This window comes from Streptomyces sp. NPDC058653 (genome assembly GCF_042716895.1).
GTDB lineage: Bacteria > Actinomycetota > Actinomycetes > Streptomycetales > Streptomycetaceae > Streptomyces.
Genome location: NZ_JBHXRM010000009.1, coordinates 122,684 through 180,354, shown reverse-complemented (window position 1 = coordinate 180,354; position 57,671 = coordinate 122,684). Strand labels below are relative to the sequence as shown.

General features: G+C 71.7%; 44 protein-coding genes and 1 riboswitch (2 of these 45 running past the window's edge). Of the genes, 20 read left to right on the top strand and 24 right to left on the bottom strand.

Annotation, left to right across the window (positions count from 1 at the left end; all coding sequences use genetic code 11):
- Window positions 1-45: the end of a peptidoglycan DD-metalloendopeptidase family protein gene (locus tag ACFWU9_RS11190; RefSeq protein WP_384316571.1), read on the top strand. It extends 1,563 nt beyond the left edge of the window; only the last 45 of its 1,608 coding nucleotides appear in the window; the start codon falls outside the window, past its left edge; it ends in the stop codon at window positions 43-45.
- 92 nt (window positions 46-137) lie between these two features.
- Here ACFWU9_RS11190 and ACFWU9_RS11185 read toward each other — a convergent pair whose 3' ends face one another.
- Complete coding sequence (locus ACFWU9_RS11185) at window positions 138-2,669, bottom strand: ATP-dependent DNA helicase (protein ID WP_384316569.1); 2,532 nt, start codon at window positions 2,667-2,669, stop codon at window positions 138-140.
- 354 nt (window positions 2,670-3,023) lie between these two features.
- Window positions 3,024-3,186, top strand: a riboswitch (cyclic di-AMP (ydaO/yuaA leader).
- On the opposite strand from ACFWU9_RS11185, the gene ACFWU9_RS11180 reads away from it, so the two are divergent.
- Window positions 3,185-4,378 (top strand): NlpC/P60 family protein, encoded by a 1,194-nt coding sequence (locus ACFWU9_RS11180; RefSeq protein ID WP_384316567.1) that lies wholly within the window; start codon window positions 3,185-3,187, stop codon window positions 4,376-4,378. Its footprint overlaps the riboswitch before it by 2 nt.
- A 58-nt stretch (window positions 4,379-4,436) precedes the next feature.
- Here the strand turns inward: ACFWU9_RS11180 and ACFWU9_RS11175 are convergent, their stop codons facing one another.
- The gene (locus ACFWU9_RS11175; RefSeq protein ID WP_384316565.1) at window positions 4,437-5,876 is read right to left on the bottom strand and encodes a hypothetical protein; all 1,440 of its coding nucleotides are present in this window, start codon (window positions 5,874-5,876) and stop codon (window positions 4,437-4,439) included.
- A gap of 320 nt (window positions 5,877-6,196) precedes the next feature.
- Here ACFWU9_RS11175 and ACFWU9_RS11170 point away from each other — a divergent pair, with 320 nt between their 5' ends.
- A complete protein-coding gene (locus ACFWU9_RS11170) occupies window positions 6,197-7,246 on the top strand; it encodes an NlpC/P60 family protein (protein ID WP_384316563.1) in 1,050 nt (349 codons plus the stop codon).
- Between the two features lie 99 nt (window positions 7,247-7,345).
- Window positions 7,346-7,750 (top strand): hypothetical protein, encoded by a 405-nt coding sequence (locus ACFWU9_RS11165; RefSeq protein WP_384316561.1) that lies wholly within the window; start codon window positions 7,346-7,348, stop codon window positions 7,748-7,750.
- 10 nt (window positions 7,751-7,760) lie between these two features.
- On the opposite strand, the gene ACFWU9_RS11160 is transcribed toward ACFWU9_RS11165, so the two are convergent.
- Complete coding sequence (locus ACFWU9_RS11160) at window positions 7,761-8,474, bottom strand: LuxR C-terminal-related transcriptional regulator (protein WP_384316559.1); 714 nt, start codon at window positions 8,472-8,474, stop codon at window positions 7,761-7,763.
- Window positions 8,471-9,853 (bottom strand): PspC domain-containing protein, encoded by a 1,383-nt coding sequence (locus ACFWU9_RS11155; RefSeq protein WP_384316557.1) that lies wholly within the window; start codon window positions 9,851-9,853, stop codon window positions 8,471-8,473. Before ACFWU9_RS11155 ends, ACFWU9_RS11160 begins: the two co-directional genes overlap by 4 nt.
- 166 nt (window positions 9,854-10,019) lie before the next feature.
- On the opposite strand from ACFWU9_RS11155, the gene ACFWU9_RS11150 reads away from it, so the two are divergent.
- Entirely contained in the window at window positions 10,020-11,318 is a 1,299-nt protein-coding gene (locus ACFWU9_RS11150) for a PspC domain-containing protein (protein ID WP_384316555.1), read from the top strand.
- A 156-nt stretch (window positions 11,319-11,474) separates the two neighbouring features.
- On the opposite strand, the gene ACFWU9_RS11145 is transcribed toward ACFWU9_RS11150, so the two are convergent.
- The 5 genes from ACFWU9_RS11145 to guaA form a co-directional block, all read right to left on the bottom strand.
- Window positions 11,475-11,993: a DoxX family protein gene (locus ACFWU9_RS11145; RefSeq protein WP_384316553.1), complete on the bottom strand. Its 519-nt coding sequence runs from the start codon at window positions 11,991-11,993 to the stop codon at window positions 11,475-11,477.
- 145 nt (window positions 11,994-12,138) lie between these two features.
- Window positions 12,139-13,377 carry a hypothetical protein gene (locus tag ACFWU9_RS11140; protein ID WP_384316607.1) on the bottom strand — a complete coding sequence of 413 codons (1,239 nt, stop codon included), beginning with the start codon at window positions 13,375-13,377 and terminating at the stop codon, window positions 12,139-12,141.
- 121 nt (window positions 13,378-13,498) lie between these two features.
- The gene (locus tag ACFWU9_RS11135; RefSeq protein WP_384316551.1) at window positions 13,499-14,257 is read right to left on the bottom strand and encodes an SAM-dependent methyltransferase; all 759 of its coding nucleotides are present in this window, start codon (window positions 14,255-14,257) and stop codon (window positions 13,499-13,501) included.
- Between the two features lie 52 nt (window positions 14,258-14,309).
- Window positions 14,310-14,921 (bottom strand): Uma2 family endonuclease, encoded by a 612-nt coding sequence (locus tag ACFWU9_RS11130; RefSeq protein WP_384316549.1) that lies wholly within the window; start codon window positions 14,919-14,921, stop codon window positions 14,310-14,312.
- Window positions 14,922-15,035: 114 nt separating this feature from the next.
- Window positions 15,036-16,616: a glutamine-hydrolyzing GMP synthase gene (gene guaA, locus ACFWU9_RS11125; protein ID WP_384316547.1), complete on the bottom strand. Its 1,581-nt coding sequence runs from the start codon at window positions 16,614-16,616 to the stop codon at window positions 15,036-15,038.
- A gap of 307 nt (window positions 16,617-16,923) precedes the next feature.
- On the opposite strand from guaA, the gene ACFWU9_RS11120 reads away from it, so the two are divergent.
- Together ACFWU9_RS11120 and ACFWU9_RS11115 are read left to right on the top strand one after the other, a co-directional pair.
- A complete protein-coding gene (locus ACFWU9_RS11120; RefSeq protein WP_384316545.1) occupies window positions 16,924-17,205 on the top strand; it encodes a chorismate mutase in 282 nt (93 codons plus the stop codon).
- Window positions 17,206-17,999: 794 nt separating this feature from the next.
- Window positions 18,000-19,061 carry a hypothetical protein gene (locus ACFWU9_RS11115; protein WP_384316543.1) on the top strand — a complete coding sequence of 354 codons (1,062 nt, stop codon included), beginning with the start codon at window positions 18,000-18,002 and terminating at the stop codon, window positions 19,059-19,061.
- Between the two features lie 129 nt (window positions 19,062-19,190).
- Here the strand turns inward: ACFWU9_RS11115 and ACFWU9_RS11110 are convergent, their stop codons facing one another.
- The 7 genes from ACFWU9_RS11110 to ACFWU9_RS11080 all read right to left on the bottom strand — a co-directional run bounded on the left by ACFWU9_RS11110 (window position 19,191) and on the right by ACFWU9_RS11080 (window position 34,371).
- Complete coding sequence (locus ACFWU9_RS11110; RefSeq protein ID WP_384316541.1) at window positions 19,191-21,056, bottom strand: GMC oxidoreductase; 1,866 nt, start codon at window positions 21,054-21,056, stop codon at window positions 19,191-19,193.
- 18 nt (window positions 21,057-21,074) lie between these two features.
- Window positions 21,075-22,679, bottom strand: coding sequence for a succinic semialdehyde dehydrogenase (locus ACFWU9_RS11105; protein WP_384316539.1), 1,605 nt, complete (start codon window positions 22,677-22,679; stop codon window positions 21,075-21,077).
- A 51-nt stretch (window positions 22,680-22,730) separates the two neighbouring features.
- Window positions 22,731-24,452 (bottom strand): serine/threonine-protein kinase, encoded by a 1,722-nt coding sequence (locus tag ACFWU9_RS11100; RefSeq protein WP_384316537.1) that lies wholly within the window; start codon window positions 24,450-24,452, stop codon window positions 22,731-22,733.
- Window positions 24,453-24,583: 131 nt separating this feature from the next.
- Window positions 24,584-26,467, bottom strand: a complete 1,884-nt coding sequence (locus tag ACFWU9_RS11095; protein ID WP_384316535.1) for a protein kinase — start codon at window positions 26,465-26,467, stop codon at window positions 24,584-24,586.
- Window positions 26,468-26,665: 198 nt separating this feature from the next.
- Complete coding sequence (locus tag ACFWU9_RS11090; protein ID WP_384316605.1) at window positions 26,666-29,914, bottom strand: protein kinase; 3,249 nt, start codon at window positions 29,912-29,914, stop codon at window positions 26,666-26,668.
- 341 nt (window positions 29,915-30,255) lie between these two features.
- A complete protein-coding gene (locus tag ACFWU9_RS11085) occupies window positions 30,256-32,217 on the bottom strand; it encodes a serine/threonine-protein kinase (protein ID WP_384316533.1) in 1,962 nt (653 codons plus the stop codon).
- 447 nt (window positions 32,218-32,664) lie between these two features.
- Window positions 32,665-34,371, bottom strand: a complete 1,707-nt coding sequence (locus tag ACFWU9_RS11080; RefSeq protein ID WP_384316531.1) for a glycerol-3-phosphate dehydrogenase/oxidase — start codon at window positions 34,369-34,371, stop codon at window positions 32,665-32,667.
- A 256-nt stretch (window positions 34,372-34,627) separates the two neighbouring features.
- On the opposite strand from ACFWU9_RS11080, the gene ACFWU9_RS11075 reads away from it, so the two are divergent.
- Window positions 34,628-35,890 carry a nucleotide sugar dehydrogenase gene (locus ACFWU9_RS11075; protein WP_384316529.1) on the top strand — a complete coding sequence of 421 codons (1,263 nt, stop codon included), beginning with the start codon at window positions 34,628-34,630 and terminating at the stop codon, window positions 35,888-35,890.
- 117 nt (window positions 35,891-36,007) lie between these two features.
- Window positions 36,008-36,496: a hypothetical protein gene (locus ACFWU9_RS11070; protein WP_384316527.1), complete on the top strand. Its 489-nt coding sequence runs from the start codon at window positions 36,008-36,010 to the stop codon at window positions 36,494-36,496.
- A 102-nt stretch (window positions 36,497-36,598) separates the two neighbouring features.
- Here the strand turns inward: ACFWU9_RS11070 and ACFWU9_RS11065 are convergent, their stop codons facing one another.
- From ACFWU9_RS11065 to ACFWU9_RS11050, 4 genes are all read right to left on the bottom strand, one after another.
- The gene (locus ACFWU9_RS11065) at window positions 36,599-37,723 is read right to left on the bottom strand and encodes a GuaB3 family IMP dehydrogenase-related protein (RefSeq protein WP_384316525.1); all 1,125 of its coding nucleotides are present in this window, start codon (window positions 37,721-37,723) and stop codon (window positions 36,599-36,601) included.
- A 114-nt stretch (window positions 37,724-37,837) separates the two neighbouring features.
- Window positions 37,838-39,340: an IMP dehydrogenase gene (guaB, locus tag ACFWU9_RS11060; protein WP_384316523.1), complete on the bottom strand. Its 1,503-nt coding sequence runs from the start codon at window positions 39,338-39,340 to the stop codon at window positions 37,838-37,840.
- Between the two features lie 109 nt (window positions 39,341-39,449).
- Window positions 39,450-40,025, bottom strand: a complete 576-nt coding sequence (locus ACFWU9_RS11055) for a sigma-70 family RNA polymerase sigma factor (RefSeq protein ID WP_189107598.1) — start codon at window positions 40,023-40,025, stop codon at window positions 39,450-39,452.
- Between the two features lie 317 nt (window positions 40,026-40,342).
- On the bottom strand, window positions 40,343-40,954 hold the full coding sequence (locus ACFWU9_RS11050) for a response regulator transcription factor (protein ID WP_003948568.1): 612 nt from the start codon (window positions 40,952-40,954) through the stop codon (window positions 40,343-40,345).
- A 440-nt stretch (window positions 40,955-41,394) separates the two neighbouring features.
- Here ACFWU9_RS11050 and ACFWU9_RS11045 point away from each other — a divergent pair, with 440 nt between their 5' ends.
- Complete coding sequence (locus ACFWU9_RS11045; protein ID WP_384316521.1) at window positions 41,395-41,718, top strand: WhiB family transcriptional regulator; 324 nt, start codon at window positions 41,395-41,397, stop codon at window positions 41,716-41,718.
- A gap of 159 nt (window positions 41,719-41,877) precedes the next feature.
- Here ACFWU9_RS11045 and ACFWU9_RS11040 read toward each other — a convergent pair whose 3' ends face one another.
- Window positions 41,878-42,774, bottom strand: coding sequence for a LysR family transcriptional regulator (locus tag ACFWU9_RS11040; RefSeq protein WP_384316519.1), 897 nt, complete (start codon window positions 42,772-42,774; stop codon window positions 41,878-41,880).
- A 94-nt stretch (window positions 42,775-42,868) separates the two neighbouring features.
- Between ACFWU9_RS11040 and ACFWU9_RS11035 the strand changes: the two genes are divergently transcribed.
- The 7 genes from ACFWU9_RS11035 to ACFWU9_RS11005 all read left to right on the top strand — a co-directional run bounded on the left by ACFWU9_RS11035 (window position 42,869) and on the right by ACFWU9_RS11005 (window position 50,365).
- Window positions 42,869-43,624 carry an MOSC domain-containing protein gene (locus ACFWU9_RS11035; protein ID WP_384316517.1) on the top strand — a complete coding sequence of 252 codons (756 nt, stop codon included), beginning with the start codon at window positions 42,869-42,871 and terminating at the stop codon, window positions 43,622-43,624.
- A 146-nt stretch (window positions 43,625-43,770) separates the two neighbouring features.
- Entirely contained in the window at window positions 43,771-44,574 is an 804-nt protein-coding gene (locus tag ACFWU9_RS11030; RefSeq protein ID WP_384316515.1) for an SDR family NAD(P)-dependent oxidoreductase, read from the top strand.
- Between the two features lie 117 nt (window positions 44,575-44,691).
- On the top strand, window positions 44,692-45,837 hold the full coding sequence (locus ACFWU9_RS11025; protein ID WP_384316513.1) for a substrate-binding domain-containing protein: 1,146 nt from the start codon (window positions 44,692-44,694) through the stop codon (window positions 45,835-45,837).
- A 138-nt stretch (window positions 45,838-45,975) separates the two neighbouring features.
- Window positions 45,976-47,316 (top strand): ABC transporter substrate-binding protein, encoded by a 1,341-nt coding sequence (locus tag ACFWU9_RS11020; RefSeq protein WP_384316511.1) that lies wholly within the window; start codon window positions 45,976-45,978, stop codon window positions 47,314-47,316.
- Window positions 47,313-48,332, top strand: a complete 1,020-nt coding sequence (locus ACFWU9_RS11015) for a carbohydrate ABC transporter permease (RefSeq protein WP_384316509.1) — start codon at window positions 47,313-47,315, stop codon at window positions 48,330-48,332. The genes ACFWU9_RS11020 and ACFWU9_RS11015 overlap by 4 nt, the downstream gene beginning before the upstream one ends.
- Window positions 48,329-49,258 (top strand): carbohydrate ABC transporter permease, encoded by a 930-nt coding sequence (locus ACFWU9_RS11010; RefSeq protein WP_384316507.1) that lies wholly within the window; start codon window positions 48,329-48,331, stop codon window positions 49,256-49,258. The genes ACFWU9_RS11015 and ACFWU9_RS11010 overlap by 4 nt, the downstream gene beginning before the upstream one ends.
- A 72-nt stretch (window positions 49,259-49,330) precedes the next feature.
- On the top strand, window positions 49,331-50,365 hold the full coding sequence (locus ACFWU9_RS11005) for a hydroxyacid dehydrogenase (protein WP_384316505.1): 1,035 nt from the start codon (window positions 49,331-49,333) through the stop codon (window positions 50,363-50,365).
- 84 nt (window positions 50,366-50,449) lie between these two features.
- Here ACFWU9_RS11005 and groL read toward each other — a convergent pair whose 3' ends face one another.
- The 3 genes from groL to ACFWU9_RS10990 all read right to left on the bottom strand — a co-directional run bounded on the left by groL (window position 50,450) and on the right by ACFWU9_RS10990 (window position 53,837).
- Window positions 50,450-52,075 (bottom strand): chaperonin GroEL, encoded by a 1,626-nt coding sequence (groL, locus tag ACFWU9_RS11000; RefSeq protein WP_384316503.1) that lies wholly within the window; start codon window positions 52,073-52,075, stop codon window positions 50,450-50,452.
- 101 nt (window positions 52,076-52,176) lie between these two features.
- Window positions 52,177-52,485 carry a co-chaperone GroES gene (gene groES, locus ACFWU9_RS10995; RefSeq protein WP_189107608.1) on the bottom strand — a complete coding sequence of 103 codons (309 nt, stop codon included), beginning with the start codon at window positions 52,483-52,485 and terminating at the stop codon, window positions 52,177-52,179.
- Window positions 52,486-52,844: 359 nt separating this feature from the next.
- A complete protein-coding gene (locus ACFWU9_RS10990; protein ID WP_384316501.1) occupies window positions 52,845-53,837 on the bottom strand; it encodes a polysaccharide deacetylase family protein in 993 nt (330 codons plus the stop codon).
- Here ACFWU9_RS10990 and ACFWU9_RS10985 point away from each other — a divergent pair.
- The 3 genes from ACFWU9_RS10985 to ACFWU9_RS10975 form a co-directional block, all read left to right on the top strand.
- Complete coding sequence (locus ACFWU9_RS10985) at window positions 53,832-55,193, top strand: class I SAM-dependent methyltransferase (RefSeq protein ID WP_384316499.1); 1,362 nt, start codon at window positions 53,832-53,834, stop codon at window positions 55,191-55,193. The genes ACFWU9_RS10990 and ACFWU9_RS10985 overlap by 6 nt on opposite strands.
- Window positions 55,194-55,471: 278 nt before the next feature.
- Window positions 55,472-57,625: a Tox-REase-5 domain-containing protein gene (locus ACFWU9_RS10980; protein ID WP_384316497.1), complete on the top strand. Its 2,154-nt coding sequence runs from the start codon at window positions 55,472-55,474 to the stop codon at window positions 57,623-57,625.
- Window positions 57,626-57,670: 45 nt separating this feature from the next.
- Window position 57,671, top strand: partial view of a hypothetical protein gene (locus ACFWU9_RS10975; RefSeq protein ID WP_384316495.1) — a 1-nt sliver only. 713 nt of this gene lie beyond the right edge of the window; a 1-nt sliver of its 714-nt coding sequence is all that appears in the window; its start codon straddles the right edge of the window (only 1 of its three bases is visible, at window position 57,671); the stop codon falls past the right edge of the window.

Sequence of the window (57,671 nt, the reverse complement as noted above, 5' to 3'; positions counted from 1 at the left end):
ATCGACCCGCTCTCCTGGCTGCGCGGCCACGGCCTCAGCATCTAGCAAGCGGCGCCGGGTCGCACCCTCTTTTCTTTCCGGTTCCTTCCCGGTCGGCGCGGTGGGCCGAGCACGCCCACCGCGTCCGCGTCCGGCTCCTACAGCTTGTCGACCGGCGCGTACCGCAGCAGCAGCCGCTTCGGCTTGGAGTCGCCGAAGTCGATCGTCGCCTGCGCGTCGGCGCCCGATCCCGTCACCGTGACAACGGTCCCGAGCCCGAACTGGTCGTGCGTGACCCGGTCCCCCACCGCGAGTGAGATGACCGGCTTCTCGGTGGCGCGGCGCGTGGCGAAGCCCGCCGGGCCCGAGCGGGTACGGGAGGTGGAGAGCGACGATGTGATCCCCGAGGTCGGGCCGGCCGGGGCCGCCATGGGGCCGGTGCGCTTCCACTCCAGATGCTCGCCCGGGATCTCCTCCAGGAAGCGCGACGGCGGGTTGTACGAGGGCTGGCCCCACGCGCTGCGCATCGAGGACCGGGTCAGATAGAGCCGCTCGCGGGCGCGGGTGATACCGACGTACGCCAGCCTGCGCTCCTCCTCCAGCTCCTTCGCCTGGCCGAGCGCGCGCATGTGCGGGAAGACGCCGTCCTCCATGCCCGTCAGGAAGACGACCGGGAATTCGAGGCCCTTGGCCGTGTGCAGCGTCATCAGCGTGATGACACCGGAGCCTTCCTCGTCCTCGTCGGGGATCTGGTCGGAGTCCGCGACGAGGGCGACCCGCTCCAGGAACTCGGCGAGGGTGCCGGACGTCGCCGCGGCGGGAGCAGGCTCGTCCGGAGCGGTAGCGTCCGGAGCAGGCGCCTGCGGGGCGGGCGCGTCCGCGGCCGGCGCCGGCGCGTCCGCCCCCGCCGCCTGGGCCCGTTCCTGCTCGAACTCCAGCGCCACCGCGGCCAGTTCCTGCAAGTTCTCGATGCGCGTCTCGTCCTGCGGGTCGGTCGACGCCTGCAACTCCGCAAGATACCCGGTCCGTTCGAGCACGGCCTCCAGGACCGTGGCGGGACCGGCGCCGGACTCGACGACGGTACGCAACTCCTCCATCAGCGTGTTGAAGCGCTTCACCGCGTTCGACGAACGCGCGGCCATTCCGTACGCCTCGTCGACCCGGCGCAGCGCCTGTGCGAAGGAGATCCTCTCCCGCACCGAGAGCGCGTCGATCATCGCCTCCGCGCGGTCGCCGATGCCGCGCTTGGGCACATTCAGGATCCGCCGCAGCGGGACGCTGTCCTCGGGGTTGGCGAGCACCCGCAGATAGGCCAGCACATCGCGGACCTCCTTGCGCTCGTAGAAGCGCACCCCGCCGACGACCTTGTAGGGCAGGCCGACCCGGATGAAGATCTCCTCGAAGACACGGGACTGCGCGTTCGTCCGGTAGAAGACGGCGACGTCGCCCGCCTTGGCCTCCGACGCGTCCGTCATCCGGTCGATCTCGTCGGCGACGAACTGCGCCTCGTCGTGCTCGGTGTCCGCCACGTACCCGGTGATCAGGGCGCCCGCCCCGGCGTTCGTCCAGAGATTCTTGGGCCGCCGGCTCTCGTTGCGCTCGATGACCGCGTTGGCCGCGCTGAGGATCGTCTGCGTGGAGCGGTAGTTCTGCTCCAGCAGGATCGTCGTCGCGTCCGGGTAGTCCTCCTCGAACTGGAGGATGTTGCGGATCGTGGCGCCCCGGAACGCGTAGATGGACTGGTCGGCGTCACCGACGACACACAGCTCGGCCGGGTCGTGTCCCTCGCCCGACGGGCCGACCAGCTCGCGCACCAGGGTGTACTGCGCGTGGTTGGTGTCCTGGTACTCGTCGACCAGGACATGGCGGAAGCGGCGGCGGTAGTGCTCGGCGACGTCCGGGAACGCCTGGAGCAGATGGACCGTCGTCATGATGATGTCGTCGAAGTCCAGGGCGTTGGCCTCGCGCAGCCGCGCCTGATACATCCGGTACGCCTCGGCCAGCGTCTTCTCGAACGGGTCGCTCGCCTGACCGGCGAAGGTCTCCTCGTCGATCAGCTCGTTCTTCAGATTCGAGATCTTGGCGCTGAACGACTTCGGGGGGTGCCGCTTGGGGTCGAGGTCCAGATCGCGGCAGACCAGGGCCATGAGCCGCTTGGAGTCGGCCGCGTCGTAGATCGAGAACGACGACGTGAAGCCGAGCCTCTTCGACTCACGGCGCAGGATCCGCACACAGGCGCTGTGGAACGTCATCACCCACATGGCGGCGGCGCGCGGACCGACGAGCTGCTCGACGCGCTCCTTCATCTCGCCCGCGGCCTTGTTGGTGAACGTGATCGCCAGTATCTCGCCGGGGTGCACGCTCCGGGTCCCCAGCAGATGCGCGATCCGGTGGGTCAGCACCCGGGTCTTGCCGGAGCCCGCGCCGGCCACGATGAGCAGGGGCGATCCGGTGTGTACGACAGCGGCGCGCTGCTCCTCGTTCAGCCCTTCGAGCAGCGCCGCGGGGTCCACGACGGTGCGCGGAGCGCCGTCGCGGTGGTGCGGATCCCTGGGCGGGGGCACGTCGAACTTCCCTCCGAAGAGATCGTCGGGCACCTGTTCCGGAGCGGTGTCCTCGGGCGGCGGCGGGGGCTCCTCGGCCGAGGGCCGGAGGTCCGCCAGGAAGCTGTCGTCAAAGAGGCTGCTCATCGCTTCCTGAGTCTAGGGGGTCTCTTGCCGATCAGGCCGGATGAGGGAGCGGGGTCTGGTGCGTGCGATCGCAAGGCGGAGGTGGGAGGCATGGCGGAGCCATGCCGACCGACGACAACGCGGCGGGCGTGCGTGCCAGGGACCGCCAGCCCGGCAAGATCGGCAAGACACCTCCTGGGGTGCCGCACTGACAGCGGGTCGCCACATGGCCGCGCGGGGGCACCAACGAGCGTTTACGCAAAAGGTCACGAAAATGTATCGGGCATATCGACCATCAAACTTCACAGCAGCACCACACATTGGCTAGCGTGCTCGCCGAGGCGGTCCGTACTCCATCGGTGATCAGCGCCGAGCGGACGGCCTCCGCCGAATCCGTGCTTCCCCGAAGGGAGTTCGGAACCGGGGACCCACCATGTTCCACCGGGGTGAATCGGGCCGTTTCCCCAGGCCCGTAGGGCAGCCTTCCGTTCCGCCCGAACCCGACAGCTAACCCGGTAGGCGGTCCACGGAAGGAGATGCCGGCCTTGGCATCGCATCGCAAGACGCGCGCCCGCACCGGGATACGCGCGAACACCCCCGCCGTCGGTTTCACGACCGCCGCTCTCGCCTCGGTCACCCTGCTGTCCACGCAGAGCGCCACCGCCGCGCCCGCCGATCCCAAGCCCTCGGTGGAAGAGGTGCAGAAGAAGGTCGACGACCTGTACCGGCAGGCCGGTACGGCGACGCAGCAGTACAACAAGGCGAAGGAAGCCACGGAGACCCAGCGCAAGTCGGTCGACCGGGTCCTGGACGAGGTCGCCAAGAGCGCCGACAAGGTGAACGAGGCGCGGCGCTCCCTCGGTACCTATGCCGCGGCGCAGTACCGCGCGGGCGCCGTCGGCCCCACGGCCGCCCTGATGTTCGCCGACAGCCCCGAGTCGTACTTCGAGCAGACCCAGCTCATGGACCGGCTGACCGAGCGGCAGCAGGTGGCGGTCGAGGACTACCAGAAGGAGCAGCGGTCCGCCGCCGAGCAGCGCGCCGAGGCGACGAAGAGCCTGGAGACGCTGACGGAGTCGCAGGCCTCGCTCAAGGTCGGCAAGCAGAAGGTCCAGAACAAGCTCGCGGCGGCGCGGTCGCTCCTCGCCGACCTGACGGCCGAGGAGAAGGCGCGCCTCGCCGAGCTGGAGCGGAAGAAGGAGCAGGAGGCGCGGCGCAAGGCCGAGGCGAAGGCCGAGGAGGAGGCCGCGGAGCGCCGGCGCCAGGAGGAGGCCCAGAAGGAGAATCCTCCGGCGACAGGCGGCGACACGGGCACGGGCACGGGCACCGGCACCGGCTCGGGGACCGGCACCGGCTCCGGCGCCACGGACGGTACGTACGCGGCCAAGGCCGAGAAGGTCCTCGCCTTCGCCCGCGCCCAGATCGGCAAGCCGTACGTGTGGGGCGCCACCGGCCCCAGCTCGTACGACTGCTCGGGCCTGACGGCCGCCGCCTGGAAGGAGGCGGGCGTGCAGCTGCCCCGTACGACCTGGGACCAGGTGAAGGTCGGCACGCGCGTCGCCACGGCGGACCTGCTCCCCGGCGACCTGGTGTTCTTCTACGACGACATCAGCCACGTCGGCATCTACAAGGGCGACGGCAAGATGATCCACGCCCCGAAGCCGGGCGCGAACGTCCGCGAGGAGTCGATCTACTACATGCCGATCTACGGCAGTGTGCGCCCGGCCTGATCGCCGTGGCCCGAGCACCCGGCCTGATCGCGTGGCCCGAGCACCCCGTCCGAGCGTCCTACCCGTACCGGGCGGCCCGGCCGGTCTCCCCGCCGGGCCGGGCCGCCGGGTCCATGGCGTCGAGGAACCAGACGTCGATCGGATCCATCTCGTCCTCGTCCCCGCAGCCGACGGTGATCAGCGTCCGGCCGTCGGGGGTGAAGCCGGCGATGCTCGGGCCGCCCGACAGCCGCAGGACGCGGCCGTCCTCCTTGAAGAGGACGTCCCCGACGTCCGAGGACATGAAGGCGACCGGTCCGTTCGCGGTCCAGGCCGCCCGCGCGCTGATCACCGGCATCGGGTCGGAGGCGACCATGCCGTCGGGCGCCCGCTGGGCCCGTACGGGCCCGCCCGCGGTGAGGGTCCTCGTGCCGGCCTCCGGCGCCGAGAGGGACAGGGCGCACACCGCCGGGTCGTCCTTGCCGTCCGCCCCGACGGCGAGAAACGCGCTGCCGTCCGGTGCCATGGCCAGCGCGTGGATCATGACCAGACCGGTGTCCGCACCGGCGAGCACCGCGCCGCTCTCCACGTCCCGTACGACCAGGCGGCTGCCACTCGCGTGCGCCAGCAGCCCTCCGGCCGCGTCCAGGGCGACCGGCCCCTCGCCCTCCCAGCGCCCGCCGTCCGGGCCCGGCGCCAGCACGTGCCCGGTCCGCGCGTCCAGGACGGCCACGGGGCCGCCACGCAGCCGCCCCACGGCCAGCCGCCGGCCCTCCGCGTCGAACGAGAAGCGCACCGGGACGTCGATGCCCACGAGGTCGTCCTCGCCCTCCTCGTCGTCGGCGGTCTCCCCCTCCGGCCAGATCCCGGCCGGGTCGAGCGACCACAGCCGGTCCCCGTCGGACGACCAGGCGTGCCAGCGGCACTCCACCGACGCCACCACGATCCCGCCGTCCGGGGACATCTGGAGGTCGAGCGGATTGTCGTGGTAGTCGGAGCCGCTGAGATACAGCGTCGTCGGCGCGCTCGCGACCGTGCTCCAGCCGACGATGTCCCCGCCGTTGTGATGCCACTCGGCCACCGCGCCGAACACCGGCCGGCTCAGGTCGGAGGGGGCCGCCACCGCCGACGCGCCGTACGGGAAGGCCACGCCCCGCTCCCGCTCGTCCTCCGCCGGATCCGGGTCCCCCGCACCGTCCCCCGCACCCTCCGCCGGGTCGTTCGCCTCCTCGTACTCGTCCCGGTCCGCTTCCGGTTCCGCAGGGACCCGGGCCTCCTCCACGTCGACCAGCCGGCCGAGCCTGCGCGTCCCCGCCAGCGCGTGGTACGGCCGGGGCCCGTCCGCCAGCAGCTCGGTCCACCAACTGTCCGGCATCGGCCGCAGCTCGGGCGGCCAGCCCCGCAGAATCGTTGCGGCGGCGGCCAGCTCCGTCGCGTCGGACGCTTTGAGCAGCGGACACAGCCGCTCCCAAAGCGGCCTGGAACAAGGCCCCTTCAGCATTTCCCCGAGAGTGGTCATGAGAAAAGGCTACGTGCCGCCACTGACACACCAGCCGTGAATTCGGCCGTCGTCACGGCGGTCATTCAGGCCAGCGTCCGGCCGGTCGGGCGGGTCCTGTACCACCGCCACCGGACCCGTGCGCCCAGGTCGTCGGATCGATCAAGTTCGGTCCGGAACAGTCGAATCCGCCGCGATCCGAGCGGCCACATTCCGTCTCCGACGCGCCGTCTGCGGGCAATAGCGGCCATGCCGCCGCGCTTCCGTGACGGCCACGCCTAGCGTCCTCCCCGACAGCAGCCCGTGCGGCTCAAGCCGGAACAAAGGATGTGGACGCCCCCGTGGCAGCGCACCGCCGACCCCGATTCCCCAGACCGTTCAGCGGGCCCTACGGCCGTACGGCGGCCACTCTCGCCCTGGCGGGTGCCGCGACGGCCACGGGCCTCGAAGGGCCCGCACAGGCCGATCCGCGGCTCACCTCGGCACAGGTGAAGGCGAAGGTCGACGACCTCTACCACGAGGCGGAGGCCGCCACCGAGAAGTACAACGGCGCCAAGGAGAAGGCGGCCGACGCGAGCGGCGCGCTGGAGAAGCTGCGCGACGAGGCCGCCCGGCGGACGGCACGGCTCAACGTCTCGCGCAACGCGCTCGGCTCGATCGCCGCCGCGCAGTACCGCGCGGGCGGCCTCGATCCCGCCGTACAGCTCGCCCTCAGCTCCGACCCCGACGGCTATCTGCGCGGCGCCGCCCTCGCCGAACGCGCGGGCTTCCAGCAGGCGCAGGCCATGACCCGGATGCGCGCGCAGCTCGGTGAACTCGGCCGCTTACGTAAGAAGGCCGACAAGAAGGCCGACGACCTGCGGAGCCGTCAGGCCGAGCTGGCCACGTACAAGTCGGCGGTCGAGAAGAAGCTCGCGGACGCCGAGAAGCTGCTCGACCGGCTCACCGCCGCCGAACGCGCGCGGTACGCCGAGAGCGCCGGCCCCGCCGATCCGCGCGCCGACCGCGCCATGAGCCGCATCGGGGCCGTACCGGCGCCGAACGCCCGCGCCGCCGCCGCGATCGCCTACGCGCGCGGGGCGCTCGGCAAGCCGTACGTATGGGGCGCGACCGGGCCCGACGGGTTCGACTGCTCCGGGCTGACGCAGGCCGCCTGGCGCGCCGCCGGAGTCGCGCTCCCGCGCACCACCTACACCCAGATCAACGCGGGCCGACGGGTCGCCCGCTCCCAGCTCGCCCCCGGTGACCTGGTCTTCTTCTACTCGGGCATCTCGCATGTCGGGCTCTATGTCGGCGGCGGCCAGATGATCCACGCCCCTCGGCCCGGGACCGGGGTGCGGCTGGCCCCGATCGACCAGATGCCGTTCGCGGGCGCCACCCGCCCCGCGTAGAGCTCCCCGCGCCCGCGCCCCCGCTCGGCCCTCCCCGCGTCCGCCCACCCGGCGCATCCCCGGGTGCCCCGCCGCCCCCGCCGCACCACGATGAACGCCATGAGACACAGGCGGGTCCGCGTGGCCGTGCTCCCCCTCGGCCTCACCCTCGGCTCGATGCTCGTCATCGCCCCGGTCGGCGTCACCCCCGCCGGCTGCGGCGACCTCAGTGGCGGCCGGCTCTGTGTGGACGGCCCGGTGGGCGGCAGGGGCGCGTTCACGACGCGTTACGTCCGTCACGGCGCCGGCCCGAGGACGGGCCCCGCGACGGCCCTCCGGCTGGGCTACCAGCGCAGGGACGCGCGGATCACCGCGTTCCCCGGCTGGTTCGGCACCCTCCGTACGGAGGACGGCCCGGCCGCGCTCACGGGCACGCTCGACACGGAGCCGGGCGAGTGCGTCCGCGGCCTGCTGCACCACGCGGGCCGCGACTACGTCACCGAGTGGCTCTGCTCACGGCGCTGACCGGCCGCTCTCACACCAGCCTGCGCGCCGTCGCCCAGCGGGTCAGTTCGTGCCGGTTGGAGAGCTGGAGCTTGCGGAGCACCGCCGAGACATGGGACTCGACCGTCTTCACGGAGATGAAGAGCTGCTTCGCGATCTCCTTGTACGCGTAACCGCGCGCGATCAGCCGCAGCACCTCGCGCTCGCGCTGCGTGAGCCGGTCCATGTCCTCGTCCACCGGCGGCGCGTCCGTCGACGCGAAGGCGTCCAGCACGAAGCCCGCCAGGCGCGGCGAGAAGACCGCGTCGCCGTCCTGGACGCGGAAGATCGAGTCCACCAGGTCCTTGCCGGTGATCGTCTTGGTGACATAGCCGCGCGCGCCGCCGCGGATCACGCCGATGACGTCCTCCGCCGCGTCGGAGACCGAGAGCGCCAGGAAGCGCACCGGGTCCTGGGCCGCCGCCATCAGCGGGGCGCAGCGGCGCAGCACCTCGACGCCGCCGCCGCCGGGCAGGTGGACGTCGAGCAGGACGACCTCGGGGCGGGTCGCCGTGATGACCGTCACGGCCTGGTCGACGTCGGCGGCCTCGCCGACGACCTCCACACCCGTGGTCTCGGTCTGCCCGATCTCGGCCTGTACGCCGGTACGGAACATCCGGTGGTCGTCGACCAGCACCACCCGCACCCGCCTGGTCCCGGCCTCTCCCCCGCCGCCGTCGCCGCTCGTCCCGCTGATGCCGGTCATGCGTCCGCCGCCCTCTCCATCTCAAGCTCCACTTCCGTGCCCCCGTCCGGCGCCGAACGCACCCTCGCCGTACCGCCGTTGCGTTCCATCCGGCCGAAGATCGATTCCCGTACGCCCATCCGGTCGTCCGGCACCGAGTCCAGATCGAACCCGGGCCCGCGGTCGCGTACGGAGATGAAGACCGTCCGGCCCTCGACCTCCGCGAAGACCTGTACGGCGCCTCCCTCGCCACCGTACTTGGCGGCGTTGACCATTGCCTCGCGCGCTGCCTGCATCTGTGCGGTCAGTTTCTCGTCGAGGGGGCAGTCGCCGACCACGACGACCTCGATCGGCACGCCGTGGTAGTCCTCGACCTCGGCGGCGGTGGCCTTCACGGCCTCGGCAAGGGTGTCCGGTTCGTTCTCCTCGTCCTTGCCGGTGCCCTCCGGCTTGTACAGCCAGGCGCGCAGCTCACGCTCCTGCGCGCGGGCCAGGCGCCGGACCTCGCCGCCGTCGTCCGCGTTGCGCTGGATCAGGGTGAGGGTGTGCAGGACGGAGTCGTGGACGTGAGCGGCGACCTCCGCGCGCTCCTGGGCGCGGATACGCATCAGGCGTTCGTCGGAGAGGTCCTGCGTCATCCGTACCAGCCAGGGGCCGGCGAGCAGCGCGACTCCGGCCACGACCGCGATGGCCGCCGTCAGGACGTTGCCGAGCTGGGCGGCCGAGCCGCGTACGACCATGAAGACGGTCAGGCCCATGCCGACGAGGGCGACACCCGCGAGGCCGCGGGCCAGTTGGAAGACCCTCCGGCGCCTGTTGTCCGTGGAGAGCGACGCCCACTGCGCCCGGCGCGCGTTGTCGGCCTGGCGCCAGACCAGGACGACACCGGCGCCGATGAGCAGCGTCGGCCATATGTAGTGGCCCGCGCCGCCCCGGCCGAGGTCCGCGCTCCCGATGAAGATGGACCCCACGACGAACAGCGCGATGATCGCGAAGGTCTGTCCCTTGTCGGGTTTACGGAGCCGCTTGCGTCCGTCGTCCGTCGTCTCGAAGAGCGGACGCGAGACGGTCGGCGTTCCGCCGAACCCGAGCGGCACGACTATCCAGAAGATCGCGTACAGCATCGCGCCGAGTCCCTGGGCCAGGAACAGCCCGAGGAAGACCAGCCGCACCCAGCCGACGGGCAGTCCCAGATGGCCGGCGAGGCCGCGTGCGACGCCGCCCAGCAGCCTGCCGTCGGCGCTGCGGTAGAGCTTGCGCAGCGGCTGCTCGTCGGCCCCCGGCGCCGTTCCCGCGGCCCGGCCGCGGCTCCTGGACGCGCCCGACGGACCCCAGGGCGCCCCCGAGGCCGATGAGGACGACGAGGACGGCGGGGGTGGGGTTGGCGTGGCGACCGGCATGCCATTGATGGTCACACGACCGGGTGGGCCCTGGCATCAGGGTCGCGCCCTGAGAGCGGCCCCGAGAACGACCCTGACACCCTCCTGCGGGCCGTCACGGAATATCAGGGACCGGCCAGGGTCGGGGTGGGTGGAGACCTCGCGGGCGGCCGGTCACCATGGTCGTATGACCCATTCCGTGCCGCACACCTCGACGCCCCCGTCGCAGCCGCCGCCTCCCCAGCTGGTGCGGGCGCCGCGGCAGAAGGTCGTGGCGGGCGTCTGCGGCGGGCTGGGGCGGTACTGCGACCTCGACCCGGTCATCTTCCGGATCGTCGTCGTCGTACTCACGCTGACCGGTGGCATCGGGCTCATCTTCTACGGCTTCGCCTGGCTGCTCGTCCCGGTCGACGGCGAGGACGAGAACGAGCTGCGCCGTCTGCTGTCCGGCCGTGTCGACGGCGCGTCCCTGATCGCCGTCCTCCTGGCCCTCGTGGGCTGCGGTCTGTTCCTGTCGATGCTGAACAACGGCTCCACCCTCGGCTTCGCCACGCTGCTGTCCATCGCGACGATCGGCGCGGCGGTCTGGTCGCAGCGGCGCGCCGCGACGCTTCAGGAGGGCGGCCCGCTCGACCCGGGTACGGCGGCGGCCGTGGCCGAGGCCCCCCCGGAGACGAAGGCGCCGCCGACCCCCGGCAGCCCGTCCTGGTGGCGCGACCCGATCGTCAAGGACGGGACGACGGGCCCGACGACGCCCCCCGACTATCTGTGGGGCCCCGACGACGACGCGGACCCGTCGGGGCGGGGCAGGGGGAAGCGGAAGAGGCACGGGAGCTCGTGCGGGCGCCAGGGCCGCCCGCGCGGGATCGGCGGCCGTGTCTTCCTGCTGGCGATGGTCGCGGGCGGTGTCGCGCTGCGCCTGTCGTGGGAGGAGCAGCCGCTCGGTACGAGCCTGCAGATCGGCTTCGCCGCCGCGCTCGGGGTGTTCGGTCTGGGCCTGGCCGTGAGCGCCTTCCTGGGGCGTACGGGCTTCGGCACGATCTTCCTCACGGTCCTGACCGCCGGACTGCTCGGGGGCGCGGCGGCCATCCCCAAGGACATCGGCACGGACTGGGTGCGTACAACCTGGCGCCCGGCGACGGCCGCGTCGGTGGCGCCGATGTACGAGCTCGGCACGGGCGTCGGGAAGCTCGATCTGACGCGGGTGGACATCGCGCCGGGCAGGACCCTCCGTACGGAGGCGGAGGTGGGCGCGGGGAAACTGAAGGTCGTCGTGCCGCGCGATGTGACGTTGAGGGTGCACGCGGAGGTGGGGCTCGGCGACCTCCGGCTCCCCGGCGAGCCGCCGAACGACATCGACCTCTCACCGGCCCAGCGGATGACGCGTACGGTGGCCCCGCCCAAGGGCGTGAAGCCGGGGGGCACACTGGACCTCCGGCTCGAAGCCGGTGTCGGACAGGTGGAGGTGACCCGTGCTGCGGCATGAGTTCAAGCCGGGCAAACTGGTGGCCGGCCTCGCCGTGACGGGCGCGGCCACCGTGTTCGCCGGAGACGCGGGGGGCTGGTGGGACACCCCCTGGTACGTGATCGTCCCGATCGTCTGCGGCGGCCTCTTCCTGGCCTCCGCCGTGTCGATGGTGGATTACAGCGTTCGCCGCCGCCTGTCTGCCAAGGCCGCGTCCAGGGAGAAGACCGAGGCGCCGGCGAGCACGAGCGGCACCCAGGCCATGAGATAGGCCAGGTCGTTGCCGTAGTAGTACGGGTCCGACTGCCAGCTCACGGTCAGCCACAGGCTCAGGGAGATCAGCGCGCCTCCGAAGGCGGCGAGCCGGGCCAGCAGCCCGACGAGCGTGCCGAGCCCGACAGCCAGTTCGCCGATGGCTATCGCGTAGCCGAAGCCCTCGGGGTTCTTGAGGGAGAGGTCGACGAGCGCGGGGATGGCGGAGCTGTCCCGCACGCTCCGCATCAGCTCGCCGACGGAACCGGCCCCGTCCGCCGACATGAAGGCGCTGTCGGTGAGTTTGTCGAGTCCGGCGTAGATGAAGGTCACTCCGAGGAAGATCCTCAGCGGGAGCAGGGCGTACTTCGTCGCCGAGTCCTTCCAGCCCCGCTGCTCACCGCCGATCGTTCCGTAGGTGTCTGTCCGGTATCCGTGCGCCATCGCGCGTCCTGCCTTTCCGCTGCCCACGTCGCTCGCAGGGCTCGATTGTCCCCGCGTGCCTCGTGCATGCATACGGATGCGACGGACCGCGCGCTCAGCGGTCCGCCCGTTTTACGGCCGTCCGCCCGCCGTGTACCGGTCCGGCTCACTCCACGACGTCGATGGGCACCCGGTTGGTCTCGACCCCGGCCGCCGTCACCACCTGTACCTCAAGGCGGCCCGGCTCCACGTCGACCGGCACGGGCACGGTGAGCACCGTGTCGGACGGGTTCTGGAAGCCACCGGGAACCGGCACCAGCGGTACATGGATATGCACCGGCCCGATCCGTACGACCATCCTGGCCAGCCGGTCCGGCGTGCCCGCCCCCGGCGGCACGAAACCCGACCCGCGGATCTCGATGTCGTCACCGGTGCGGATCGGCGCGTCCAGATCCCCGGCCTCCCTGGCCCGCACGACCGACAGCACCACCGGGCGACCGCCCTCGGCCCACTTGCCGGAGAAGTACGTCGCGGCGGAGACCATCACCAGCAGGGCGAGCGCCCACGGCAGGTCGGGCAGCTGCTCGGGGCGGCGCGCCAGCCGTACCGCCGAGAAGAGCACGGCGACGGCCGTCACCAGCGTGTACTGGATGTCCGCGAAGCTGCCGCGCCCGGCGTCGTCGCAGAGCAGATCGGCCAGACGGGGGCGCTCGGCCCGGACCTTCTGCAGACGGCGGTCCCCGACGCGTACGCCCACCACGCGGCGTACGACGACGGCGATCGCGCACACCGCGGTGAGCACGGTCAGCAGACCGACGCCACGGGCGAGTTCGAGCCCCGCGATCAGCGCGTCGCGCGCGTCGCTGTCGGACGCCCCGGCGAGCTGGAGCGCGAGCACCAGTACGGCGAAGACGACGAGCAGCACCCACGCGGAGGCGACGGTCCGGGAGGTGGAGAGCCGGTTGTCCTCGCCGATGAGCGGGGCGAGGAGGCCGCCGCGCGTACGGTGCAGGGTGGCGGCGCCGGTCAGGAGTGCGGCGACGACGAGGGTGGCGACCAGGCCCGCCGTACGGGCGCCGGTCCAGCCCGCGCCGATCGCGGTGATGGCCAGCCCCAGCACGTAGACCGCGACGGCTCCCCACACCAGGATCAGTGTGTGCCGCCAGACGGAGTGCAGCCAGGCGTCGCCCGCCTCGCGGCTGCGGTCGGCGACGGCGCGCGCGGACTGGGTCAGTTCGTCGGACACCCACTGCCTCGACGCGCCCGGCGAGTGCGCGAGCGCGGCGGGCAGGCCCTGGCCGGCCGCGAACTCCTCGCGTCTGGCGAGGAAGGCCTCGACCGCCCGGCGGTGCCCCTCCTGAGCCCCGAGCGGGCAGTTCCCGCAGGCACAGCCCCCGCCGTGCATGCCTTGCCCCGCCACTTGCACCGCCACGCCGGATGCCGCCTTCCCCGCCCCGCACCCGTCGCTGTCACTCCGGGTGAACTTCCTTGGTATGACTGGGAATTGTGCCGTATCCGGGAGGGGGTCAGACGCCGAGGACCAGATACGCGAAGCCGAGATACCCCCGGTAGCCGCCGAGATAGCCCGTACGGTGCCGGGCGGCGGTGGCGCGGGCGGCACCGTGCAGGGGGTGTCCGGGGTGGTCGAGCGCCCAGCGTTCGCCCCAGCCGGCCCGGCCGTTGGACTCGAAGACGTCCCATTCCCGCTGGTCGGCGACGGTCGTACGGAGCAGGGCGAAGCCGGCTTCGACGGCGGCGCGGACCAGGTCTTCGAGCGAGCCGACGAGTTCGTCCTCCTCGGCGCCAAGTCCCCTCAGCGCGGCGGGGGTCGGCGGGATCGTCCAGAATCCGTCCCCGAAGAGCACGTGCCCGCCCGGCTTCACGGTCGCGCGCAGGGCGCGCAGCGCCTCGCGGGTCGAGCCGGGCCAGGCGTGCACGGCACCGATACAGACGGCGAGGTCGTACCCGGTCCGCGTCCACGCGTCGGCGGAGCTCTCGTGGAACGCGACCCGCCCCTCCAGCCCCCGCTCCCGCGCGAGCCGCCGCCCGCGCCCGACGGCGACGGGGTCGCTGTCCACACCGTCACCGGTGCTGCCGGGCGCGCCCTCCACGATCCGCAGCAGCAACTCGCCCCAGCCACAGCCGAGATCGGCCACCCGCCCTCCGTCGGGCACCCGGCAGGCGTCGACGAGGGAGCGGGCGTGGTCTTCGGAGAGGGGGGCGTTCCAGGTCAGGAGGGGGTTGTTGGGGGCGGCGAGGAGGGCGTGGAGTTCGTCGTCGGACATGGTGGGAGAGACTCGCACAGGTGGTCGACGGGGTGCGAGTGAATTGTGGCGGCTACAGGTTGTCGATGTCCGCGAGGTCGATGTCGATGTCGAACGGAACGCTGAGCTTCAGTCGCTCGTGATGGATGCCGACCAGGCCGTACGACTCGGTCACCGACGCCAGTTCGTACACCTGGACCACCGGGTGGTCGTTCGGACGCGCCATCTCCACCAGCCAGAAGTGCTTGATACCCGCCCGCGCGTATTTGTGCGGCTTGGTGTCGCGGTCGCGCGCCTCGGAGTCCGGCGAGACGACCTCGACGGCGAGCGACACGTCCGCCGCCTCGAAACGGGTCTGCTGCCTGCTCGTCACCGCGTCGGCCCGGACGACGCAGATGTCCGGCTCGGGGCCGTTGCGCTCGTCGAGCTGCACGGTCATCTCACGCCGGATTCGCAGCTCAGGCGGCGCTGTACGGCGCAGTCCCGCCACCAGCATGTCGATCACGATGCTGTGGAAATCTCGCTGCGGACTCACAAAAACCAGGCTCCCGTCGATCAACTCGGTGTGCGGCGGGAGCCCGGGCAGCGTCAGCAGATCGTCCACGGTGTAACCGTCCTGCGGCGGCACCGGCCACAGGTTGGCGGGCAGCGGCCCAGGGGTGGTGGGCAGCGGCTCAGCGGTCATGGTTCCTCCCATGGACGGGATTCTGGTCCGTACGGCAAGCCTACCCAGGGCATATGCCGATGCCGCCGCCCAAACGAATGAGCGACGGCATCGGCGTTGACCTGGGAGAAACGGTCACTCCCACTCGATCGTCCCCGGCGGCTTGCTCGTCACGTCCAGGACCACGCGGTTCACGTCCGCCACCTCGTTGGTGATCCGGGTGGAGATCTTCGCCAGGACGTCGTACGGCATGCGGGTCCAGTCCGCCGTCATCGCGTCCTCCGAGGAGACCGGGCGCAGCACGATCGGGTGGCCGTACGTGCGGCCGTCGCCCTGGACGCCGACGGAGCGGACGTCCGCGAGCAGCACCACCGGGCACTGCCAGATGTCACGGTCGAGACCGGCCGCCGTCAGCTCCTCCCGGGCGATCGCGTCCGCCTCGCGCAGCAGGTCCAGCCGCTCGCGCGTGATGTCGCCGACGATACGGATGCCGAGGCCCGGCCCCGGGAAGGGCTGGCGGTGGACGATGTCGTCCGGCAGGCCCAGTTCCTGGCCGACCTTCCGGACCTCGTCCTTGAACAGCTGGCGCAGCGGCTCGATGAGCGAGAACTCCAGGTCCTCGGGGAGCCCGCCCACGTTGTGGTGGGACTTGATGTTGGCGGTGCCCGTGCCGCCGCCGGACTCGACCACGTCCGGGTAGAGCGTGCCCTGGACGAGGAACTCGACCGGCTCACCGGGCTCGGCCTCGGCGATGATCTCCGCCTGGGCCTGCTCGAAGACCCGGATGAACTCGCGGCCGATGATCTTCCGCTTCTGCTCCGGGTCGGAGACACCGGCGAGCGCGGCCAGGAAGCGCTCCTGCGCGTCGACGACCTTCAGCTGCACGCCGGTCGCGGCGACGAAGTCCTTCTCGACCTGCTCGGTCTCGCCCTTGCGCATCAGCCCGTGGTCGACGTACACACAGGTCAGCTGGGAGCCGATGGCCTTCTGTACGAGGGCGGCGGCGACGGCCGAGTCCACGCCCCCGGAGAGACCGCAGATCGCGCGGCTGGTGCCGACCTGCTCGCGGATCGCGGCGATCTGCTCCTCGATGACGTTGCCGGTGGTCCAGGTCGGCTCGATGCCGGCGCCTCGGTAGAGGAAGTGCTCAAGCACCTGCTGGCCGTGCGTGGAGTGCATCACCTCGGGGTGGTGCTGGACGCCGTACAGCTTTTTCTCGTCGTTCTCGAAGGCGGCGACCGGCACCACATCCGTGGAGGCGGTGACGGTGAAGCCCTCGGGGGCGGCGGAACAGGCGTCGCCGTGCGACATCCACACCTGCTGCTCGGCCGGAGTGCCCTCGAAGAGAGTCGATCCCGCGAGCGAGACATGCAGTTCCGTACGGCCGTACTCGCGCGAACCGGTGTTGTCGACCGTCCCGCCGAGCGCCGTCGCCATCAACTGGAAGCCGTAGCACATGCCGAAGACCGGGACCCCGGCCTCGAAGAGCGCGCGGTCGACGGTCGGGGCGCCCTCGGCGTACACGGAGGACGGGCCGCCGGAGAGGATGATCGCCTTGGGGTTCTTGGCCAGCATCTCGGCCACCGGCATCGTCGAGGGGACGATCTCGCTGTAGACCCGGGCCTCGCGGACGCGGCGGGCGATGAGCTGGGCGTACTGCGCGCCGAAGTCGACGACGAGGACGGCGTCGGGGGCGGCGGGGGGTACTGCTGGCACGGGCGCGGCCTTCCGGCGGTGAAGAGGTTCGGTACCCCGATTCTAACGGGGGCGGAACGCAGCTTTTCGTCTCAGCATCCGAACCCCGGGCAGGCCCCCGGTCCCCCTCGGGCATACTGGCTGCCATGCGCGAGCACTCGACCGTCTTCTTTACCTATGGCACCGGCCCGTCCGGCTGCCATGGTCGTGCCGCTTGAGCTGACAAGCGACTTCCCAGGCGCCCCGGGCCGACAAGGCCCGGGGCGTTCGCGTTGTCCGGCCTGATGTCACCGCTCGGGGTCCCTCCCTTCGTACAGAGGAGCCCTTCATGACAGTCACCGACCGCACCGGCGCCCGGACCGACGAGGCAGCAGCGGTGATCGACGGCGCGCGTGAGCGCATCGACGCGCTGGACGACCGGATCATCGGTCTCGTACAGGAACGGATGGCCGTCTCCGCCGTCATCCAGAACGCCCGTATCGCCTCCGGCGGACGCCGGGTCAACCTCTCCCGCGAGAACGAGATCCTGGTCCGCTTCCGGGACGCCCTCGGCACACCGGGCACCACGCTCGCGATGACGCTGCTGGAGCTCTCACGCGGCCGCGTCTGAGCGGATACGGGGGTACGGGGGTCCGCAGCCGGTGCGGGGGCGGCGCGGCCGGTACGAGGGCGGTGGCCGTACGGACATGGGTTCGGGCGCATCCTCACCCGTACGGCGCGTGACCGGACCCGCCGGGCCTTCGTTGGTCCCGATGTCCGTGTCAGCCAGGGGCGGGCCCGAACAAACCACGCGTGGGCTTCGCTGGGGCGTGTGACGTACCGCTGGTGCGTCGTGGGACCTCGCCTCAGCTCGAGTGACCGGTCGGCAGGGGACAGCATGCCCGGTCACCCCAAGAGCGGTCGGCACCGGGGACGCCCGGCGCCGACCGCATACGGATACGGATCCCCGCCGTGTCCAACCGTCCGGCCGACCGCTCCACCCCCTCCTCCCGTTCACCCGTCCACCGTCCCGAACCCGCGGCGCTCACCCCCCCCCGGCGCCGCGATCCGGCACCGAGCGCCGCCCTGACGCCACGGTGCCGACGACAAGGGCCCCGCAGGCGCCCGTCCGATTCGCTTCGGACCGGGCCCGCGGGGCCTTTGTCGCGCCTGGCCGCCACTTCGCGGCTCTCCCCCCGTCCACTTCGCGGCCCTCCGCCCGTCGGCGCGCGCGATGTGACGGCCGTCACATAAAGATTCTGTGAGCGGGCGGGCAACCATTTGCCCAGGTCACAGGTCCACCATGCGACACAACGGTCTCCCCTGCCCCACCAAGGGCGTGTGCCGCCTCTGAAAACCCGCCCCGGGAAGGCCCTTTGACTCCGCACCGCCCGTCCGTGGTGCCCGGATTTCGCCGAGGACTTCATGAAGCTCCGCCGCTTCATGGCCGTCGCAGCAGCGACCGCCGTGATAGCTCCCGCCGCCTTCCTGGCGGCGCCGGCCGTGTACGCGGCCGACGGTGACACCGACACCACCGGCAGCAGCCGGACCCCGGCCGACGAGAACCCGCCGCCCGGCGACGAAGCGGACGAGAACCCGCCGGTGGACGACGAGGCCGAAGCCCCGCCCGCCGACGACGGAGAGGTGCCGCCCCCGGCGGAGGGTCAGAACCCGGCTCCCGGTGACGACGAGGTCCTCCCGCCGCCCGCCGAGGCCGAGCCCCCGGCGGAGGACGACGACCCGAACACTCCGGACGACGAAGACGGCTCCGAGGAAGGGGAAGGGGAAGGGGAAGAGGGGCCCACGCCTCCTGAAGAGGAGTGCGCCGACGCCGACTTCAAGGCCACCCTCTCCGGTCTCCCCGGCAAGATCGTCGCCGGTTCGGGCTGGAAGAGGTTCGACCTGAGCCTCGACAACACAAACGGCGAGGAGGCGGCGGCCGTCGACCTCGGTGCCGTCGTCCTCTACAAGAAGGACGCCCACGACTCCTTCGAGTCCAGCCTGACCGACACGTACGCGCGGTTCGAGTACTTCGACGGCGAGAAGTGGCTCGCCGAGCGGTCCGACGGCGGCTCGATCGCCGGGAGGCTCCTCGACGTCGAGGCGGGCGGGACCTTCTCGCTCCAGCTCCGTCTGAAGGTCATGGCACCGGCCCCGGCCGGTTCGGCCGTCGCGATCGCCTTCGCGCTCTCCGCCGACGAGGAGACGTGCTCGCTCGACGAGAAGTGGTACAGCTTCCAGGTCCTGGCCGCCGACACCGAGCCCGGTGACGTCCCGCCGGCCGAGCCGGAGAAGGGCGAGAGCCCCGCGGACGTCAAGCCGCAGGGCGGCGCGGAGCCGCTGCCCGCCGCCGCGAACGGCAGCCTCGCCGAGACCGGCTCCCGCGCCCCGCTGCCGGCCCTCGGAATGGCGGCCGGGCTCGCGGTCGTCGCGGGCGGCAGCCTCGTGTTCGCGCTCCGCCGCCGGGACGGTGACGGGGCCGCGTAACACCCGCGAGCCGAGCCCGCGCGGACGGGCCGCAAGACCGGAGGCGCTGCACTCGGAGGGGGGTGCAGCGCCTCCTTGCCGCGCGGGCGCAGGCGCAGGCGCGGACGCGCCCCGCCCCGAACCGACGCTCTACGGCGGGCTCTTCGGCGGCACCGCCGGCAGCCCGAGGAACGGCAGTTTCAGCGCCCCGAACGCCGACGCCGGGACCGCCGGTGACTTCGGCGCGACCGCCTCCCGCCGTACGTACGCGGTCCCCGCCGACTGCTCCGGACGCGGGTCCCGCTCCCCCTTGTTGGGCCAGAAGGACATCGCGCGCTCGGCCTGCGCGGTGATGGTGAGCGACGGGTTGACGCCGAGGTTCGCCGAGACCGCCGACCCGTCGACGACCGAGATGCCCGGGTGTCCGTAGAGCCGGTGGTACGGGTCGACGACGCCGTGCTCCGCGTCCGCCCCGATCGGGCAGCCGCCCAGGAAGTGCGCGGTCAGCGGGGTGCCCATCAGCTCACCGACGTTCGAGCCGGCGAAGCCGTTGATCTCCTCGGCGAGGAGGGTCGCCGTTCGCGTACCCTCCGCGAGCTGCGTGGGGTTGGGCGCGCCATGACCCTGACGGGCCGTCAGCAGTCCTTTGCCGATGCCCCCTTGTCGGCGGTAGGTCGTCAGCGAGTTGTCGACGGACTGCATCACCAGACCGATGATGGTCCGCTCCGACCAGCGCCGGTAGGAGAGTGAACGGGCCGCGCGGACGGGGTGTCTGGCCATGTTGCCGAGCCAGCCGGCAATGCGGCGGCCGTTCTCGCTGTAGGGGACCTGGAGTATCGAGAGCGAGCCCATCGCGTTCGAGCCCTTGCCGTAACGCACGGGCTCCACATGGGTGTCGGCGTCGGGATGGAAGGAGGAGGTGATGGCGACACCCCGGGTGAAGTCCGCCCCGCCCCCTGCGGCGCCGTGTCGCTTCCGGTAGCGCCGGTCGGTGGTCCGGGCGCCCACCAGCGCCTCGGAGTTGGTACGGGTCAGCTCACCGAGCCGGTCGGAGAGCCGGGGCAGCCGGCCCCGGTCCTTCATGGTGTGCAGCAGCGTCTGCGTCCCGTACGTCCCCGCCGCGACGACGACCTGGCGGGCGCGCAGCACCCGTGGCGCGGACCTGCGCCGATGGGTGGGGACGGTCGCGACGCGGTGGCCGCTGGCCGGGTCCTCGGTGATCTCGACCACGGTCGTCATGGGGCGGATGACGGCCCCGGCCTGTTCGGCAAGGTGGAGGTAGTTCTCGTTGAGGGTGTTCTTGGCGCCGTGGCGGCAGCCGGTCATGCACTCGCCGCACTGCGAACAGGCCCTGCGGGAGGGGCCCGCGCCGCCGAAGTACGGGTCGCCGACGGTGGCGCCCGGCTCGGCCCGCTCCGTACCGCCGGCGTCCTTGCCGTCGCCGAAGAACACACCGACCGGTGCGAGGTGGAAGGTGTCGCCCACGCCCATCGCCTGTGCGGTCGCCTTGAGATGGACGTCGGAGGGGGTCATGGTCGGGTTGAGCCTGACGCCGAGCATGCGGCGGGCCTGGTCGTAGTACGGGGCGAGTTCGGCCTCCCAGTCGGTGATGTCCGCCCACTGCCTGTCCTCGAAGAACGCCTTCGGCGGCACGTACAGCGTGTTCGCGTAGTTGAGCGAGCCGCCGCCGACACCGGCCCCCGCCAGGACCATCACATTGCCGAGGAGATGGACCCGCTGGATGCCGAAGAGGCCGAGGGCCGGGGCCCAGAGGTAGTTCTTGATGTCCCAGGAGTTCTTGGGGAGGGTCCCGGGTGTGAAGCGGCGGCCGGCTTCGAGGACACCGACGCGGTAGCCCTTCTCGGTCAGCCGCAGCGCCGAGACCGCGCCGCCGAAGCCCGATCCGACGACGACGACGTCGAAGTCGTAGCCGTCGTCGCTGTCGGGCCCGGCCCCACCGTCCGCCGCGTCCTCGCGCTCGTCCTCCGGGTCCCGGGCACGGGTCTCCCCTGACATCGGCTCTCCTTCTTCGAATCAGCGCAGCCGCGAGGCCTTGAGCGCGCGCAGGCTCCGGGTCATGAACGCCGCGTACCTCTCGTCGTCCATGCCCATCGACGGAGCCATCGGCAGCACGCGCTGCTGCGCGACGGTCTGTACCTCGGTGAACTTGAGAATGCCCTCGGAGCCGTGCCTGCGGCCGAGGCCCGAATCCTTCATGCCGCCCATCGGCGCGCGGACGCTGCCGTACGCGGGGGCGTAACCCTCGTTGATGTTGACGGTGCCGGTGCGCAGCCGGGTGGCGATCGCGTGCCCGCGCCTGCCGTCCCGTGTCCAGACACTCGAATTGAGCCCGTACGGGGTGGAGTTGGCCAGCTCCACGGCCTCGTCCTCGTCGGTGAACCGGTAGAGGGAGACGACCGGCCCGAAGGTCTCCTCGGTGCAGACCGACATCGGCGCCTCGACGCCCTCAAGGACGGTCGGCTCGTAGAAGTACGGTCCGATGTCGGGGCGCGCGACGCCGCCCGCGAGGACGGTGGCGCCCTTGGCCACGGCCTCCTCGACATGGGCGCGGACGGTCTCCAGCTGGTGTTCGCCGACGAGTGAGCCCATGTCCGCGCCGTACGCGAGCGCGCTGCCGAGGCGCATCGCCTTCGTACGCGCGACGAACCGCTCGACGAACGCGTCGGCGACCGATTCGTGGACGTACAACCGCTCGATGGAGATGCAGAGTTGGCCGGCGCCGGAGAAGCAGGCGCGTACCGCCCCGGCGGCGGCCTTCTCGATGTCGGCGTCACGCAGGACCAGCATGGCGTTCTTGCCGCCGAGTTCGAGGGAGGCGCCGACGAGCCGGCCGGCCGCGCTCTGCGCGACCTCGCGGCCGGTGCGGGTCGAGCCGGTGAACGAGATGTAGTCGCCGCGCTCGACGACCTCGGGCCCGACGACCCCGCCCTCGCCGATCACCACCTGGAACACCCCGGCCGGCAGCCCGGCCTCGACCAGCAGATCACGCGCCCACAGCGCGGTGAGCGCGGTCTCGGTGTCCGGCTTCATCACCACGGCGTTGCCCGCGACGAAGGCGGGCAGGGCGTCCCCGACGGAGAGCTCCAGCGGGTAGTTCCAGGGCACGATCTGGCCGACGACCCCGCGCGGCTGCCGGTGCTCGGTGACCTTGGTCAGGAGGGGGACGGCGCCGGTGTGCCGTCTCGGCCGCAGATACGAGGGGGCCTTGCGCCCGTAGTGGCGGGCGGCGACGGCCACGGACTGGACCTCTTCGTGCGCGTGGAGCCTCGCCTTGCCGGTCTCCAGCTGGATGAGGTCGAGCACCTCGGCCTGCCGCTCCAGCAGGAGATCGTGGAAGCGGAGCAGGACGGCGGCGCGCTTCCGTACGGAGGTCGCCGCCCAGACGTGCTGCGCGACGCGGGCGCGCGCGAAGGCCTCGGCGACGTCCTCGGGGGTGGACTCGGGCAGGTCGGCGAGCTTCTCGCCGGTGGCCGGGGCGTGGTTCGCGGTCCGGCCGGAACCCACGACGTCCCTGATGAGCTGGGCGAGCACTTCGGGAGTGACCACGTCGGCGGCGGTGCGCACGCCGGCGGGCACCGGAGCCACGGGATTGGTCGTGGGGGCCTGTGAGTCCGTCATGAGGGCGAGGGTATGCCGCATCCGGAACTTTGGGTACCCGCCGGTAACACCTTAGGGCAGGTACTTGCTGTCGATCTCCAGGTGCTCGACCACGTTCGAGAAGAGCTCCTCGCCGTCCGTCACGGCCTCGCCGTCGGCCGGCATCGCCACCCGGAGCCGCCAGTGCACGTCGTCGGTGCCGGGGACGATCAGCTCGTGGTAGCGGTAGCGGATCGGGGCCTCGGAGGAGTCCGAGTACGGCACGAAGTCGACGATGTTGTCGAAGGCCTTGTCCGAGCCCGGGAACGACGATTTCTTGCTCTGGTACCGCGCCTCCTTGATCTCCGTACCGTTGTCCCCGCCGCCCTCGTAGTACCTCTCCCAGACCGCCTTCTCCGGCGCCAGGATCTCGTTGTCCGGCTTCTGCTGGACCTGGTCCATGGAGACGGTGAAGACACCGCTCGGATCGCGGAAGGTGACGCGGCTGTCCGCGGTCAGACTGTCCTGGGAGCGCCGGTAGTCCTCCGGGACGGCGATCTTGGCGTCGAGGATCTCCACCTCGGAGCGGATCTCCCAGCCATCCGGCAGTTCGCCGCCCCCGAACGGGTCGAGGAGGACCAGCCCCGCCACGAGGGCCACCGCGAGGACGCCGGCGCCGAGGCCGTACTGCGCGGGCCGGTTGCGGTGCAGGACCGGCGGGACCCACTTGCTGCCGGTGGGCGGGGCGCCGTTGGTAGCGCCCCGGTAGAGGTTCGTCACCTCCGGCGACAGCTGCGGCGGACGCGCCACCGACTCCAGCACCGCGCGCACCTCGGCGGCGGAGGGACGTGCCGCCGGGTCCTTGCGCAGGAGCTGCATCACGACCGTACCGAAGGCGCCGGACCCCCGGGCCGGTATCTGCGGCTCGGCGGAGAGCACGGCCTGGAGCGTCGCGGGGATGTTGGAGCGGCGGTACGGGGACATCCCCTCGACCGCCGCGTACAGCACGACGCCCAGCGACCAGAGGTCCGACTCGGGGCCGGGGCGCTGGCCGAGCACCCGCTCGGGCGCGATGAACTCCGGTGAGCCGACGAAGGCACCCGTCTCGGTGAGCCCCTGCTGGCCCTCGACCTGGGCGATGCCGAAATCGCTGAGCACGACGCGGTCGCCCCGCCCGAGCAGGACGTTGTCCGGCTTCACGTCGCGGTGCAGCACACCGGCCTCGTGGGCGGCGGTGAGCGCGTTCAGTACGTCGAGCCCGATCCTGGCGGCCTCGCGCGGATCGAGCGTGCCCTCCTGGAGACGGTCGGCGAGCGAGTGGCCGCGCACCAGCTCCATGACGATCCACGGCTTGGCGTCCTCGACGACCACGTCGTGCATCGTGACGACCGAGGGGTGGTCGATCCGGGCGGCGGAGGTCGCCTCGCGCCGCATCCGCCGGTGGACGGTGTCGCGTTCCTGGGCGCTCAGATGCTCCGGCACCCGGGGCTCCTTGACCGCGACGTCGCGGTCCACGACCTCGTCGTGCGCCAGCCAGACGGTGCCCATACCGCCGTGCCCGAGCCGCGAGACGAGCCGGTACCGGCCGCCCAGCAGGCGTCCGGCCGACGGGTCGGGCGCACCGGGGTCCTGCGGGGTCCGCTGGGTCGGCTGGTACGGGGAGCCCTGCGGGGGCTGGGGGGCCTGGGGCGGCACCTGCGGCGGCTGCCCCTGGTGCGGCGGATACGGTCCCGGCGCCTGCGCAGGCGGCTGCGGCTGCGGCGGTCGAAGTCCGTAGCTGGTGGGCTCGTTCGCCCGTCCCCCGTCGTTCGTCATGGCCACATCTTTACGGAAGGCACATCTCTCTGGCCACCACGGGGCGGCAGCGGGTGCAGAGCCGTGACATCACGGTTTCGCTCATGCGCGGCAGGGGCTCGCGCACCCACGCGGGCACCCCACGCACGCGCTCACTCGCTCGCGCTGTCCGAGCGGTCCGAGGTGCCCGGGCTGTCGGAGGTGCCCGCGTCGGCCGAGCCTCCCCCGCCGTCCGGCCGCCAGCCGCCGAGCATGATGTCGAACTGCTCGCGCGTGGTGTTCCAGTCGTCGGCGGGACCCGACATGTAGAGCGCGTACTCGGTCGAGTCGTCGGCCGAGAAGTACATCTGGTCGATCGCGCGGCGCTTCCCCTTCTGCCCCTGGTCCTCGGTCCAGGTGAACTCCCAGAGCGCGGCCTTCGTCTGGCCCCGGAAGGTGTTGGGATGCATGTCGACCAGCTGGTAGTCGGGCAGCCGGCCGACCTCCTTCTCCATGTTCTTCATGTGCTGGTACGGATTCTCGAAGTCCGGTGTGGTGTCGACGGCGATACGCAGGAAGTGGACCCCGTGGTCGGGGGTGTAGTCGATCTGGTCGCCGTCCATCTGGCGCCGCCAGCCCTCGGGGACGATGAGGCTGAAGCCGGCCGGATCGTCCACCCGCACCCAGCCGTCGGGGACGGCGTCGCCGCCGGTGTTCTCACCGCCGGTGCTGTCCTCGCCACTCGTGCTGTCCTCACCGCCGGTGCTGTCCTGGCCGCCCTTGCCGTCGTCGCCGGCGCTGCCGCCGGTGCCGCCGTTCCCGGCCTGGTCCTTGCCATCGTCCGACGATCCGCCGCTCGGGTCCTGGTCCGCGCCGGCGCTCGTGCCCGTGTCGTCCCTGTTCCCGGCCTCGATCGCGACGTACGCGCCGACGCCGCCGATCAGAGCGGCGGCGACGATCGCGACGACCACCACGGGCCAGCGGCTCTTCCCGGCGGGCGGGGCGCCGGTCCCGGGATTGGTCGTGTTCGGGTACGCGTGCGGCGGGGTGTGCCCGTACGGGGAGGGGTACGGCGACGGGGTGTGCTGCGGGTGCTGTGTCTGGGCCTGCGGGTGTGGGGTCTGCGGGTGCTGCTGGCCGGCCTGGGCCTGCCGCTGGTCCTGCTGGTGCGGTACGTGGGGCGGCACCGGGCCCGTGGCGGCCTCGGGCCGCGCCGTCGCGGGCTCCCGCCCCTCCAGCACCTCCCGCAGCATCCGCTCGGTCTCGGCGGCGTCGGGCCGGGCCGCCGGGTCCTTGTGGAGCAGCGCGGCGATCACGGGGGCGAGCGCCCCGGCGCGTACGCAGGCCGGCGGGTCGTCGGTGATCACGGCCTGCATGGTGGCCACCGCCGACGTACGGCGGAACGGTGACGTCCCTTCCACCGCCGTGTGCAGCGTCGCGCCCAGCGACCACAGGTCGGAGGCCGGTCCCGGATCGTTTCCGCGCACCCGCTCGGGGGCCAGATAGTCGATGGAGCCGACGAGTTCACCGGTCCGGGTGATGGCCGAGTCGCCCTCGATGGCGGCGATCCCGAAGTCCGTGAGCAGTACGCGGCCGTCCCGGGCGAGCAGCACGTTGCCCGGCTTGACGTCCCGGTGCAGCACCCCGGCCGCGTGTGCGGCGCGCAGCGCGCCGAGCACCTGGAGGCCGATCCGGGCCGCCTCCCGTACGACGACGGGGTCGGACTTGAGCGCGTCGGCGAGCGAGGGGCCGTCCACGTACTGCATGACGATCCACGGCCGGCCTCCGTGGTCGAGCACGTCATGGACCGTCACCACGGCGGGATGGCTGATCCGGGCCGCCGCTCTGGCCTCTTTCTGCGTGCGGGCGTGCAGCACGGCGCGGTCGGCCTCGGAGACGTACAGCGCAGCCGTCAACTCCTTGACGGCGACTGTCCTGTTGAGGAGTTCGTCGTAGGCCCGCCACACCTGGCCCATGCCGCCTCTGCCGATGGCCTCGCCGAGCCTGTAGCGCCCGGCGAGCATCTGGCCCTCGCGCGTTTCCTCAGAGTCTTCCACGTGCCCCCGCCTGGTGCCCCCGCCTGTGCCTCGGAATGACAGGTTACGGAGCGGAGGCGCCGACACGGAACCTGGGCCCGCCCATGAAACCGCACCGTGACACGAACGGTGCGGCCGGACGGTCCGTCAGGAGCCCTTCGGCGAGGGGCCGGTGGACATTCGGCGGGCGCGTCGGGTGAGCGGTCGGGGGTGGGCCGGTCAGCGGGTGACCCGGTAGGAGCCGGTCGCCTGCTGGTAGATCTCGGAGACCTTGTCCCGCTCGTTCTCCGGGCCGATGACCTGGATGATGTGGTAGCTGCCCTTGACGATCATGACGAGGTTACGGACGTAGACCTCGTGTCCGCTGCTGCTCTGCCAGGTGAACTGCCCCTCGGCCATGGGCTGTTTGCCGACGTCGATACGGCGCAGCCCCGACGAGGTGGCCCAGGACGAGTCGCGGAACGGCTGCAACTCCCGCTCCTTGTCCCGCTGGTAGGCCATCGGGTCGTCGCCGTTGTCGGCCACGGTGTCGCGTCCCGGCACGACGATGAGGGAGTAGTCGCCCCGTACGTAACGGACTTGGCCGCTGTCGTTGATCGGCCGGCGCTCCCAGGTCTTGTCCACGCCGATGTCGAAGCCCTCGGTGTCCTTGCGCAGGACATACCCGTCCCCGAGGTCGGCCGGCGGCGCGGAGGTCTGTGGCGTCGAGGAGTTGGAATCCTCCGGCTTGCCGGCGCCGCTGTCCGGGGTCGTGTCGGTATTCTCCGGCTGCCCCGGCGCCGCCGGCGCACTCGGATTCGCGCCCGCGCCGTTCTGCGACTGCCCCTCGTCGGCCTTCGGCAGGAACATCACGGCGAAGGCGATGGCCGCGACCATCAGGGCAAGGATCAGGATGAGCAGGACGCGCCCGAGCGAGCGCGGTGAGCCGCCGCCCTTGGGCCGATCCCTGGGCTCCCGGTACTCCCGGTCGCCGAAGTCGTCGTCCCGGTGGTCCCGTTCGGGGTACGAGCGGTCCGGCTGCTCGGGGCGCGGCTCCACGTACGTCTCGCCGTGCGACGCGGACGCCGCCCCGCGCCGCTCGGGGTATCTGCCGCCCTTCTCCTTGCGCTCCTTGACCTTCTTGTGGCGGTGCCGGCCGGCGTCGCCGCCACGGAGGCGGCCACGGCGCTTGCGCACCAGCTCGCCCCTGCGGCGCACGATGGGCAGCCGCTCGTCCACGGAGGGCACGGCGACGACGTCGAGCCCCGCGTCGGGCTCGGGCGCCGAGCGCACCAGTGAGCGCAGCCAGCCGCGCAGCTCCTCGAAGTCCGGCCGCTCCGTGGGGTCCTGCCGGAGCAGCGACTCGACGACGGGGCGCAGCGGGCCGCACTCCTCGGCGAAGGCGGGCGGTTCGGCGCAGACGAGCTGGACCAGCTCGGCGGCGCTCTCCTCCGGGTAGGGGGCATGGCCCTGGACCGCGCGGTAGAGCAGGGCGCCGAGCGCCCACAGGTCGGTGGACGGGCCGATGGGCGGGGCGAGTTGCCAGTTCTCGTGGACCGGGCCGGCCTGCTCGGGCGCCCACCGCTCGGTGACGGCGCCGACGACGGCTATCCGGGCCTGGCGCGCCCGCTCGGCGGCGAGCGGGGTGGCGGGGCCCCGGTAGGCGGGGGTCGTGCCGCTCGCGACGACCTCGTCCCAGCGCCCCGCCGGCGCGGCGGAGCCGGGGACGGCGGGCAGGTTCGACGACTGCCGCTGGGCGTCGGCGCGCATGGCGTCGTTGGTGCCCGAGCCGTGCCAGGTGCCGCCGCCCGCGCCGCCCGCGCTCTCCCGAGGGAGGTACGGGGACGAGCCGCCGGCCGGGGGCAGTGCCGGTACGCCGTGGCCGCCCGCCTGGCGGTACGGGTCGCCGCCGCCGGCGGACAGCGGGGCGGAGCCGTCGCCGGGCGCGGACGGTCCGTCGTGCCAGGTGCCCGCGAGTTGGACCCGGCGGGGCGGGTGCGGATCGTCGTCGTCCGTGTCGGGGTCGTCGGCGTCCTCGTCGTACCTGCCGCGTCCCGCGTCGATCTCGCGGGGCGGCATCGCCCACCAGTCGGGGTCACGGTTGTCGCTCTGGGTGGGTCCGGCCGTTCCTCCGCCGCCCGGGGGGTTCTCCGGGGTGCCGGCGCGGCCCGCGGGGGCCGAGGGGTCCGACAGGTGCACGGGGCGCTGTGCGGGCACGGTGCCGCTGTCGCGCTGCTGCTCCTCGGTGACCCGGGCGGCGGCGCGTGCTCCCGCGCGGTAGGCGGCGATGGCTCCGGCGCGCGCGGCGCGGGTGTCCGCCGGGCCGCCTCGGGAGGGGTTGGCGGGCAGGGCGGGGCGGCCGGTGTACGGGAGGACGGGGGCCGGTCCCGTACCGCTGTCGGCGCCCGTGCCCGGACCGCCGTGGGTCTCCCGGCCGTCGGGGCCTTCCGTGCCTCCCCGGCCGCCGTCGGGGCGGATGGACTCGCCGGTCTCCGGGGAGGGGCCGCCGAGGGGGCGGCCGGACGCGTCGGTCCCGTACGGGCCCTGGCTGTAGGGGACTTCGCCGTAGGGCCCCCCGCCGTACGTGCCGTCGCCGTAGGTCGCGTCGCCGTACGGGGCGTCCGCCGAGCGGGCGGTCTCCAGCGCGGCGCGGCCGGGTGACGCGGGCCCGACCGGTACGCCCAGCGCGCCGGTGCCGGGCGGCAGGGCCTCGGAGGTGCCCGTCCGGCCCACGGGGATGCCCGCGGCGCCGGGGCCGCCGGCCGTCAGACCCGCCGTCTCCGGTCCGCCGCCGAGGCCGAAGCCCGTCTGGGGGCCGGGGAGCTGTTCGGTGCCGGGAAGGGGACCCGGGATCTCGCCGACCGGCCGGTGACCGGCGTCGAAACCGCCCGCCTCTGGCGAGGCGGGCACCGGCATGTAGCCGCAGAGCGCCTCCTCGGCCGCGCCGGCCGCGAGGCCGGTGAGCACCACGCGTCCGTCGTCGCAGACGAGCACCGTGCGGATGGTGATGTTGCGGTGGGTCCAGCCGTGGGCGTGCAGGACCCGTACGGCGGTGAGCACGTCCGAGGCGATCTCGGCCGCGCGGTAGGGGTTGAGCGGCTTCTCGGCCAGGAGGGCGGCCAGCGGCCTGGCCGCGACCAGTTCACTCACTATCCACAGCGAGCCGCCTTCGGCGAAGACGTCGAAGACCTGGTCGAGCCGTGGGTGGTCGGGGATCTGCGCGGCGCTCTGCGCGGCCTCGATGGCGCGGCGCACGGCGGGGTCCGTGGGCCTGCGGGTCGTACGGCCGGAGACGCGCCGCGTGGCCGCGGCGCCGTCCGGGTCGACCATCTCGGCGTCCACGACCTCCGGCAACGGCACCTGCCTGACGAGGACTTCCTGCCCGCTGTACGTGTCGAACGCACGCGTCTCGACAAGGTCGAACTCGTCCGACGGAGGCAGGGGCAGGCGGTAGCGGTCGGCAAGCACCCGTCCCGCGTAGTCGTCCACGACGCCTCCCAACACGCGCGCTGTTCCTGGGTCTCCGGATCCTCGGAGACCTCGCGAAACCGCCAATTCCGGTCGTTTACCGGCCCATTGTGACTGCGTACGGTCCGCGAGTTCTCACGATACGTGGCCGCACACAAATGTGCCGCCGGGTCGCCGCAACACAGGTCTTAACCTTCCCGGCAACCTGCGCCCGTACGCCCCGGCGCACCCCGCCGCTCCCGGCCGTGGCCCGTTCCGGTCATCATGCGCGCCGCTCCACAGACAGTCGCATCAATCACCGGAACGGGTGGTATCGCCCACCAGTTCACGCCATCGCGACGCCTTCACGCCGCGCCCGTCGATCAGTTGGACGGCTTGAAAGTGCTGTACGCCGTCTCACGGAGCGTCCGGCACTCGTCGTCGTCCCACTCGCTCGCCTCACAGGTGATCATGATCGCGTAGCCATGGGTGGCGTCGACCTTGAAACCGCGGTTGAGAACACGCACCCGTTCGCCGTTCTGGTCACGCTCGAATTCCCAGTCGGCGACGGTCGGATAGCCGTTGAACTCCACCGACTTGAGCCCCAGGCGCTTGTAATTGCCGAGGGTGCCCTTTATCTGGGTTTCGAGCTGCTCCCAGGCACGCTTCGCGTCATCGGTCGGCTTGGCGTTGAAGTCGATCTGGATACGAGGGAATTCACCGCTCTCGCTGTAGATGGCGCCCGAACTCTGGCCCGCCGTACCGGTGCGCCGGAAATCGTCGGGCATCGCCATGGAGAAGCGGAACTGCCCGTCCTTGACCACCTTGAAGTCCTCCGGCAGCCCCTTGCCGTCCGAACCGGAGCCGGAGTCCGTGCCCGAGTTGTCGGAACCCTTGGCCGGGTCGTCCGCGCCGGAGCCGCCGGAGCCCTCCGACGACCGGTCGTCCGACGCCTTGCCGTCACCGCTGTCCTTGGCCGAATCCTGCTGCTTGTCCTTGCCCGCCGTGTCGGCGCCGCCCTTGGCGTCGTCGCCCGCGGTGGCTCCGGCCGATGTCGCGGTGTCGTCCTTGCCCGTGTCGCCCCCGGCCGTGCTCTCCCCGTCACCGTTGAGGGCGACGGCCAGGACGACGGCGAGGATCGCCAGCACGACGACGCCCGCGATGATCATGAGCGTGCGACGCGGGACGACATCGGTGAGCGACGCCCGCGTGGCCGTGGTCCGCGCGGTGCCCCCGCCCGGTGTGGACGCGGGTGCGGACGGCGACCCGGCCGCCACGCCCGCACCGGCGCCTGCTCCCGTCGCCCCGCCGGGCCGCTGCCCGCCGCCGGCGACGCTCGCGCTGCCGACGGCTTCCTTCGTCCGGCCGCCCGACCGGGGCGCGGGCACCGGGGGGAGCGGTACGACCCGGGTCGCGTCGGCGGCCTGCCGGGGCAGCTCCGAGGGGTCCGGGGCGTCGATGACGTCCTGGAGCAGGGCCCTCGCGCCCGGCTCGTCGAGCCGTAGCGCCGGGTCCTTGGCCAGCAGGCCGTAGATGACCTCCTCCAGCGCGCCCGCGTTCTTCGGCGGGTCGAGCGGCTCGGTCATGACGGCGGTGAGGGTGGCGATGGCCGACCCCTTGTCGTACGGGGGGCAGCCCTCGACCGACGCGTAGAGCAGTCCGCCCAGCGACCACAGGTCGGCCGCGGGACCGGGCTTCTTGCCCCGGGCGCGCTCCGGCGAGATGTACGAGGGGGCGCCGACGAGCATGCCGGTCGAGGTGACCGACGGGTCGCCCTCCACCTGCGCGATGCCGAAGTCGGTGAGGACGACGCGTCCGTCGTCGGCGATCAGCACGTTGGACGGCTTCACGTCCCGGTGCAGGATGCCCTCGCGGTGCGCCGAGCGCAGTACGTCGAGGATCGCGAGGCCGACCTCGGCGGCGCGCCTCGGGGTCAGGATGCCGTCCTCGCGGACGACGTCGGCGAGGGACTTGCCCTCGATGAGTTCCATGACGATCCACGGCCGGTCGTCCTCGTCCACGACGTCGTAGACCGTGACCGCGCCGTTGCTGCGGATTCGGGCGATCGCCTTGGCCTCACGCAGGGTGCGCGTGATGAGCCGGCGTTTCTCGTCCTCGTCGATGCTGCTGGGGAAGCGCAGCTCCTTGACGGCGACCGTACGGCCCAGCGTCTCGTCGACGGCGCGCCAGACCGTGCCCATTCCACCGCGGCCGAGCACCTCACCGAGTCGGTACCGCCCGGCGAGGAGGCGCCCCTCCGTGATCGATGAGGCCTCGCGCTCCGTGTCGTCCGTGTCGTTCCCGGGGTCCCGCGCCGTGTCCCGCGACTGCTCCGCCTCCGCCATGCGTCCCCTCTGCGATCCCTGGTGTCCGCCCGCGCCTGCGCCTGACGTCAACTGTCGTCCGTCGGCCCTGCGGGCGGACGAGGCCAGCTCGAAGACAGGCCCTTGGCGCCTGCCCGCGCGCGGCGCGGTAACGCGCCCTGACAGAGCCCTCATTGTCCCTCACTCCGGGGCATGCGATGCTCCCGGGTCCGCCGTCCGCCGGGACAGGTTCCCAAGGAGAGGCCGGCGTGGGGCCGTTGGGCGGGGCCGGGCGGGCCGCGTCGCTGGTCATGCCCCTGTTCGAGACTCGAACAGAGGTACCCGGAATTCTCCGTCGAAGCGTCGCAACAGGTGCCCCACCAGCCTCAACTCACCCCGGGCGCCTCGAACACCTCGGACGTCCCACCTCGGGAGTCCCCCCGAGCGCCCGGGAGATTCTCCCCGGGCTCGGGGGACACCCCGGACAGCTCACAGGGGCACGATGTCCGGCGCGCCGAGCCTCGCCGCGTCGGCCGTCAGGTCGTCCGGCTGACGCTGCGACTCGCGCTCCGCCTCCACCCGCTTGCGGTAGTGCTCGACCTCCTTCTCGATCTGCTCGGTGTCCCAGCCGAGCACCGGCGCCATCAGCTCCGCGCACTCGCGCGCGGAGCGTGTCCCCCGGTCGAAGGTCTCGATCGAGATCCGTGTCCGCCGCGTCAGGACGTCGTCGAGATGGCGCGCCCCCTCGTGCGACGCCGCGTAGACGATCTCGGCCCGCAGATAGTCCTCGGCGGCGCCCAGCGGCTCCCCGAGCCCGGGGTCGGCCGCGATCAGCGTCAGCAGCTCCTCGACCATCGCGCCGTACCGGTTGAGCAGATGCTCCACGCGCACCACATGGAGTCCGGTCCGCGCCGCGATCCCCGCCCGCGCGTTCCACAGGGCGCGGTAGCCCTCGGCGCCGAGCAGCGGGGTGTCCTCCGTCACGCAGTCGGCGACCCGCTGGTCGAGTCCGTGCACCGCCTCGTCCACCGCGTCCTTGGCCATGACCCGGTACGTCGTGTACTTGCCGCCCGCGACCACGACCATGCCCGGCACGGGGTGGGCCACCGTGTGCTCGCGCGACAGCTTGCTCGTCGCGTCGGACTCGCCGGCCAGCAGCGGGCGGAGCCCCGCGTACACCCCTTCCACGTCGTCACGCGTCAGGGGCACGGCGAGGACCGAGTTGACGTGTTCGAGGAGATAGTCGATGTCCGCGCTGGAGGCCGCCGGGTGCGCCTTGTCGAGGTCCCAGTCGGTGTCGGTGGTGCCCACGATCCAGTGCCTGCCCCAGGGGATGACGAACAGCACCGACTTCTCGGTCCGCAGGATCAGTCCGGTCGAGGAGTGGATGCGGTCCTTGGGGACGACCAGGTGGATGCCCTTCGACGCCCGGACGTGGAACTGTCCGCGCTCGCCTATCAGCGCCTGCGTGTCGTCGGTCCACACCCCGGTCGCGTTGACGATCTGCTTGGCCCGGATCTCGTACTCCCCGGCGCCGTCCACGTCCCGCACGCGGGCCCCCACGACCCGCTCACCCTCGCGCAGGAAGCCGACCACCCGGGCCCTGCTGGCGACATGCGCGCCGTAGCTCGCGGCCGTACGCACCAAGGTGGCCACATAGCGCGCGTCGTCCATCTGCGCGTCGTAGTACTGCAACGCGCCCACCAGCGCGTCCTTCTTGAGCGCGGGAGCCACGCGCAGCGCGTTGCGGCGGGTGAGATGACGGTGCGTCGGCAGGCCCCGGCCGTGGCCCGAGGAGACCGACATCGCGTCGTACAGCGCGACGCCCGATCCCGCGTAGAACCTCTCCCACCCCTTGTGCCGCAAGGGGTAGAGGAAGGGCACGGGCTTCACCAGATGGGGGGCCAGTCGCTCCAGAAGCAGTCCGCGCTCCTTGAGCGCCTCCCGGACGAGGCCGAAGTCGAGCATCTCCAGATAGCGCAGGCCGCCGTGGATCAGCTTGCTCGACCGGCTCGACGTCCCCGAGGCCCAGTCGCGCGCCTCCACGAGCCCGGTCGAGAGTCCGCGGGTCACCGCGTCGAGCGCGGTCCCGGCACCGACCACACCCGCGCCCACGACCAACACGTCCAGTTCGCGCTCGGCCATCTCCGCCAGAGCCGTGGCGCGCTCCTCCGGTCCCAGTGTCGCTGTCCTCACCGCTGCCTCCCGTCGCCCCCGTGTTGTTCGGGCTCTTCGATTCTGTCCGCACTCACCGACTTCAGCCACCGGCTGTGGACAACACCGGCCGAAGATCGGATCCCACCCGCCAAATCGGCAGACATGTCCCCCGATGTCCGGCCATGTAATGACGCATATCGGTCATATTTACGCCTAGTCTGACATTGCGCTTGCTCATTCTGTCCACAGGGGTTGCGCCCTCTGTCCACTCCGGTTATGGGAAAGGACGGCCCACATGCCCGCAGACCTCGCCGTCATCGGACTCGGCCATCTCGGCCTCCCCCTCGCCCAGGCCGCGGTGGCCGCCGGCATCGAGACCATCGGGTACGACTCCGATCCACGGCCCGTCGCCGAACTGGCGGCGGGCCGCACCCCGGTCGACGGCTCCCTCACCGCGTCCGACGTCCGCCGCATGCTCTCCGGCGGCTTCCGCCCCACCACCAACCCGACCGAGCTGGGCCGGGTCCGTACCGCCGTCATCTGCGCGCCCACCCCGCTCGGCCCGGACCGCACCCTGGATCTCACGGCCGTCGGCGAGGCCGCGCGCGCCCTGGCCGCCCGGCTGCGCCCGCACACCACCGTGCTCCTCGAATCACCGGCGGGCCCCGGCACCACGGAGGGGTTCCTGCGCACCATCCTGGAGGAGGGCTCGGGGCTGCGCGCCGGACGGGACTTCCACCTCGCGTACTCCCCCGGCCGCCTCGACCCCGGCCGGCGCACCCACGGCCACACCAACACCCCCAAGGTGATCGGCGGGCTCACACCGGCCTGCACCGAATCGGCCGCCGCCTTCTACGGACGCCTCACCGACAAGGTGGTCCGCGCGCGCGGACCGCGCGAGGCCGAGACCGTCAAGCTCCTCGAAACCAACTTCAGACACGTCAACATCGCCCTGGTCAACGAGATGGCCGTGCTCTGCCACGACCTCGGGGTCGACCTCTGGGACGTCATCCGGTGCGCCGAGACGAAACCGTTCGGCTTCCAGGCCTTCCGCCCCGGCCCCGGTGTGGGCGGCCACGGAGTCCCCATGGACCCCAGCCACCTCCCGCACGCGGGCCGCACCCCCGGTCACCCGCTGCGCATGGTCGGCCTCGCCCAGGAGATCAACACGCGCATGCCGCAGTATGTGATCCAGCGCTGCGCGGCCCTCCTCAACGAGCACGGCAAGTCCGCGCGCGGCGCCCGCGTCCTGCTCCTCGGCGTCACCTACAAGCAGGACCACGCCGACCAGGAGAGCTCACCGGCCACGGAGATCGCCTGCCGGCTGATGGATCTGGGCGCGACCGTCAGCTACCACGACCCGTACGTCCCCGACTGGCGGGTCCGCGATCTGCCGGTCGGGCGCGCCGACTCTCTTTACGAGGCCGCGGCGCAGGCGGATCTGACGGTGCTGCTCCAGCACCACCGTACGTACGACCTCCAAGGACTGGCCGTCAAGGCGCAGTTGCTGCTCGACACCCGAGGGGCGAGCCCGGCGGGCGCGGCGCACCGGCTCTGAGGCGGCGCCCACCCGCCCTCCACAGGGGGACATTTGCCTGGGGCGGTGTCGTAGCCGACTGCTATGGTCCAGGGCGCTCGCACAACGGTGCGGGCATTCCTTGGGGGGATCCTTCATATGAGCCAGTCTTTCCAGCCGCCCGGAAACCCGTTCGCCGGCGGTCCCGTGCCGCCCGGCCCGGGCAACCCGTTCGCGCCGGCGCCGGTGGTCCGCGACAACGTGGGCCTCGGGCTGGGGGCGGCGGCCGTCACCGCTATCGCCGCCGCGGCGGTCTACGGCGGCCTCGCCGGGGCGCTCGAGAGCGAGATCGGTTTCGCCGCGATCGCCGTCGGCTTCGTCATCGGTCTGGTCGCGGGCAAGGTCGGCGGACGCAACCCGATCCTCGCCGTGGCCAGCGCCGTGCTCGCGCTGGCCGCCGTCTACCTGGGCCAGATCTTCGGCATCGCGATCATCGCGGCCGAGGAGCTGGGCCTGTCGACGACGGACATGCTGTTCGACCACTTCAGCCTGCTGACGGAGGCCTGGAACGCGGGCAAGGAGGCGATGACCTTCCTCTTCTTCGCCCTCGCCGCTTTCGCCGCGGTCTCGGCGGCCAAGAAGGCCTGACCCCGGTGGCCGCCCGCGCCTGAACCGTGTTCACCCCGGCGCGTGCCCCGTGGACATGAAAGCGCCCCGGACCGCGCTCGGTCCGGGGCGCCCTGCCCGCCGTCAGCGGCTGTGCTGCGAGTCCGCGACCGTCACCTCGACGCGCTGGAACTCCTTCAGCTCGCTGTAACCCGTCGTCGCCATCGCCCTCTTGAGCGCGCCGAAGAAGTTCATCGAGCCGTCCGGGCTGTGCGAGGGGCCCGTCAGGACCTCCTCCGTCGTACCGACGATGCCCAGGTCCACCAGCTTGCCGCGCGGCACGTCCTCGTGGACCGCCTCCATGCCCCAGTGGCGCCCCTTGCCGGGCGCGTCGTTCGCGCGCGCCAGCGGGGAGCCCATCATCACCGCGTCCGCACCGCACGCCACGGCCTTGGGCAGGTCGCCGGACCAGCCCACCCCGCCGTCGGCGATCACGTGCACGTACCGGCCGCCGGACTCGTCCATGTAGTCGCGCCGGGCGGCGGCGACGTCCGCGACCGCGGTCGCCATCGGCACCTGGATACCCAGCACGTTACGGGTGGTGTGCGCGGCGCCGCCGCCGAAGCCCACCAGCACCCCGGCCGCGCCGGTCCGCATCAGATGCAGCGAGGCGGTGTACGTGGCGCAGCCGCCGACGATGACCGGGACGTCCAGCTCGTAGATGAACTGCTTCAGGTTCAGCGGCTCGGCCGCGCCGGACACGTGCTCGGCGGAGACCGTCGTCCCCCGGATGACGAAGATGTCCACCCCGGCGTCCACAACCGCCTTGGAGAACTGGGCGGTTCGCTGCGGCGACAGCGCGGCGGCCGTGACCACGCCCGAGTCGCGCACCTCCTTGATGCGCCGCCCGATCAGCTCCTCCTGGATCGGCGCGGAGTAGATCTCCTGGAGCCTGCGGTTGGCGGTCGCCTGGTCCAGCTCGGCGATCTCGTCCAGCAGGGGCTCCGGGTCCTCGTAACGGGTCCACAGTCCTTCGAGGTTGAGCACGCCGAGACCGCCCAGCTCGCCGATGCGGATCGCGGTGCTCGGCGAGACCACGGAGTCCATGGGGGCGGCCAGGAACGGCAGTTCGAAGCGGTAGGCGTCGATCTGCCAGGCGATCGAGACCTCCTTCGGGTCGCGGGTGCGCCGGCTGGGGACGACGGCGATGTCGTCGAAGGCGTACGCCCGGCGTCCGCGCTTGCCGCGGCCGATCTCGATCTCAGTCACGATGTGTGGCCTTTCCTCTACGTCTGCGGCTTCAGTATCCCCGACCCGCCCCGGCACGACAGTGAGGGGCGGCCCCGACATGAGCGGGGCCGCCCCTCACCGATGTGCCGGACGTCAGCGCCTGGTGTAGTTCGGCGCCTCGACCGTCATCTGGATGTCGTGCGGGTGGCTCTCCTTGAGACCCGCGGAGGTGATCCGTACGAACCGGCCGTTCTCCTGGAGCTGCGGGACGGTGCGGCCACCCACGTAGAACATGGACTGCCGCAGTCCGCCGGTCAGTTGGTGCACGACCGAGGAGAGCGGACCGCGGTAGGGCACCTGGCCCTCGATGCCCTCGGGCACCAGCTTCTCGTCCGACGCCACGCCCTCCTGGAAATAGCGGTCCTTGGAGAACGACCGCTGCTCGCCACGGGTCTGCATCGCGCCCAGCGAGCCCATGCCGCGGTACGACTTGAACTGCTTGCCGTTGATGAACATCAGCTCGCCCGGCGACTCCTCGCAGCCCGCGAGCAGCGAGCCGAGCATCACCGTGTCGGCGCCCGCGACCAGGGCCTTGGCGATGTCGCCGCTGTACTGGAGGCCGCCGTCGCCGATGACCGGGACGCCCGCGGCCTTCGCGGCCAGCGACGCCTCGTAGATCGCGGTGACCTGCGGGACACCGATACCGGCGACGACGCGGGTCGTACAGATGGAACCGGGGCCCACGCCCACCTTGATGCCGTCGACACCGGCGTCGATCAGGGCCTGGGCGCCGTCGCGGGTGGCGATGTTGCCGCCGATGACGTCGACGGCGCTGTTCGACTTGATCTTCGCGACCATGTCGCCGACGAGCCGGGAGTGGCCGTGCGCGGTGTCGACGACGATGAAGTCGACGCCCGCCTCGATGAGCGCCTGGGCCCGCTCGTACGCGTCACCGGCGACACCGACGGCCGCGCCGACGAGGAGCCGGCCGTCCGCGTCCTTGGCGGCGTTCGGGTACTTCTCGGCCTTGACGAAGTCCTTGACCGTGATCAGGCCCTTGAGGACACCGGAGTCGTCGACCAGCGGCAGCTTCTCGATCTTGTGGCGGCGCAGCAGCTCCATCGCGTCCACGCCGGAGATGCCGACCTTGCCGGTGACCAGCGGCATCGGCGTCATGACCTCGCGCACCTGGCGCGTACGGTCCGACTCGAAGGCCATGTCACGGTTGGTGACGATGCCGAGCAGCTTGCCCGAGCGGTCGGTGACCGGGACGCCGCTGATCCGGAACTTGGCGCAGAGCTGGTCCGCCTCGCCGAGCGTCGCGTCGGGGTTGACCGTGATCGGGTCGGTGACCATGCCGGACTCGGAGCGCTTCACGAGGTCGACCTGGTTCGCCTGGTCGGCGATCGACAGATTGCGGTGCAGTACGCCGGCGCCGCCCTGTCGCGCCATGGCGATCGCCATGCGCGCCTCGGTGACCTTGTCCATCGCCGCGGAGAGCAGCGGGATGTTCACCTTGACGTTCTTCGAGATGTACGAGGAGGTGTCGATCTCGTCCGGTGCCATGTCGGACGCGCCAGGGAGCAGCAGCACGTCGTCGTATGTCAGCCCGAGCGTCGCGAACTTCTCGGGCACTCCGTCGACGTTTGCAGTCATGACACCTTCCCCAAATGGCCTTGATCGGTGCGGATGTCCATGCTAACGGGAAGCGGAGGCGTCTGATTCCACGCTCCCGGGGCCGGCCGGAAGCGGGCGCCCGGTACGGCTACTGCTCGGCGAGCGCGCGCAGCCTGCTGAGCGCCCGGTGCTGCGCGACCCGTACGGCGCCGGGCGACATCCCCAACATCTGGCCGGTCTCCTCGGCGGTGAGCCCGACGGCGACCCGCAGGACGAGCAGTTCGCGCTGGTTGTCCGGGAGGTTGGCGAGCAGCTTCTTCGCCCACTCCGCGTCGCTGCTGAGCAGCGCGCGCTCCTCCGGGCCCAGGGAGTCGTCGGGCCGCTCGGGCATCTCGTCCGAGGGGACCGCCGTCGAGCCCGGGTGCCGCATGGCGGCCCGCTGGAGATCGGCGACCTTGTGCGCGGCGATGGCGAAGACGAAGGCCTCGAAGGGCCTTCCGGTGTCCCGGTAGCGCGGCAGCGCCATCAGGACGGCGACGCAGACCTCCTGTGCGAGGTCTTCCACGAAGTGGCGCGCGTCACCCGGCAGTCGGTTGAGGCGGGTTCGGCAGTAGCGCAGCGCGAGGGGGTGCACATGGGCCAGAAGATCGTGCGTGGCCTGCCCGTCCCCCTCGACGGCACGGTGAACGAGCGCACCGATCACCGTGGTCTCGTCATCGCGCATCCGACCATGGTGCCTCGGAGGCTGCCGATCCGTGGCGCCGCGTTCATAGTTGTGCACCGAAGCGTTATGAGCAGGTGCGCCGGAACTCATCTCCTGCGCCCTCCCCTTCCGCTCGCCCGACTCGTCCCCGAGGAACTCCACACCTCAAGGATGCGGCATCGGGCGGGAAACTGTGGCGTACGGGCACCGGTGACCCTCTCCGCCGCCCCGTCCACCGCACGGGCAGACGGGGTTACGCGACTGTCCGGACGTGGTGCCCGGGCACCTTTGACCAGCGGCTGAGTCCGGTCGGGCGGACCGGAACCAGCGGACCGGAACTAGCGGACCAGACCCCACCGGAATCCGAGGGCCACGGCGTGTGCGCGGTCCGAGGCGCCGAGCTTCTTGAACAGCCGCCGGGCGTGGGTCTTGACCGTGTCCTCGGAGAGGAAGAGCTCGCGCCCGATCTCCGCGTTCGACCGGCCGTGGCTCATCCCTTCGAGCACCTGGATCTCACGCGCGGTGAGCGTGGGGGCGGCGCCCATCTCGGCCGACCTGAGCCGGCGCGGGGCGAGCCGCCACGTCGGGTCGGCGAGCGCCTGTGTGACGGTCGCGCGCAGCTCCGCGCGGGACGCGTCCTTGTGCAGATAGCCGCGGGCGCCGGCGGCGACCGCGAGCGCGACACCGTCCAGGTCCTCGGCGACCGTGAGCATGATGATCCGGGCGCCCGGATCGGCGGACAGCAGCCGGCGGACGGTCTCGACACCGCCCAGACCGGGCATGCGTACGTCCATCAGAATCAGGTCCGAGCGGTCGGCGCCCCAGCGGCGGAGGACTTCCTCACCGTTGGCCGCGGTCGTCACGCGCTCGACGCCGGGCACGGTCGCAACCGCGCGGCGCAGCGCCTCTCGGGCAAGCGGGGAGTCGTCGCAGACGAGGACGGATGTCATGGCCGCCCTCCGCAGCTGATGCGCGTCACCTTGAGCCTCCAGGCTGAGTACATGTGGTCACCTGTGCGATTGACGCCATCGGACATGTGCCCGATCGCTTGTTCCTTCAACCGCCTCGATCACTCAACGACGGTCACTCGAAAGAGTTACGGGTCCGGAATCGCCTTCGGCACTCTACGTGAGGAGACGTGCACAGAGCAGAGCCTCGCAGGTCATCGCTCGATCACTCTGAGCTATGCCCCATTTAGCGCCATTTCTTCGCTTTTGCTGGTGTCTGTGGCTAGATTCGCAATGAGTCATATTTACATCTACTTACACAGGAGATGTACGGTCGTGAGCAGATGTGGTCGGCACGTCGGGCTCATACCCGGCGTCCCGGGTCGCGTCTCGCGGCCCTGGCGACCCATATCCGCCTCCACGGACGCAAGGGGACATGAGCAATGGCAGATTTCTCCCGTCTTCCCGGACCGAACGCAGATCTGTGGGACTGGCAGCTCCTCGCGGCCTGTCGCGGCGTCGACAGCTCGCTGTTCTTTCACCCGGAGGGAGAGCGGGGCGCGGCACGCAGCGCCCGCGAGACCTCGGCCAAAGAGGTCTGTATGAGATGCCCGGTCCGCGCGCAGTGCGCGGCGCACGCGCTGGCCGTGCGGGAGCCGTACGGCGTGTGGGGCGGGCTGACGGAGGACGAGCGCGAGGAGCTGATGGGGCGCGCCCGCACCCGGTTGATCGCGAGCACGGGGGCCAACGGGTCGGGACGCGCCTGACTCCCCGCGAACACTGTGCAGAAACGTTCCTGCACTGAACCACCAAAGAACGCGCGGCAGAGACCGCAGGACCGCGCTCGCTCATGAGCCGCGTACCGCGCTCCCGTCACGGGCGGGAGCGGGGCAGGGGGCCGGGGCGGGGAGCGGACAGCAACCGCGTCAGCGCGAGGCGGCCCGCTCCAGTTGATCCAGCGTCGCCGCCACCGCCGGGACCCGCGCCAGATCGGGCAGGGTGAGCGCGACGATCTCCCGCCGGACCGCGGGCTCGACGGTGACCGTACGAGCGGCCTTCGGCAGCACCGACTCCATCGCCAGCTCCGGCAGAAAAGCCACCCCCAGCCCGGCCCCGACCAGGCCGATCACCGCGGGATAGTCGTCCGTCGCGAAGTCGATACGGGGCGTGAACCCCGCGTTCTCACAGGCCTCCACCAGCTGATGACGGCAGCGCGGACAGCCCGCGATCCAGGACTCGTCGGCGAGGTCGGCGATCGAGACGGCATCCGCCCCGGCCAGCCGGTGCCCCTCGGGGAGCAGCCCCACCAACCGGTCGGTGAGCAGCGGGCGTACGACCAGGTCGTCCCACTCGCCGGCGCCGCCGTTGGAGCCGTATCGGAAGGCCAGCGCCACGTCGCAGTCGCCGTCGCGCAGCATCTCGACGGAGCGCGGCGGTTCCGCGTCGACCAGTGAGACGCGGGTGCCGGGGTGGGCGGCGCGCAGGGCCGCGAGCGCGGCGGGGACGAGGGTGGAGCTGCCGCTCGGGAACGAGACCAGCCGGACGCGGCCCGCCCGCAGGCCCGCGATGGCGGCGACCTCCTCCTCGGCGGCCGTGAGTCCCGACAGGATTCCCGTCGCGTGCCGGACGAGCACCTCGCCGGCCTGGGTGAGGCGCATCGCGCGGCTGGTCCTGATCAGCAGGGTCGTACCGACGGAGGCTTCGAGGACCTTCATCTGCTGGCTGACGGCGGGCTGTGTGCAGCCCAGTTCCCGCGCCGCGGCGGAGAACGAGCCGGTGGAGGCGACGGCGCGCAGGACACGGAGATGGCGTGCTTCGATCACTCCGCAAACATAAGGGATGCTTGGGGCAACGATGAAATTACGGGCAGTACATTTGAGAGGCATCGGACCGGGTCGGCGGGTTAGCGTGCCTGGCATGAGAGTGCTGACCGTGAATGTGGGACGCCCCAAGGCCGTCGGGTACACGGACGCGCCGGGCGGCGCCACCGGTATCGACAAGCAGCCGGTGGAGGGGCCGGTCGGGGTGCGCGATCCCGGCCGCAAGGGCACGGGCGCGAGCGGTCTCGTCGGGGACTCGGTGTGCGACCTGCGCCACCACGGCGGCAGCGACCAGGCCGTGTACGTGTACGCGCGGGAGGATCTGGACTTCTGGGAGCGGGAGTTGGGGCGCCCGCTGGCCAACGGGCAGTTCGGCGAGAATCTCACCACGTCCGGCCTCGATCTCAACGGGACGAAGGTCGGGGAGCGTTGGCGGGTCGGCGCCGATCTGGTGCTGGAGGCGACGAGCGGGCGGATTCCGTGCCGTACGTTCGCGGGCTGGCTCGGTGAGAAGGGCTGGGTCAGGCGGTTCACCCGACAGGGCGTCACCGGCGCGTACTTCAGGGTCCTGGTGCCCGGCGAGGTCCGCGCGGGCGATCCGGTCGAGATCGTGCACCGGCCGGACCACGAGGTGACGGTGGCCCTCGCCTTCCGGGCCGCGACGACCGAGCGCGAGCTGCTGCCCCGGCTGCTGGCGGCCGGAGAGGCCCTGCACACCGAGGAGTTGAGGTCCGCGCGGGAGTATGCGGCGAACCTGGGGCGCGGGACGGTCGGCGCGGGTACGGTCCCCGGCCCGGCGAGCGGAACCGCCGCCGGTCCGGTGTCCACCACCGAGAGCGCCGGGACGGGCTGACGGCGGGAGACCGCAGCGGACGGGGAAGGTGTCGGCGCGTGTGCGCGGGACGCGGTGCGCCAGGGGCGCGCGGCAGCGCGTAGGGGCGCCTTCCGGTGGCCGGACAGCCGTTCGCGCCGGGCGCGCGACCGTCTAACGTGCCGCCTATGACGACTGCTTTGATTACGGGCGCGACAGCGGGGATCGGCGCCGCGTTCGCGCGGCGCCTGGCGGCGGGCGGGACCTCCCGGTCCGGCGGGGTGGGAAGCGGCCACAATCTGGTGCTGGTCGCACGCGACACCGAGCGCCTCCAGCACCAGGCCACCGAACTCCACGACCTGCACGGCATCGAGGCGGAGGTACTGACCGCCGACCTCGCCACGGACCTCGGCATCGCGGCGGTCGAGGAGCGCCTCCGCGACCGTAAGCAGCCCATCGATCTGCTGGTCAACAACGCGGGGTTCGGGAACAAGGGCCGGTTCCTCGACGTCTCGATGGCCGACGAGCTGACGATGCTGAAGGTGCACATCGAGGCCGTGCTGCGCCTGACGTCGGCGGCCGTCGTCGGAATGAAGGAGCGCGGGCGCGGCGGGGTGGTGAACGTGTCGTCGGTGGCCGCGTTCGTGCCGCGCGGGACGTACGGCGCGTCGAAGGCGTGGGTCGTGCAGTTCACCGAGGGGGTGGCGCGGGACCTGGCCGGGACCGGGGTACGGCTGATGGCGCTCTGCCCCGGCTTCACGCGGACGGAGTTCCACGACCGGGCGGGCATGGGGACGGACAACATCCCCAACTGGATGTGGCTGGACGCCGACAAGCTGGTGACCGCGGCGCTGGACGATCTGGCCCGTGGCAAGACGGTGTCGGTACCGGACGCCCGCTACAAGGCCCTGATGGGCGCGGTGAAGCTCGCGCCGCGAGGGCTGCTGGGCGGGATGACGTCGAAGACGGGGCGGAAGTACGGGCCCCAGTAGCGGGTGACCGCGCCCATGTCGCGATCGAATGATCGGAAACCTTCATCGTTCGATCACGCTGCATTAGAGTCGTCGCGCCGGGCCATCACCTCATCACCCTCCGGAGGGACTGCCACCGTGCGCGAAGGTGCCGCCGAACGTCATGACCGACTGCTGAACCTGGTGCGTGAGCGCGGCACCGTACGGGTGTCGGATCTCGCCGAGCGGCTGGGGGTCGCGCCCGTCACCGCGCGCCGGGACGTGGAGGCGCTGGCCGCGCGCGGCCTGCTCGACCGGGCGCACGGCTCGGTGTCCTGGCCGCGCGGACAGGGCCCGGCCGGGAGCGCGCCGGGTGCCGGGAGCCCGGTGATCGGGATGCTGGCGCCGGCCGCCGCGTACTACTTCGCCGAGGTGATCCGCGGGGCGCACGAGGCGGCGGCGCGGCTCGGCGCCCGGCTTATCCTGCGCGTCTCCGACTACCGGTCGGAGGACGACGCCTCGCACGCGGCCGGGCTGCTCGCCGCCGGTGCGCGGGGGCTGCTGGTCGCGCCGAGCTGGACGGCGCCGGACCATCCGGAGCGGTACGGGGAGTGGGTCGCCGCCCTCCCGGTGCCCACGGTGCTCGTGGAGCGGCTGGGTGTGCCGGGCGGGCCGCTGGACGATCTGGACCGGGTCCGCTCCGACCACGCGCACGGTGTGCTCCTGGCCGTACGGCATCTGATCAGGCTCGGACACGGGACCCCGCTGCTCGTGGCCAGGGCGGACAGCCCGACCGCGACGGCCGTGCGCGCCGGGTACGAGCGGGCGCTGGACGCCCTGGGACTGCGGGCGCCGCTGCCCGTGCTGGACTCGTCGTCGGCCGAGCGGCGGCCCGCGCTCTTCGAGGAGGCGGCGCGGGGGCTGGCCGCCGCCGTGGAGACCGGGCGGGCGACGGCGGCGCTGATGCACAACGACGAGGACGCGACCTGGATGGTGCGGCGTCTGGCCGAGCTGGGCGTACGGGTGCCGGACGACCTCTCCCTGATCACGTACGACGACGAGGTCGCCGCGCTCGCCGACACCCCGCTCACGGCCGTCGCCCCGCCGAAGCGGGCGGTGGGGCGGCACGCGGCGGAGCTGCTGGTCAGACGGTTGACGGAGCCCGCCGACGAGGCGGAGCCCCGGGTCCATCTGGATCTGCTGCCGAGTCTGCGGGTCCGCGCCTCGTGCGGTGGACCGCCGGACCGCCGGACCGCCCAGCCGGTTCGGCCCCGGCCCCGGTCCGCCGGGCCCGGTCAGGCCTGAGCCCGGTCCGACCTGAGCCCCGGCCTCTGCCCCGTTCGATCATTTTTCGATCAATCAATCTTTCGCTCTTGACCCCGCTCACCCCGGATCGAAGTATCACGGCCACCGCCTGTCCCCCGCCGCACAGGAGCCCGAGCCGTGAGCCATCCGAGGTCCCGTCCCATCCGCGCCGTCGTCAGCGCCCTCACCGCGCTGTCCGCTCTCGCCGCCCTCGGGGCGTGCAGCGGTGACGGCGGCCAGGAACCCGCCCGAGGCACCGCCGAAGACCCCGTGACCCTCACCTTCTGGGCGTGGACGAAGGGATCGAAGGAGGTCGTGGACGCGTTCAACGCCTCGCACGACACGATCAAGGTGAGGTTCGAGGAGATACCGTCCGGCGGCCTGGGCGGCTATCCCAAGATCGCCAACGCGGTGAAGGCGGGCATCGCGCCCGATCTGCTCTCGATCGAGTACCCGCAGCTGTCGCAGTTCGTCAGCCAGGGCTCGCTCCAGGACCTGAGCGGCTATCTCACCGAGGACGTCAAGAGGAAGTTCCTCCCGCAGGCCGTGGAACTGACCACGATGGGCGGCCGGAACTGGGCCGTTCCCTTCGACGCGTCACCGCAGGTCTTCTACTACCGCAAGGACTTCTTCGACAAGCACGACATCGCGCCGCCCAAGACCTGGGCCGAGTTCCGCACGGCGGCCGAGCGAGTCAGGAAGGCCGAGCCGAAGACCCGGATCGCCACCTTCTTCCCCGACGACCCGACCTTCTTCCAGGCGATGGCCTGGCAGGCGGGAGGCCAGTGGTTCGACACGGCCGGGGACAGCTGGCGCGTCGACACCGAGGACCCGGCGAGCGTCAGGGCGGCGGAGTACTGGCAGGGGATGATCGACGACCGACTCGTCTCCACCGCCTCGTCGTTCAGCCCCGAATGGACCGGCTCGCTCAAGCAGGGCACGACGGTCGGCTACCTCGGTGCCTCGTGGGGCGCCGGCGTCCTGTCGGGCATCGTGACCGAGCAGAAGGGCAAGTGGGCCGCGGCGCCGGTGCCGAGCTGGGACGCCGGGCGGCCGGCCAGCGGCATGATCGGCGGATCGACGTTCGCCGTCGGCAAGGACAGCCGGAAGACCGCCGCGGCGGTCGAGTTCGCGCTCTGGATGTCCACCACCGAGGCCGGCATCGAGGCCCGGATCGGAGCGAGTACGTCGAGCGCCCTGCCGGCCGCGCCCGCACTCGTACCGGTCGCCAGGAAAGCCTTCGACACCGGCTTCTTCGGCGGTCAGGACCTGTACGCGCTGTACGAGAAGGCCGGCGCGTCCGTGGATCCCGACTGGCTCTGGGGCCCGAGCACCGCGGCCACCAACAGCGCGCTCGGTGACGAACTGAGCAACGTGGTCGGCGGCAGCTCGACCCTCCGCGAGGCGCTCGGGACGGCGCACGACGCCACCGTCGCCGACGCGAAGAAGCGCGGACTGAACGTCGAGGACGCCTCATGACCCACGAGACAGCCCGCCGCCCCGAGCCCCGTACGGCCGACGCCCCCGGCTCCGAGTCCCGTACCCCCGGCGCCCCCGGCTCCCAGCCCCGTACCCCCGGCGCCCATGTCCCCAGGACCGGTACCGCGAAGGCCCGTACCGGCATGGCCGCCGCCGCCCTCCTCACTCCCTTCTTCGCCCTCTTCACCGTCGCGATGATCATCCCGGTCGGCTACGCCGTCCATCTGAGCCTCTTCACCGAGAAGCAGTCGGGCCTCGGTTTCGACGGCCCGACGACCGTCTTCCACGGCCTGGGCAACTACACCGCCGCCCTCGGCGACGAGGCGTTCCGTGACGGCTTCCTGGTGCTGCTCGGCTACTGCGCCCTCTACATACCGCTGATGGTCGGCGGCGCGCTCGTCATCTCGCTGCTGCTGGACACCGCGATGGCCCGCGCCCGCCGGTTCTTCCAGCTCGCGCTCTTCCTCCCGCACGCGATCCCCGGGCTGATCGCCGCCCTGATCTGGATCTACCTCTACACACCCGGACTCAGCCCGGTCGTCGCGGCGATGGAGTCCGGCGGCGTCGGCTTCGACTTCTTCTCCTCCGAGGGCACCCTCCCGGCGATCGTCAACATCGCGCTGTGGGAGTGGCTCGGCTACAACGTCGTGATCTTCTACGCCTCGCTCCAGGCCGTCGACCGCTCCCTGCTGGAGGCGGCGACCGTGGACGGCGCGGGAAACTGGCGGCTCGCCTTCGCCATCAAGATCCCGCTCATCCGCTCCTCCCTGATCCTCGTCCTGCTCTTCACGGTCATCGGCTCGCTCCAGCTCTTCACCGAGCCGCTGATCCTCAACCGGGGCAGCGGGTCCGCCGTGACCAGCACCTGGACCCCCAACATGTACGCCTACAGCGCCGCGTTCGAACGCAACGACTACGGGCTCGCCGCCGCCGCGTCCGTACTCATCGCCCTCGTCGCCGCCCTGCTCTCCTTCGTCGTCACCCGATTCTCCAACCGGAAGGGGGCACGGGCATGACGTCCCCGACCGTGGTCGACCCGGCCGCCCAGCTCCAGACCCCGAACCGCCGGGCCGGCCGCGCCCCCGTGCCGGCCGGCCGTCCCGCCGCCAACCGCTGGCTGTCGAGGACGGCGGTCAACGGCGTGCTGCTGATCGCCGCCGTCTACACGCTCTTCCCGCTGATCTGGCTGGTCACCGCCGCCACCAAGGACGCGGGCAATCTCCTCGGCGGCGACGTCTTCTCCTTCGAGGGCTTCGACCTCGGCCACAACCTCTCGGAGCTGACGTCCTACCAGGACGGCATCTACTTCCGGTGGTACGGCAACTCGCTGCTCTACGCGGGGATCGGCGCCCTCGGCTGCTCGCTGGTGAGCGTCGCCGCGGGCTACGCCTTCGACAAATACCGCTTCCGGGGGAAGGAGAAGCTCTTCGCGCTCGTCCTGCTGGGTGTGCTGCTGCCGTCCACGGCGCTGTCGCTCCCCCTGTATCTGCTGGCCGTCGAGACCGGCACCGTCAACACCTACTGGTCGGTGCTGATCCCGGCGCTGGTCAACCCGTTCGGCGTCTATCTCGCCCGGATCTTCAGCGCGGGCTACGTCCCGGACGAGGCGCTGGAGGCCGCCCGTATCGACGGGGCGGGCGAGTTGCGCGCCTTCTGGTCCATCGGACTGCGGATGATCATGCCGGGCTTCGTGACCATCTTCCTCTTCCAGTTCACCGCGATCTGGAACAACTTCTTCCTCCCCCTCGTGATGCTCTCCGACCGCGAGCTCTACCCCCTGAGCCTCGGCCTGTTCAACTGGCACAGCAACGCCAACGCCGACCCGACCTTCTACCCCATGGTCGTCACGGGCTCCCTGCTCGCCGTCACCCCGCTGATCATCGCCTTCGTCACCCTCCAGCGACACTGGAAGGCCGGACTCACCGCCGGCAGCGTCAAATAGCGCCCGAACAGCGCCACACGACGCGCGAAGTGCCCCCGAGGACGACGATTCACGAGGAGACCGACTTCCACCATGCACGACGCCACTGACAATCGGCCTTCCGCCCTGCTCTCGATGAGTCCCGGCATCGCGGAGCGACTCTTCACCCCCGCTCATCTCTCCCGGCTGACCGGCCTCGTACGCACCGATCCCCAGCTCGTCGCCCACACCCTGGCCGGCCCGGGGCTCGACCCGGGCGTCGCCGCGGCGCTCGCCGACGCCGAACTGCTGATCACCTGCTGGGGTGCGCCCCCGCTCACCGCCGACGTGCTCGACGCCGCGCCGAGGCTGCGCGCGGTCGTGCACGCGGCGGGCACCGTCAAGCACCATGTCACGGACGCCTGCTGGGAGCGGGGCATCGCGGTCACCTCGGCGGCGGCGGCCAACGCCAGGCCGGTCGCCGAGTACACGCTGGCCGCGATCCTCTTCGCGGGCAAGCGGATCCTCGGCACCGCGCACCGCCACCGGGAGCTGCGCGCGCCCCACGACTGGCACCAGGAGCTGGGCTCGGCGGGCAACTACCGCCGTACGGTCGGCATCGTCGGCGCGTCCCGGATCGGCCGCCGGGTGATCGAGCTGCTGCGGCCGTTCGACCTCGACGTCCTGCTGTACGACCCGTACGTCGACACCGCCGCCGCCGAGGCGCTCGGTGTCGAAGGGGTTCCGCTGGACGAACTGTGCGCGCGGAGCCAGGTGGTCTCCGTCCACGCTCCCCAGGTCCCGGCCACCCGCCATATGATCGGCGCCGCCCAGCTCGCGGCGATGCCGGACGGGGCCACGCTCATCAACACGGCGCGGGGCTCCCTGATCGACGAGGACGCGCTGCTTCCGCAGCTGGTCTCCGGCCGGCTGAGCGCGGTGCTCGACGTGACGGACCCCGAACCGCCGTCGCCGGACTCGCCGTTGTACGACCTGCCGAACGTACTGCTGACTCCGCATGTCGCGGGCTCACTGGGCGGTGAGATCCACCGGATGACCGATCAGGCGCTGGACGAGGTGGAGCGGTATGTGAAGGGGCTGCCGTTCGAGGATCCCGTACACCCCTCGTCGCTGCCGCACTCGGCGTAACGCGGCGGCGCCGGAACGCGCCGAGGCCCGGCACCCCCGAAGGGGCGCCGGGCCTCGGCGCGTGTACCAAGGAGGCGGCGGGCCTCAGTGGCTGTGGCCGTGACCGCCCTGACCGGCGTCCGCGTCGTCCTCGGCGGGCTTCTCGACGACCAGGGTCTCGGTCGTCAGGAGCAGCGAGGCGATGGAAGCGGCGTTCTCCAGCGCGGAACGGGTGACCTTGACCGGGTCGATGACGCCGGCCTTCACCAGGTCGACGTACTCACCGGTCGAGGCGTTGAAGCCGTGACCCGCGTCGAGCTCGGCGACCTTGGCGGTGATGACGTAGCCCTCAAGACCGGCGTTCTCGGCGATCCAGCGCAGGGGCTCGACCACGGCGCGGCGGACGACCGCGACACCGGTGGCCTCGTCGCCCGTCTTGCCCAGGCCGTCCTCCAGCACCTTGGCGGCGTGCACCAGGGCGGAGCCACCACCGGAGACGATGCCCTCCTCGACCGCGGCGCGGGTCGCGGAGATGGCGTCCTCCAGACGGTGCTTCTTCTCCTTGAGCTCCACCTCGGTGGCGGCGCCGACCTTGATCACACACACGCCGCCGGCCAGCTTCGCGAGGCGCTCCTGGAGCTTCTCGCGGTCCCAGTCGGAGTCCGTGGACTCGATCTCGGCCTTGATCTGGTTGACACGGCCGGCGACCTCGGTGCTGTCGCCACCGCCGTCGACGATCGTCGTGTCGTCCTTGGAGACCGTGACGCGGCGGGCGGTGCCCAGCACGTCGAGACCGGCCTGGTCGAGCTTGAGGCCGACCTCCTCGGCGATGACGGTCGCGCCCGTGAGGGTGGCGATGTCGCCGAGCATGGCCTTGCGGCGGTCACCGAAGCCGGGGGCCTTCACCGCGACGGCGTTGAAGGTGCCGCGGATCTTGTTGACGACGAGGGTGGAGAGCGCCTCGCCCTCGACGTCCTCGGCGATGATCAGCAGCGGCCGGGAGCCACCCGCCTGGATGACCTTCTCCAGCAGCGGGAGCATGTCCTGGATGGAGCCGATCTTGCCCTGGTTGATCAGGATGTACGGGTCGTCGAGGACGGCCTCCATACGCTCCTGGTCGGAGACCATGTACGGCGAGAGGTAGCCCTTGTCGAAGGCCATGCCCTCGGTGAACTCCAGCTCCAGGCCGAAGGTGTTGGACTCCTCGACGGTGATGACACCGTCCTTGCCGACCTTGTCCATCGCCTCGGCGATGAGCTCGCCGACCTGCGGGTCCTGGGCGGAGAGACCGGCGACGGCCGCGATGTCGGCCTTGTCGTCGATGGGGCGGGCCGTCTCCAGCAGCTGCTTGGAGACGGCGGCGACCGCGGCGTCGATGCCCTTCTTCAGGGCGGCCGGGGAGGCGCCGGCGGCGACGTTGCGCAGGCCCTCGCGGACCAGCGCCTGGGCCAGCACGGTGGCGGTGGTGGTGCCGTCACCCGCGATGTCGTTGGTCTTGGTCGCCACCTCCTTCACGAGCTGGGCGCCGAGGTTCTCGTACGGGTCGTCGAGCTCGACCTCGCGGGCGATCGTGACACCGTCGTTGGTGATGGTCGGCGCGCCGAACTTCTTGTCGATGACGACGTTGCGGCCCTTGGGGCCGATCGTCACCTTCACCGTGTCGGCAAGCTTGTTGACGCCGCGCTCAAGGGCGCGACGGGCGTCCTCGTCGAACTTCAGGATCTTCGCCATGGGAGCTTTCTCTTGTCCTCTCGAACGAACAACGAACTACGCCCCGGGCCACCCGGCGATGCGGGGGCCAGGGGCGTAGTTTCACAGCGTGACTGCGATGATTACTTCTCGATGATCGCGAGCACGTCGCGAGCCGAGAGGACGAGGTACTCCTCGCCCGTGTACTTCACCTCAGTACCGCCGTACTTGCTGTACAGAACGACGTCGCCGACGGAAACGTCGAGCGGAAGACGCTCGCCGTTCTCGAAGCGACCCGGACCGACGGCCAGGACGACGCCCTCCTGGGGCTTCTCCTTGGCCGTGTCCGGAATAACCAGGCCAGAGGCCGTGGTCTGCTCTGCGTCGAGCGGCTGGACCACAATGCGGTCCTCGAGCGGCTTGATGGCAACCTTGGTGCTGGCGGTCGTCACGATCCGACCTCCCCCTTCGGAGATCTCACGGGGTTAACTGTCTGGGTGGCGCGACCGGGCTCGATCCGTCGTCGCGGGTGCCGGACCTGTCCTGTCACGCATTGGCACTCTCCAGTGGGGAGTGCCAGACATGACACTATGACCGCGATTAGCACTCGGTCAAGCTGAGTGCCAGTCGGGCCCCGCGCGGCGGCCCCGGCGGAAGCCCCGCCGAGGGGCGCGGACGGGGCCGGGAACCGCCGGGGCGAGACCCGCCGGGACGCGATCCACCGGGCCGTACCTCACCAGGCCGCGCCCCGGCCTCACCCGGCCGTGACCCCGCCTCGCACGGCCGTGACCTGGCCTCACCCGGCCACGGCTCAGACGTAGTCCTCCAGTTTCGCAACCGCGTATCCCTTGTCCGTGATCGTCTTCATGACGTGCCGGATCATGTCGGCCATCGAGCCCTTCCAGTCCTCCTTGCCACGGAAGTGCGTGAGGAGGATGTCGCCCGGATGCAGGGTCCGGTCCCACTCGCGCCACTCCATGTGGTCGGGGAACGCCTCGGACGACCACAGCGGCACCGCCTTGACGCCGCAGGACTTGGCGGCGCGCAGGGTGCGCGCGTCGTAGTTGCCGTACGGCGGCCGGAAGAGCTCGGGCCGCTTGCCGTACCGCTTCCTGAGCTTCTCCTGCTGGCCGCAGATCTCCCGCTTCTGCTCCTTGTAGGAGAGCCCGGGGAGGTAGGGGTGGGTGAGGGTGTGGTTGTGCAGAGAGACCCCGCGGGACTGCATCTTCTTGAAGTAGGCGTAGTCGTCGCTGATGACGTAGTCGCTGAGGAAGGCGCTGTACGGGATCTTCAACTCGCTCATCATCCGCAGCAGTTCGGGGTCCTTCTCGGCGCCGTCGTCGATCGTCAGGAAGACGACCTTCTCCTTCGTCGGCACATTGGTGAAGACCGGCGGCAGGGTCGCGCCTCCGGTGACCTCGAAGCCCTTGCGGGTGGTGATCCTCGGCTTCACCGCGGGCGGCGGGGGCGCGGCGAGCGGGGTCTTGGCGAGCTTCCACTTCCTGGCCGCCACGGCGCGCAGCGCCTGGGCCCTGAGGGCCGCCGCGGCGTCGGCCCTCCGGCCGGCCGGGGGCCCGGCGCGACCCGGTTGCGCGGAGGCGGACTCCACCGGCCCGCCGCCTCCGCCGCCCCCGTCCCCGCTCCGGGCGCCGGCGCGCGCGCCGTCACCGCCGCCCGGCTCCCCCGCGCAGGCGGCGCCGAGCGCGGCGATCAGGAGTGCGGCGACGGCGGTACGCGCCCGTCCGCCGGGGCGTCTTTTCCGTACCAATGAGGCTTTATCTTCGTTTTGTCGTACTAGTTGCATGGCGTCGCATCCTGTCAGCGCCATGTCCGCGCGCCCGGCCGACACCTCCGGGGCGCGAGGACGGTCCCCCGGCTGGCCCACAATGGCCCGGTGACCGACCGCGCCCCCGTACCCCTGTCGCTGCTGCTCTCCGAGGAGGGCCAAGCCCTCCTCGCCGAACTCCGTGACCACGACCCCGCGCAGGAGCTGGCCCTGGCCACCCGGCTGCGCCGCGACCACCCCGCCGAGCTGGTCTCGTCGGCGCTCGCGCAGGCCCGGCTGCGGCAGCGCGCGGTCGCGAAGTTCGGCGGGCGGGACGCGTACCGCATGTACTTCACGCCGGACGGGGTCGAGCAGGCCACCCGGACCTCGGTGGCGGCGCACCGGGCGGCCCGGTTCCGGGACATCGGCTCCGCGGGCGCCGGGCGCGCGGGCGCGGGCCCGGCGCGGATCACGGACCTGTGCTGCGGCATCGGCGGCGACGCGATCGAGCTGGCGCGCGCCGGATTCGCCGTGACCGCCGTCGACCGTGCCCCCGGGACCTGCGAGATGGCCGCCCACAACATCCGTACGCTGGCGCCCGACGCACCGCCTCCGACGGTCGTGTGCGCGGACGTCATGACGTACGACCTGACGGCCCCACCCGCCCCCGACGCCCTGTTCGTCGACCCGGCGCGGCGCGGCGGCCGAGGGCGGATCTTCGACCCGGAGGCGTACTCGCCGCCGCTGTCCTGGGCGGTCGACGCGGTACGCACGGTCGGCGCCGGCGGCATCAAGATCGCGCCGGGCATCCCGCACGAACTGGTCCCCGACGACTTCGAGGCGGAGTGGATCTCCGACGGCGGCGACGTCAAGGAGGCGGTGCTCTGGTACGACGCGAGCGCGCCGGAGCCCGGACCGGGCCGCCCCGGCGGTGTCACGCCCGGGGCCCGGCGCGCCACCCTGCTCCCGGCGGGGATCACCCTGACCGGCCGCGGTCTGCCGGACCCTCAGGTCCGGCCGGTGGGCCGCTATCTGTACGAGCCGGACGGCGCCGTGATCCGCGCCCATCTGGTCGCCGAGGCCGCCGACGAGCTGGACGGCGGGCTGATCGACGAGACGATCGCGTACATCACGGCGGACGAGCGGCGGTCGACGCCCTACGCGACCGCGTACGAGATCACCGACGTACTGCCCTTCAATCTCAAGCGGCTCAAGGCCCTGCTCCGGGAGCGCGACGTCGGCGTCCTGACGGTCAAGAAGCGCGGCTCGCCGGTCGAACCGGAGGAGCTGCGGCGGAAGATGAGGCTCAAGGGACGGAATTCGGCCACCGTCTTCCTCACCCGGGTCGCGGGCGCGCCGGCGATGCTGCTCGGCGGGCCGGCCGCCGAGATCTGAGATCCCCGTATCCCCCGGGCCCGCGCCCACCACCACTCCACCTCGCCAATCATCCCGAACCGCCTGACGACAGAGCACATTTGAGAGGGTTTTGGGCCTCCGGACCCATGCGTGCTGACGTGCTCAGGTCATAGGCTCACGGTGGGGGCGGCCTGTCACGTGCTGCCTGAACGCCGCGGTTCGTGAAGGTGGTTGGGGGGCTGGGAATGGCCGGATACGGGGGAACATCGGCATACGGGGGCGCGTGGACACCGCCCGATCCGTCAGGGCGGCGCGACATGCCCCAACTACTGTCCGTCGCACGGTGGTTGATCCACGCGCTCTTCGGCTTCACCGTGCTGGGCGGGATCGGTCTGCTCCTCTCGGCCGCCGACGCCGACGCGGTGGACGCCGGACTCGTCGGCCTCGTCGCGTGGGCGGCGGCGCCCGGCACCGCCGGCTGGCTGCTCTCCCGGCGGCTGTGGACCGGAGGGGTGTGGGAGTGGCGGGCCCTGCTCGCCGTTCAGACGTGGCTGGTCGCCGGAGGCATCTCCAACCTCACCGAGGGCTCCTTCCAGGGCTTCACCCAGCTCGTGCTGCCGGTGCTCGTCCTGATCTTCCTGTGCCGACCCGAGAGCAGGGAGTGGATCCGGCTCGATGCCGGACGCCGGGAGGAGCGCCGGCCGTTCTCGTTCGCCCGGTTCATCCGGTGGCGGAGCGACGGGGGCCAGACCGCGCTCGAATACGTCGGCCTGTTCGTGCTCGTCGCCGCGATCGTCGTCGGGCTGACGGTGAGCGGGGTCGGCGGGCAGATCTCCGACGGTCTACGGTCCACGGTCTGTTCGATCACGGGCGCGGCCTGCCCGGCGCCCGGCGGCGACTCGGTCGAGGCGGGCGACGGCCGGGACGAACCGGGCGGCGGCCCGGGAGATCCGGGGAATCCCGGCGGCCCGGCCGATCCGGGCGACCCCGGCGATCCCCAGGACGGCGACAACGGCGGCACCGTCCCCGTGGGCGTCGAGAGCGACGAGGAGAGGACCGACGCCGCCGCCGACGAACCCGGCTGGGAGGAGGACGAGACCTCAGCCGACAACGGCGGTGACGGCGGCGGCGAGGAGAAGGAGGACTGCGGAGGCTGGGGCTTCTTCTCCTGCGCGGGCGACCGCGTCGCCCAGGTCGCCAAGGGCGTCGCCGTGGACGGTTTCTGGGGCGACGTCACCGGCGTCTGGGACCTGGTCACCGACCCGGGCGGCACCTGGGACGGGCTGAAGGACTACGGCAGCGGTCTGGGTGACGAGTGGTCCGAGGACGCCAAGGACGCCGGCGACAAATGGGCGAAGGGCGACTACTTCGACGCGCTGACCGACTGGGGCGGCGCGTCCGTGAACACGGTCGTCTCGGCGGGCGACGACGTCTTCGTCGGCGACGAGGTCCGCGACCGGTGGAACAACGGCGAGAAGACCCGCGCGGTCACCGACGTCGTCTGGAACGTCGGGTCGCTCTTCATCCCCGGCTACAACGCGGCGAAGGTCGGCGGCAAGGTCGGCAAGATCGGCAAGTTGGGCAAGCTCGGGAAGCTGGGCAAGGCGGCCGACGAGGCGAGGAAGGCCGCCGACCGGGCCCGGAAAGCGGCCGAGAAGGGGGACGTCAGAGCCGCCGACGAGGCGGCGGCGGAAGCCCAGAGGCACGCCGACGACGCCCGGGACAAGCTGGCGGAGAAGGGCTGTGTGATCAGCTCCGGCCCGCTCGGCGGCCGGTCCCCGGGCGGGCCCGCGGGCTCCGTCACCACGGCCTCGCTCAGCGGCGGTGTCAACGCCGCCGGGCGGACCATGACCGTCTACCGGGCGAACGGCGTCCCCGCGCTCCTGCCGTTCGAGAAGAAGTGCGACGGCGCGAGCCAGGAGGAGATCGACGCCGCCGAGCAGGCCAAGAAGGACGCCGAGGCGGCGAAGGAGGCGCAGAAGGAGGCCGGCCGCAAGGCGGTCTCCGCATGGAAGAAACCGTCCTGGTACGGCGATCTGAAGAACCCCCGCAAGGGCTCCGCCGATCTCGGCGACGGCAAGTGGAAGACAAAGAAGTCGGTGGCCTACAACCCCGCGATGGAGCGCTGGATGCGGTTCCAGGAGCAGGTCTCGGGGGTGAAGCGCGGCAAGGAGTACGCGGTGAAGGACCCGGCCACCGGCCGCGACGTCGACTTCGACGGCTGGGACTCCGCCGGGCAGAAGTACAAGGAGGCGAAGTTCGGGTACGGGGGCAAGGTCCGCCCCGATGGCACCCTGGAACCCGCGCAGGCCACCAAGTGGGTCGAACAGGCGCGGCGCCAGGTGCGGGTGGCGAACGGCAAGCCGGTTGAATGGAACTTCTCCAACAAACAGGCCGCCGACGCCGCGCAGAAGGCGTTCGACGATGCTGGGGTGGACGTGGACGTCGTCCACACGCCGTGGCAGAAGTGAGCGGCGGGGAGCAGGAGCACGATCGGAGTGTCGGGAGTGTCGAGCA

What these genes read in the sequence shown, in the direction of transcription:
- ACFWU9_RS11045 (WP_384316521.1), top strand. Translation starts at nt 41,395, where the DNA reads ATGGCAGATTTCTCCCGTCTTCCCGGACCGAACGCAGATCTGTGGGAC.
- ACFWU9_RS11180 (WP_384316567.1), top strand. Translation starts at nt 3,185, where the DNA reads ATGCCGGCCTTGGCATCGCATCGCAAGACGCGCGCCCGCACCGGGATA.
- ACFWU9_RS11110 (WP_384316541.1), bottom strand. Translation starts at nt 21,056, where the DNA reads ATGTCAGGGGAGACCCGTGCCCGGGACCCGGAGGACGAGCGCGAGGAC.
- ACFWU9_RS11005 (WP_384316505.1), top strand. Translation starts at nt 49,331, where the DNA reads ATGCACGACGCCACTGACAATCGGCCTTCCGCCCTGCTCTCGATGAGT.
- ACFWU9_RS11155 (WP_384316557.1), bottom strand. Translation starts at nt 9,853, where the DNA reads ATGCCGGTCGCCACGCCAACCCCACCCCCGCCGTCCTCGTCGTCCTCA.
- ACFWU9_RS10990 (WP_384316501.1), bottom strand. Translation starts at nt 53,837, where the DNA reads ATGCAACTAGTACGACAAAACGAAGATAAAGCCTCATTGGTACGGAAA.
- ACFWU9_RS11035 (WP_384316517.1), top strand. Translation starts at nt 42,869, where the DNA reads ATGAGAGTGCTGACCGTGAATGTGGGACGCCCCAAGGCCGTCGGGTAC.
- guaB (WP_384316523.1), bottom strand. Translation starts at nt 39,340, where the DNA reads ATGACTGCAAACGTCGACGGAGTGCCCGAGAAGTTCGCGACGCTCGGG.
- ACFWU9_RS11120 (WP_384316545.1), top strand. Translation starts at nt 16,924, where the DNA reads ATGACAGTCACCGACCGCACCGGCGCCCGGACCGACGAGGCAGCAGCG.
- ACFWU9_RS11150 (WP_384316555.1), top strand. Translation starts at nt 10,020, where the DNA reads ATGACCCATTCCGTGCCGCACACCTCGACGCCCCCGTCGCAGCCGCCG.
- ACFWU9_RS11010 (WP_384316507.1), top strand. Translation starts at nt 48,329, where the DNA reads ATGACGTCCCCGACCGTGGTCGACCCGGCCGCCCAGCTCCAGACCCCG.
- ACFWU9_RS11055 (WP_189107598.1), bottom strand. Translation starts at nt 40,025, where the DNA reads ATGCGCGATGACGAGACCACGGTGATCGGTGCGCTCGTTCACCGTGCC.
- ACFWU9_RS11015 (WP_384316509.1), top strand. Translation starts at nt 47,313, where the DNA reads ATGACCCACGAGACAGCCCGCCGCCCCGAGCCCCGTACGGCCGACGCC.
- ACFWU9_RS11135 (WP_384316551.1), bottom strand. Translation starts at nt 14,257, where the DNA reads ATGTCCGACGACGAACTCCACGCCCTCCTCGCCGCCCCCAACAACCCC.
- ACFWU9_RS11105 (WP_384316539.1), bottom strand. Translation starts at nt 22,679, where the DNA reads ATGACGGACTCACAGGCCCCCACGACCAATCCCGTGGCTCCGGTGCCC.
- groL (WP_384316503.1), bottom strand. Translation starts at nt 52,075, where the DNA reads ATGGCGAAGATCCTGAAGTTCGACGAGGACGCCCGTCGCGCCCTTGAG.
- ACFWU9_RS11185 (WP_384316569.1), bottom strand. Translation starts at nt 2,669, where the DNA reads ATGAGCAGCCTCTTTGACGACAGCTTCCTGGCGGACCTCCGGCCCTCG.
- ACFWU9_RS10980 (WP_384316497.1), top strand. Translation starts at nt 55,472, where the DNA reads ATGCCCCAACTACTGTCCGTCGCACGGTGGTTGATCCACGCGCTCTTC.
- ACFWU9_RS11165 (WP_384316561.1), top strand. Translation starts at nt 7,346, where the DNA reads ATGAGACACAGGCGGGTCCGCGTGGCCGTGCTCCCCCTCGGCCTCACC.
- ACFWU9_RS11115 (WP_384316543.1), top strand. Translation starts at nt 18,000, where the DNA reads ATGAAGCTCCGCCGCTTCATGGCCGTCGCAGCAGCGACCGCCGTGATA.
- ACFWU9_RS11030 (WP_384316515.1), top strand. Translation starts at nt 43,771, where the DNA reads ATGACGACTGCTTTGATTACGGGCGCGACAGCGGGGATCGGCGCCGCG.
- ACFWU9_RS11085 (WP_384316533.1), bottom strand. Translation starts at nt 32,217, where the DNA reads ATGGCGGAGGCGGAGCAGTCGCGGGACACGGCGCGGGACCCCGGGAAC.
- ACFWU9_RS11145 (WP_384316553.1), bottom strand. Translation starts at nt 11,993, where the DNA reads ATGGCGCACGGATACCGGACAGACACCTACGGAACGATCGGCGGTGAG.
- ACFWU9_RS11050 (WP_003948568.1), bottom strand. Translation starts at nt 40,954, where the DNA reads ATGACATCCGTCCTCGTCTGCGACGACTCCCCGCTTGCCCGAGAGGCG.
- ACFWU9_RS11175 (WP_384316565.1), bottom strand. Translation starts at nt 5,876, where the DNA reads ATGACCACTCTCGGGGAAATGCTGAAGGGGCCTTGTTCCAGGCCGCTT.
- ACFWU9_RS11160 (WP_384316559.1), bottom strand. Translation starts at nt 8,474, where the DNA reads ATGACCGGCATCAGCGGGACGAGCGGCGACGGCGGCGGGGGAGAGGCC.
- ACFWU9_RS11075 (WP_384316529.1), top strand. Translation starts at nt 34,628, where the DNA reads ATGCCCGCAGACCTCGCCGTCATCGGACTCGGCCATCTCGGCCTCCCC.
- ACFWU9_RS11100 (WP_384316537.1), bottom strand. Translation starts at nt 24,452, where the DNA reads ATGACGAACGACGGGGGACGGGCGAACGAGCCCACCAGCTACGGACTT.
- ACFWU9_RS11130 (WP_384316549.1), bottom strand. Translation starts at nt 14,921, where the DNA reads ATGACCGCTGAGCCGCTGCCCACCACCCCTGGGCCGCTGCCCGCCAAC.
- ACFWU9_RS11070 (WP_384316527.1), top strand. Translation starts at nt 36,008, where the DNA reads ATGAGCCAGTCTTTCCAGCCGCCCGGAAACCCGTTCGCCGGCGGTCCC.
- ACFWU9_RS11140 (WP_384316607.1), bottom strand. Translation starts at nt 13,377, where the DNA reads ATGCACGGCGGGGGCTGTGCCTGCGGGAACTGCCCGCTCGGGGCTCAG.